This is a genomic window from Algoriphagus sp. A40 (assembly GCF_002002735.1).
Taxonomy (GTDB): domain Bacteria; phylum Bacteroidota; class Bacteroidia; order Cytophagales; family Cyclobacteriaceae; genus Algoriphagus.
Genome location: NZ_MUNY01000031.1, coordinates 1 through 57,671, shown reverse-complemented (window position 1 = coordinate 57,671; position 57,671 = coordinate 1). Strand labels below are relative to the sequence as shown.

At 44.3% G+C, this 57,671-nt stretch carries 54 protein-coding genes, 5 tRNA genes and 1 other RNA gene (1 of these 60 running past the window's edge); 34 read left to right on the top strand and 26 right to left on the bottom strand.

All coding sequences use genetic code 11. The annotated features are described in order from the left end of the window. A protein-coding gene (locus B0E43_RS00915; protein ID WP_077346180.1) for a DNA polymerase III subunit gamma/tau crosses the window boundary here: on the bottom strand, positions 1–315 show its 5' portion. 831 nt of this gene lie to the left of the window's left edge; only the first 315 of its 1,146 coding nucleotides appear in the window; it begins with the start codon at positions 313–315; its stop codon lies off the left edge, out of view. A 305-nt stretch (positions 316–620) separates the two neighbouring features. On the opposite strand from B0E43_RS00915, the gene ssrA reads away from it, so the two are divergent. Next, positions 621–1,023, top strand: a transfer-messenger RNA (tmRNA) gene (gene ssrA, locus B0E43_RS00910). 58 nt (positions 1,024–1,081) lie between these two features. Here ssrA and B0E43_RS00905 read toward each other — a convergent pair. Genes B0E43_RS00905 through B0E43_RS00895 form a run of 3 tightly spaced genes read right to left on the bottom strand, consistent with a single transcriptional unit; the run spans position 1,082 to position 4,038 of the window. Next, positions 1,082–1,861: a capsular polysaccharide synthesis protein gene (locus tag B0E43_RS00905; RefSeq protein WP_077346179.1), complete on the bottom strand. Its 780-nt coding sequence runs from the start codon at positions 1,859–1,861 to the stop codon at positions 1,082–1,084. Positions 1,862–1,882: 21 nt separating this feature from the next. Further along, entirely contained in the window at positions 1,883–2,689 is an 807-nt protein-coding gene (locus tag B0E43_RS00900; RefSeq protein WP_139352626.1) for a glycosyltransferase, read from the bottom strand. After that, positions 2,686–4,038 (bottom strand): hypothetical protein, encoded by a 1,353-nt coding sequence (locus tag B0E43_RS00895; RefSeq protein ID WP_077346177.1) that lies wholly within the window; start codon positions 4,036–4,038, stop codon positions 2,686–2,688. The genes B0E43_RS00900 and B0E43_RS00895 overlap by 4 nt, the downstream gene beginning before the upstream one ends. A 205-nt stretch (positions 4,039–4,243) precedes the next feature. Here B0E43_RS00895 and B0E43_RS00890 point away from each other — a divergent pair, with 205 nt between their 5' ends. Beyond that, positions 4,244–5,254 carry a tyrosine-protein phosphatase gene (locus B0E43_RS00890; protein ID WP_077346176.1) on the top strand — a complete coding sequence of 337 codons (1,011 nt, stop codon included), beginning with the start codon at positions 4,244–4,246 and terminating at the stop codon, positions 5,252–5,254. A gap of 63 nt (positions 5,255–5,317) precedes the next feature. On the opposite strand, the gene B0E43_RS00885 is transcribed toward B0E43_RS00890, so the two are convergent. Next, on the bottom strand, positions 5,318–6,013 hold the full coding sequence (locus tag B0E43_RS00885) for an ABC transporter ATP-binding protein (protein ID WP_077346175.1): 696 nt from the start codon (positions 6,011–6,013) through the stop codon (positions 5,318–5,320). Continuing rightward, on the bottom strand, positions 6,010–7,497 hold the full coding sequence (locus B0E43_RS00880; protein ID WP_077346174.1) for a DUF5687 family protein: 1,488 nt from the start codon (positions 7,495–7,497) through the stop codon (positions 6,010–6,012). The genes B0E43_RS00885 and B0E43_RS00880 overlap by 4 nt, the downstream gene beginning before the upstream one ends. Positions 7,498–7,587: 90 nt before the next feature. On the opposite strand from B0E43_RS00880, the gene B0E43_RS00875 reads away from it, so the two are divergent. After that, the gene (locus tag B0E43_RS00875) at positions 7,588–8,319 is read left to right on the top strand and encodes a nitroreductase family protein (protein WP_254423335.1); all 732 of its coding nucleotides are present in this window, start codon (positions 7,588–7,590) and stop codon (positions 8,317–8,319) included. A gap of 422 nt (positions 8,320–8,741) precedes the next feature. On the opposite strand, the gene B0E43_RS00870 is transcribed toward B0E43_RS00875, so the two are convergent. The 3 genes from B0E43_RS00870 to B0E43_RS00860 form a co-directional block, all read right to left on the bottom strand. Beyond that, entirely contained in the window at positions 8,742–9,173 is a 432-nt protein-coding gene (locus tag B0E43_RS00870) for a VOC family protein (RefSeq protein ID WP_077346173.1), read from the bottom strand. A 92-nt stretch (positions 9,174–9,265) separates the two neighbouring features. Next, positions 9,266–9,664 (bottom strand): VOC family protein, encoded by a 399-nt coding sequence (locus B0E43_RS00865; protein ID WP_077346172.1) that lies wholly within the window; start codon positions 9,662–9,664, stop codon positions 9,266–9,268. A 118-nt stretch (positions 9,665–9,782) separates the two neighbouring features. Continuing rightward, positions 9,783–11,435, bottom strand: a complete 1,653-nt coding sequence (locus B0E43_RS00860) for a S41 family peptidase (protein WP_077346171.1) — start codon at positions 11,433–11,435, stop codon at positions 9,783–9,785. Between the two features lie 157 nt (positions 11,436–11,592). Between B0E43_RS00860 and B0E43_RS00855 the strand changes: the two genes are divergently transcribed. From B0E43_RS00855 to B0E43_RS00835, 5 genes are all read left to right on the top strand, one after another. Next, positions 11,593–12,351 carry a hemerythrin domain-containing protein gene (locus B0E43_RS00855; RefSeq protein WP_077346170.1) on the top strand — a complete coding sequence of 253 codons (759 nt, stop codon included), beginning with the start codon at positions 11,593–11,595 and terminating at the stop codon, positions 12,349–12,351. Continuing rightward, the gene (gene ruvX / locus B0E43_RS00850; RefSeq protein WP_077346169.1) at positions 12,351–12,764 is read left to right on the top strand and encodes a Holliday junction resolvase RuvX; all 414 of its coding nucleotides are present in this window, start codon (positions 12,351–12,353) and stop codon (positions 12,762–12,764) included. Before B0E43_RS00855 ends, ruvX begins: the two co-directional genes overlap by 1 nt. After that, a complete protein-coding gene (gene def, locus B0E43_RS00845; protein WP_077346168.1) occupies positions 12,761–13,315 on the top strand; it encodes a peptide deformylase in 555 nt (184 codons plus the stop codon). Before ruvX ends, def begins: the two co-directional genes overlap by 4 nt. Beyond that, positions 13,315–14,112, top strand: a complete 798-nt coding sequence (locus tag B0E43_RS00840) for an amidohydrolase (protein ID WP_077346167.1) — start codon at positions 13,315–13,317, stop codon at positions 14,110–14,112. The genes def and B0E43_RS00840 overlap by 1 nt, the downstream gene beginning before the upstream one ends. A 177-nt stretch (positions 14,113–14,289) precedes the next feature. Next, entirely contained in the window at positions 14,290–16,521 is a 2,232-nt protein-coding gene (locus B0E43_RS00835; protein ID WP_077346166.1) for an NADP-dependent isocitrate dehydrogenase, read from the top strand. Between the two features lie 102 nt (positions 16,522–16,623). Here the strand turns inward: B0E43_RS00835 and B0E43_RS00830 are convergent, their stop codons facing one another. Continuing rightward, positions 16,624–17,496, bottom strand: coding sequence for a serine protease (locus B0E43_RS00830; protein WP_077346165.1), 873 nt, complete (start codon positions 17,494–17,496; stop codon positions 16,624–16,626). Between the two features lie 252 nt (positions 17,497–17,748). On the opposite strand from B0E43_RS00830, the gene gap reads away from it, so the two are divergent. Next, positions 17,749–18,753, top strand: coding sequence for a type I glyceraldehyde-3-phosphate dehydrogenase (gap, locus tag B0E43_RS00825; RefSeq protein WP_077346164.1), 1,005 nt, complete (start codon positions 17,749–17,751; stop codon positions 18,751–18,753). A gap of 82 nt (positions 18,754–18,835) precedes the next feature. Then, complete coding sequence (locus tag B0E43_RS00820; RefSeq protein WP_077346163.1) at positions 18,836–19,471, top strand: LON peptidase substrate-binding domain-containing protein; 636 nt, start codon at positions 18,836–18,838, stop codon at positions 19,469–19,471. 37 nt (positions 19,472–19,508) lie between these two features. On the opposite strand, the gene B0E43_RS00815 is transcribed toward B0E43_RS00820, so the two are convergent. Both B0E43_RS00815 and B0E43_RS00810 read right to left on the bottom strand, forming a co-directional pair. Further along, the gene (locus tag B0E43_RS00815) at positions 19,509–19,871 is read right to left on the bottom strand and encodes a VOC family protein (protein WP_077346207.1); all 363 of its coding nucleotides are present in this window, start codon (positions 19,869–19,871) and stop codon (positions 19,509–19,511) included. Between the two features lie 195 nt (positions 19,872–20,066). Next, complete coding sequence (locus B0E43_RS00810) at positions 20,067–20,735, bottom strand: SH3 domain-containing protein (RefSeq protein WP_254423334.1); 669 nt, start codon at positions 20,733–20,735, stop codon at positions 20,067–20,069. 144 nt (positions 20,736–20,879) lie between these two features. On the opposite strand from B0E43_RS00810, the gene B0E43_RS00805 reads away from it, so the two are divergent. The 6 genes from B0E43_RS00805 to B0E43_RS00780 all read left to right on the top strand — a co-directional run bounded on the left by B0E43_RS00805 (position 20,880) and on the right by B0E43_RS00780 (position 21,967). Beyond that, positions 20,880–20,952: transfer RNA gene (locus B0E43_RS00805), tRNA-Lys, on the top strand. 143 nt (positions 20,953–21,095) lie between these two features. Next, positions 21,096–21,169, top strand: a tRNA-Pro gene (locus tag B0E43_RS00800). Positions 21,170–21,195: 26 nt separating this feature from the next. Next, positions 21,196–21,269, top strand: a tRNA-Arg gene (locus tag B0E43_RS00795). Between the two features lie 247 nt (positions 21,270–21,516). Then, positions 21,517–21,592 (top strand) — tRNA-Lys (locus tag B0E43_RS00790). A 56-nt stretch (positions 21,593–21,648) separates the two neighbouring features. Further along, positions 21,649–21,900, top strand: coding sequence for a GIY-YIG nuclease family protein (locus B0E43_RS00785; RefSeq protein ID WP_168171872.1), 252 nt, complete (start codon positions 21,649–21,651; stop codon positions 21,898–21,900). Continuing rightward, positions 21,891–21,967 (top strand) — tRNA-Lys (locus B0E43_RS00780). The genes B0E43_RS00785 and B0E43_RS00780 overlap by 10 nt, the downstream gene beginning before the upstream one ends. A 306-nt stretch (positions 21,968–22,273) precedes the next feature. Here the strand turns inward: B0E43_RS00780 and B0E43_RS00775 are convergent. From B0E43_RS00775 to B0E43_RS00760, 4 genes are read right to left on the bottom strand one after another with little or no spacing between them, the layout of a single operon-like run. Beyond that, positions 22,274–23,014, bottom strand: coding sequence for a DUF1080 domain-containing protein (locus tag B0E43_RS00775; RefSeq protein ID WP_077346160.1), 741 nt, complete (start codon positions 23,012–23,014; stop codon positions 22,274–22,276). 2 nt (positions 23,015–23,016) lie between these two features. Then, a complete protein-coding gene (locus B0E43_RS00770; protein ID WP_077346159.1) occupies positions 23,017–23,445 on the bottom strand; it encodes a c-type cytochrome in 429 nt (142 codons plus the stop codon). Positions 23,446–23,464: 19 nt separating this feature from the next. After that, positions 23,465–24,517: a sugar phosphate isomerase/epimerase gene (locus B0E43_RS00765; protein ID WP_077346158.1), complete on the bottom strand. Its 1,053-nt coding sequence runs from the start codon at positions 24,515–24,517 to the stop codon at positions 23,465–23,467. A gap of 31 nt (positions 24,518–24,548) precedes the next feature. Then, the gene (locus B0E43_RS00760) at positions 24,549–25,718 is read right to left on the bottom strand and encodes a Gfo/Idh/MocA family protein (RefSeq protein ID WP_077346157.1); all 1,170 of its coding nucleotides are present in this window, start codon (positions 25,716–25,718) and stop codon (positions 24,549–24,551) included. Positions 25,719–25,963: 245 nt separating this feature from the next. Between B0E43_RS00760 and B0E43_RS00755 the strand changes: the two genes are divergently transcribed. From B0E43_RS00755 to B0E43_RS00735, 5 genes are read left to right on the top strand one after another with little or no spacing between them, the layout of a single operon-like run. Beyond that, complete coding sequence (locus tag B0E43_RS00755) at positions 25,964–27,190, top strand: MFS transporter (RefSeq protein WP_077346156.1); 1,227 nt, start codon at positions 25,964–25,966, stop codon at positions 27,188–27,190. Positions 27,191–27,203: 13 nt separating this feature from the next. After that, positions 27,204–28,079 carry a hydroxypyruvate isomerase family protein gene (locus B0E43_RS00750; protein WP_077346155.1) on the top strand — a complete coding sequence of 292 codons (876 nt, stop codon included), beginning with the start codon at positions 27,204–27,206 and terminating at the stop codon, positions 28,077–28,079. Positions 28,080–28,104: 25 nt separating this feature from the next. After that, positions 28,105–29,784, top strand: coding sequence for a GMC oxidoreductase (locus B0E43_RS00745; protein ID WP_077346154.1), 1,680 nt, complete (start codon positions 28,105–28,107; stop codon positions 29,782–29,784). A 21-nt stretch (positions 29,785–29,805) separates the two neighbouring features. After that, a complete protein-coding gene (locus B0E43_RS00740; RefSeq protein ID WP_077346206.1) occupies positions 29,806–30,357 on the top strand; it encodes a gluconate 2-dehydrogenase subunit 3 family protein in 552 nt (183 codons plus the stop codon). A 60-nt stretch (positions 30,358–30,417) separates the two neighbouring features. Next, positions 30,418–31,314: a sugar phosphate isomerase/epimerase gene (locus B0E43_RS00735; protein WP_077346153.1), complete on the top strand. Its 897-nt coding sequence runs from the start codon at positions 30,418–30,420 to the stop codon at positions 31,312–31,314. Positions 31,315–31,481: 167 nt separating this feature from the next. On the opposite strand, the gene B0E43_RS00730 is transcribed toward B0E43_RS00735, so the two are convergent. Together B0E43_RS00730 and B0E43_RS00725 are read right to left on the bottom strand one after the other, a co-directional pair. Next, on the bottom strand, positions 31,482–32,132 hold the full coding sequence (locus B0E43_RS00730; RefSeq protein WP_254423333.1) for an MCP four helix bundle domain-containing protein: 651 nt from the start codon (positions 32,130–32,132) through the stop codon (positions 31,482–31,484). Positions 32,133–32,238: 106 nt separating this feature from the next. Then, entirely contained in the window at positions 32,239–33,033 is a 795-nt protein-coding gene (locus B0E43_RS00725) for a family 16 glycosylhydrolase (RefSeq protein ID WP_077346152.1), read from the bottom strand. A gap of 142 nt (positions 33,034–33,175) precedes the next feature. Here B0E43_RS00725 and B0E43_RS00720 point away from each other — a divergent pair, with 142 nt between their 5' ends. Then, positions 33,176–34,339: a homogentisate 1,2-dioxygenase gene (locus tag B0E43_RS00720; protein WP_077346151.1), complete on the top strand. Its 1,164-nt coding sequence runs from the start codon at positions 33,176–33,178 to the stop codon at positions 34,337–34,339. A 67-nt stretch (positions 34,340–34,406) separates the two neighbouring features. Here B0E43_RS00720 and pafA read toward each other — a convergent pair whose 3' ends face one another. After that, positions 34,407–36,041 carry an alkaline phosphatase PafA gene (gene pafA, locus B0E43_RS00715; protein WP_077346150.1) on the bottom strand — a complete coding sequence of 545 codons (1,635 nt, stop codon included), beginning with the start codon at positions 36,039–36,041 and terminating at the stop codon, positions 34,407–34,409. Positions 36,042–36,150: 109 nt separating this feature from the next. Between pafA and B0E43_RS00710 the strand changes: the two genes are divergently transcribed. The 7 genes from B0E43_RS00710 to B0E43_RS00680 all read left to right on the top strand — a co-directional run bounded on the left by B0E43_RS00710 (position 36,151) and on the right by B0E43_RS00680 (position 45,337). Further along, positions 36,151–37,752, top strand: coding sequence for an aminopeptidase P family protein (locus B0E43_RS00710; RefSeq protein ID WP_077346149.1), 1,602 nt, complete (start codon positions 36,151–36,153; stop codon positions 37,750–37,752). Between the two features lie 101 nt (positions 37,753–37,853). Next, complete coding sequence (locus B0E43_RS00705; RefSeq protein ID WP_077346148.1) at positions 37,854–39,557, top strand: hypothetical protein; 1,704 nt, start codon at positions 37,854–37,856, stop codon at positions 39,555–39,557. A gap of 59 nt (positions 39,558–39,616) precedes the next feature. Beyond that, positions 39,617–41,449 carry an ABC transporter ATP-binding protein gene (locus B0E43_RS00700; RefSeq protein WP_077346147.1) on the top strand — a complete coding sequence of 611 codons (1,833 nt, stop codon included), beginning with the start codon at positions 39,617–39,619 and terminating at the stop codon, positions 41,447–41,449. A 31-nt stretch (positions 41,450–41,480) separates the two neighbouring features. After that, positions 41,481–41,849: a hypothetical protein gene (locus B0E43_RS00695; RefSeq protein WP_077346146.1), complete on the top strand. Its 369-nt coding sequence runs from the start codon at positions 41,481–41,483 to the stop codon at positions 41,847–41,849. Positions 41,850–41,912: 63 nt separating this feature from the next. Further along, complete coding sequence (locus B0E43_RS00690; RefSeq protein ID WP_077346145.1) at positions 41,913–43,451, top strand: YifB family Mg chelatase-like AAA ATPase; 1,539 nt, start codon at positions 41,913–41,915, stop codon at positions 43,449–43,451. Positions 43,452–43,474: 23 nt separating this feature from the next. Next, entirely contained in the window at positions 43,475–44,410 is a 936-nt protein-coding gene (locus B0E43_RS00685; RefSeq protein ID WP_077346144.1) for an ORF6N domain-containing protein, read from the top strand. Between the two features lie 180 nt (positions 44,411–44,590). Continuing rightward, the gene (locus tag B0E43_RS00680) at positions 44,591–45,337 is read left to right on the top strand and encodes an MBL fold metallo-hydrolase (RefSeq protein ID WP_077346143.1); all 747 of its coding nucleotides are present in this window, start codon (positions 44,591–44,593) and stop codon (positions 45,335–45,337) included. Positions 45,338–45,373: 36 nt separating this feature from the next. Here the strand turns inward: B0E43_RS00680 and B0E43_RS00675 are convergent, their stop codons facing one another. Together B0E43_RS00675 and B0E43_RS00670 are read right to left on the bottom strand one after the other, a co-directional pair. Continuing rightward, the gene (locus tag B0E43_RS00675; RefSeq protein ID WP_077346142.1) at positions 45,374–46,246 is read right to left on the bottom strand and encodes an MBL fold metallo-hydrolase; all 873 of its coding nucleotides are present in this window, start codon (positions 46,244–46,246) and stop codon (positions 45,374–45,376) included. Next, entirely contained in the window at positions 46,243–46,635 is a 393-nt protein-coding gene (locus B0E43_RS00670; RefSeq protein WP_077346141.1) for a PAS domain-containing protein, read from the bottom strand. Before B0E43_RS00670 ends, B0E43_RS00675 begins: the two co-directional genes overlap by 4 nt. A 489-nt stretch (positions 46,636–47,124) precedes the next feature. Between B0E43_RS00670 and B0E43_RS00665 the strand changes: the two genes are divergently transcribed. Continuing rightward, a complete protein-coding gene (locus B0E43_RS00665; RefSeq protein ID WP_077346140.1) occupies positions 47,125–47,547 on the top strand; it encodes a hypothetical protein in 423 nt (140 codons plus the stop codon). Beyond that, the gene (locus B0E43_RS00660; protein ID WP_077346139.1) at positions 47,544–47,951 is read left to right on the top strand and encodes a hypothetical protein; all 408 of its coding nucleotides are present in this window, start codon (positions 47,544–47,546) and stop codon (positions 47,949–47,951) included. The genes B0E43_RS00665 and B0E43_RS00660 overlap by 4 nt, the downstream gene beginning before the upstream one ends. 24 nt (positions 47,952–47,975) lie before the next feature. Here the strand turns inward: B0E43_RS00660 and B0E43_RS00655 are convergent, their stop codons facing one another. After that, positions 47,976–49,295 (bottom strand): acetylxylan esterase, encoded by a 1,320-nt coding sequence (locus B0E43_RS00655; RefSeq protein WP_077346138.1) that lies wholly within the window; start codon positions 49,293–49,295, stop codon positions 47,976–47,978. Positions 49,296–49,360: 65 nt separating this feature from the next. Beyond that, positions 49,361–50,452, bottom strand: coding sequence for a 6-phosphofructokinase (locus B0E43_RS00650; RefSeq protein WP_077346137.1), 1,092 nt, complete (start codon positions 50,450–50,452; stop codon positions 49,361–49,363). Between the two features lie 193 nt (positions 50,453–50,645). On the opposite strand from B0E43_RS00650, the gene B0E43_RS00645 reads away from it, so the two are divergent. Then, entirely contained in the window at positions 50,646–51,596 is a 951-nt protein-coding gene (locus tag B0E43_RS00645; protein ID WP_217349126.1) for a polyphosphate kinase 2 family protein, read from the top strand. A gap of 108 nt (positions 51,597–51,704) precedes the next feature. On the opposite strand, the gene B0E43_RS00640 is transcribed toward B0E43_RS00645, so the two are convergent. Then, positions 51,705–53,249 (bottom strand): aldehyde dehydrogenase family protein, encoded by a 1,545-nt coding sequence (locus B0E43_RS00640; RefSeq protein WP_077346136.1) that lies wholly within the window; start codon positions 53,247–53,249, stop codon positions 51,705–51,707. A gap of 63 nt (positions 53,250–53,312) precedes the next feature. Beyond that, on the bottom strand, positions 53,313–54,323 hold the full coding sequence (locus B0E43_RS00635; RefSeq protein ID WP_168171871.1) for a DUF4421 domain-containing protein: 1,011 nt from the start codon (positions 54,321–54,323) through the stop codon (positions 53,313–53,315). A gap of 774 nt (positions 54,324–55,097) precedes the next feature. Between B0E43_RS00635 and B0E43_RS00630 the strand changes: the two genes are divergently transcribed. Both B0E43_RS00630 and B0E43_RS00625 read left to right on the top strand, forming a co-directional pair. Beyond that, the gene (locus B0E43_RS00630; protein WP_254423332.1) at positions 55,098–55,928 is read left to right on the top strand and encodes an FkbM family methyltransferase; all 831 of its coding nucleotides are present in this window, start codon (positions 55,098–55,100) and stop codon (positions 55,926–55,928) included. After that, a complete protein-coding gene (locus tag B0E43_RS00625; RefSeq protein ID WP_077346133.1) occupies positions 55,928–56,707 on the top strand; it encodes a glycosyltransferase family A protein in 780 nt (259 codons plus the stop codon). The genes B0E43_RS00630 and B0E43_RS00625 overlap by 1 nt, the downstream gene beginning before the upstream one ends. Here B0E43_RS00625 and B0E43_RS00620 read toward each other — a convergent pair whose 3' ends face one another. Next, positions 56,708–57,418 (bottom strand): family 2 glycosyl transferase, encoded by a 711-nt coding sequence (locus tag B0E43_RS00620; protein ID WP_077346132.1) that lies wholly within the window; start codon positions 57,416–57,418, stop codon positions 56,708–56,710. Between the last annotated feature and the right edge of the window lie 253 nt (positions 57,419–57,671).

Here is a 57,671-nt window from a genome sequence, read left to right as displayed (position 1 = left end):
GTCATCCACTGAGTTATTGGAAGCGGCATCCAGCTCGTAGATGTTGAAAGAAGCGCTGTTTTGAAAGGAAACACAAGACTCGCACTTGCCGCAGGCTTCGTTGTCCTTAGTTTTATTCTCACAGTTGATGGTCTTGGCAAGAATACGGGCACAAGTAGTTTTCCCAACCCCTCGAGGTCCGCAAAACAGGAAAGCCTGAGCCAAGTGATTATTTTTGATGGCATTTTGGAGTGTAGTAGTGATATGCTGCTGCCCCACTACACTTTTGAAATCTGCCGGTCTGTATTTTCTTGCCGATACGACGAAGTTTTCCATCGCTGCAAGATATAAAAAACTCAATATTCAGAAGGGATGAAAAATGCCCATTCGGAAAGTTTTTCGCTAATGTTTTGAGGCTTAATGGGATTGGAAAATTGGAAGATTTAAAAATTGGAAAATTGAGATTGCAGGTTGCAAAGTGGTATGCTTCGACTGGCTCAGCACAAGAGTTTGAAGGTTGTAACCTTTCCTAATCTCAAACACTTAAACCCTATCTAAAGCCTCGTAATTCGTATCTCGTACCTCGTAATTTTCCTGGCTTGGAACCAAAATTGGATTACTTTTGTCTTCCCAAAACAAATGGGGCTGACCGGTTTTGACAGTAGGTGTAATCATCGGGCTCGCATGCAGGCTGGAGTATGTACGGCCTTAAAAGATTCATACGAACGATAAATGGCGAAACTTCTTACGCCATGGCTGCTTAATCTAACCTTTTAGGATAGATCGCTTAAAGGGTTGAGTCACGAGAGTGATTCCCCAGCCACATCCCTCCGCCCCCCGTCCTTTCGGGGTGGATTCCGGGGTGTCGACTTGATCGGACTGCTGCCTGTGATGCTATTAAGCAGGCCTAAGACTCGGTAGCTAAGTCAGCGTGAGGTGTGTCATCCAGCATATTCTGATCGAAAAAACAACAGGTGACTAAGCATGTAGACGGTACGGTGTTTCCTTATCTGGACGTGGGTTCGAATCCCACCAGCTCCACAAAAAAGCCTTCCTTGTTTCAGGGAGGCTTTTTCTATTTGAATCAGCCTTCTTTTTACTTTCAAATCGATCCAATCGCCTGCATCAAAAGCCTGCTGATGAAAAGCTTGTCCTTTTTGATTTCTTCAATTGAGAGCCTCTTGTACCACTCAGGTGACCAAGAATTGTGTAAAATCAAAAATGAAGCGGTAGGAATGTCTTGGACTTCTTCGGTAAAATAAAAATCTTTGTAAGCCTGATTTCTTTTTTCACTTGAAAAATCTTTCAAAGACCGGTTTTCAGGCAAAAACAAATCCTTGTCCAGAATTTTCACTTTATTCAGATGCTTTCCGATAATCGGGTGAAGGAGAGGATTGCCGAAGCTGTTTGATTTTATCACGAATCTTCCGTCGCTCTGGTTTTCGGCTTGTTCTGAATTTTCTATTGCCGCCAACAATCCCCTGATTTTGGTTTCCCACTCCTGAAGTATCACACTGTCACCACTGCTGAGAATAAATGCAGCATGACAGAAAGGAACCTTTTCGTCTCCAATCATGACCAGTTCATGTGAATCCAGCAGGTCTTCCAAATGATTTATTTTACCCAAGAAAATCGTATCGGCATCGATAAAATATCCCCTATACCGATTCATCATATAGCATGCAATGATATCACCCTGAGCAGCCGGAGGAAATCTTCCCAGCTTTTCAATCGGAAAATCACTCGGCGATAGGTAATCATTTAAGTTGGAGTGATCCAGCACCACAAATTCATAGCCCAAATTTTTAAAAGTCTCCAGACACAGCCGGATGTAAGGAGGCATGTATCCCTGCCAAAATGTATAAATCTTTGTCTTTTGCATATCCTTGACATGTCACAAAACTCAGTACGAAAGCTCGCTTCGATCAAATTTCAACTTTTCAAGCATTTCGACTTCTTCCTCTTTCCAGCGGCGAAGTGAAGGAAAATCAGGTGCCCCTTCATCCCAGGGTTTGATCCTTCGGCCCACTCTTCCAGCCCAGTGAAGAACTCTGATTTCGGGAAGATCCACGAGGTATCTTTCATCACCGGGAATCTCGGGATGCCCGCCGATGTAGAGATAATTATAAAAGGATTCAAGTTCTAATATCTTCGCATTTACCTCATTGATATAGCCATTTATCAGGGGCTGATCGATCATGTGGCCGTGATCCAGCGGCAGTCTATCGAGCAAGTCCTGATAGACCTCACGTCCGATCAGTTGCTTGTTCAGTACAAAAAATCCCGTGTTCAGCAGAACTCCGCCATTGCTGCGGCAGCGTGTGGCGGCAAAATCGAAAGGCAATGTCAGAATCTCAGAAAAGTCCCTAAGGCAAAGCATATCCGCATCAAAAAAAATTACCTGGTCCATTTTCTCCTGACGAAAAGCCTCGAGAGTCAGAAATGCCGGTCGATGATATTCGTCTGTTAGGCTTCCCAACTCATAGCGAGGCTGAATGATTTCGACAAGTTCCGCATGGGGAGCTATGGCAAGAATATCCCTTTTGCTATTTTGACTTAGCTGACAAAAGGAATGATTATAAAATATCTTTAACCTGCTTTCTTCAAATCCAGCCACATGCTTGTTCATGGAATATAGCATAACCAAGGTCCCTCGGATAAACGTGTCATTGGTGACAGTACAGTAGAGTCGTCTTATCCCTCCGGTCATTTCCCCTGTTTTTTAGATGCAACCAATTGAAGCATGGCCGCATGAGCCAGATCGGAGGCGGCATGTTCGGGCTTGAGTTCCACCCCTCCGAAGACAAGGTTTTGGTCCACTGACGCTTTGCAAGCTTCCCTGAGTCTTGCAATTAATCTTTCCGGATTCTTCCCAAGGGTGACCAAGACTACATCATCGCAAGTGGAATGGAGCAGTGCCACCTCAAGCCCAGTCTCTGCGTTTTGATTAAATGACCTGCAAATCGAGGGAATCGTTTCTCTGAAAAAAAAGTCCATTTGCCTGCATTTCTGATACAGCTCTTTGATCCCGTGCTCATTTTCAATTGCGAGAGATTCCCTCATCCCAGATATGTCCAGCCGGAAATAAGTGATGGGACCTCGCAAATCGGAGGACGCAAGGATTTCCAGCGGAACATCCATGAAGGGGCATTCGTCTCCCAACTCCGAGAGGTAGCTATTCCGTGAAAAAGTCATCTCAGAGGGATTTTCCCCTGCCGGGTATAACCAGTAAGGAAGATCCGCAAACCTGGAAGCAATATCAAGGTTCTTGGAATTGCCTTGATAGGTGCTTTTCTTAATGCACCACTGCTCTGATTTTGCCAGACCTACAGCAAATTGCGTAACAAACTCGGCCATATTTTCACCGGACTCACCTTTGAAATCCTGCCAACCGAAAAGCTTGTCTCTGGGAACCAAAGCAGGATCTTCATTAGGAACCAGTAAGTTCTTTCCCTTACCAGGTGGGTTGCTTCCAGTATCGGCCAAAGTCAATTCAAAACCTATTTCCGGTATTCCATAAACCCGATTGAAATGTGCCAGCGAAGATTTTAACCTTGGCCCGAAATGAGGAGGTACCAAGATCAGGCTCCCTCCCAATCCCCAGAAAACTCGGTTGACTTTTGGAATCTCCAGTTTTTCCACGAGAAAGGAAGTCGCTACCTCCATAAATACCGAGGCGGTCAGGTACCTCCCTCTGAGTTCCCTAATGCTTGTCCTCTTGGATTTGGGATGCAGAAATTGCCGGATATTCCCAAATGCCACCTTATACATCGTTCCGATTGGCCGCAGGGAATCGGGCAGATAACCCTGGGAAATTATTCTATCAAATTCCAGCTCAGAAACCGGCAGATGACTTATCAGAAATGCACTTGCGATGAGACTGCTAAGACCCGCTTCACCATCACCGATCGACCCCTTTCCCAACAGTTTTTCCAAATCCTTTTCGTTAGCATGCTTGTCTCCTGTCAGCTCGCTCCGTTCATTTCCTTTTTCAAAAGTATCAGAAGAAAACCGCAAACTTGATCTCAATCGGTCCGATATATTGGAGCTGATATGCATTTTAATCTGGCTTTTTATCGCAGTTCGTTGCACAACTGCCTAATGGTATTGGTTAAACAATAGGAGATCAAAAAAACAAGTTACTTTTTTTTGGCCTTATTCGGTATTTTTCCGCATTCAATGAGCCGGTTTTTAAAGCTTTAACCCAGCCTTTGCGACAAGACCCAAGTCCTCAATGTAGAGAAACCCAAAACCCGAGACCCCTATGAAACGACAGGGGGAAAAAAACCAAAAGAGCAATCACGAAGCCTCAATTTCGGAATTGATTGAAAGCTTTTTGGTTGAATTCGAGGTATGCTCCTCTTCACACCGAAGAGGCAATGACACGCTTTTCTGCAACTCATACAACAGAGCCTTGCATGATGCGATAAAACTCAATGACCAGTCCAGAGGTAAAAAGGGAATCGATCTTTCATGTGGGAGTTTCGTCGCAAGTGAAGTGATTAAACCTGAGCACGGGCGCCTCAACCTGCATGAAGCGAACGGCTGGAAAAGAAAACTACTTGACTTTTTTTATTTTTCGATCAGAGACTTGAGATCAGAGTCTCAGTTAAAGGAGGCGAAGCATTTTTGCGAGACTGTTTTCAAAAGGGATTTCCTTTGGAATTTCCGTGATATCAGCCAATTCAATCCCGCGATAAAACCGGGGTTTATTTTCCGATCATCTACCCTGACCTTAATCCAAAATGAAGGATTTTTTGAGGAATTTATCAGGCAAAAAAATATTAAAACCGTCATTGATTTTAGATCTGAAAGGGAAACTTCAAAAAGAGGCTATGGTGAAAATAGTCTCCAATATTTTGCCTGGATCCCAGTTCCAATTGATCCTTCGATTCATCAAACCGAACTTAAGGGGAAAAACCAAAAAGAATCTTCTGGTGAGGACACTTATCGGTTTTTGGCAACCGAATGCTATCATTCAATAAAAAAGGCCGTTGAGGCAATTTTACAGGCTGAGAATTCGGTTGCCATCCACTGCCATTCTGGAAAAGACCGGACTGGATTTTTTGTTTCGCTCCTTCATTTGCTCTCGGGGGCAAATAGGAAAACTGTTTACGGGGATTATTTAGCTTCCGAAATGGACACTAAGAAGGAATACCTGGATGTAGTCCTGGATAGAATCGAAAAGGAAAACGGAATTGAAAACTACTTACGTTTGTGCGGATTGAGCAACTCCCAGGTTTGGGATCTGAAACAAAAGCTGAGGGCCGGATAAGTGATAAAACAAAAAACCTCCCGGATTTCCCCAGGAGGTTTTTTTATGCTTAACCAAGTTAAATCAACCGGTAAAATACGCTTCCAATTCGGCCAGCATTTCTTCCTTTTCTCTTAGATCACGGATCACTTTCCCTTTTTCCAAAAGAACGATTCGCTCACAAATTTCAGTGACATGGTTTAGGTCATGACTGGAAATCAGGAAGGTAACCTTTGATGCATCTTTTTCCCTCAAAATCAGTTTTTTCAACCGGATTTGAGAGCTTGGATCCAGATTTTCGAAGGGTTCATCCAACAGCACCACCTCCGGATTTCCCATCAGTGCGGCTGCAATTCCGACTTTTTTGAGATTACCTTTTGACAAGTCCCGGATGTATTTCTTTTTTCCCAAAACCTCCTCGTTGAACAATTCAGTGAATTTTCCCAAATGAAGGGTAAGGTCTTCTTCAGACAATCCATAGATTTTGCGGAGGGTTTCGAAATACTCATCCGGAGTGAGATAGGCCAAGAGCATGTGCTCGTCCAGATAGGCACCTGTTTTGGCTTTCCAATCCTCGGTTTTGCTCACATCTTCCCCGTTGATTTTCACATTGCCAGCGGAGGCTCTTACCAAATCCAACATAATCCGAAATAGGGTTGTCTTTCCGGCACCGTTATTTCCCACCAGTCCAAAACACTCTCCGGAGGGAATTTCGAGAGATTCCACATTCAGGACGACGGCTTCTTTGTATTGCTTTTTGAGTTGGGATATCTGTATCATAGTTCTTGACGGAAGGAAGAAGAAATTTCGTAACGGTTAGAAAGTACTCTGTTGATGTTGATTTGACAAAGGCGCCCGAAGCCAAATATTCCCAGCACACCGGTAAGTCCGAGAGCCAAGAGCCCAATATAATCGTTGAAAAGCAACGAAAAAGGGATAAAGACCAAGTATGGCCCGAGCATCATAGGAATGACGATCAGAAATTGCGCGATACCAACCCCCTCGTAGTTAAACATCGCCCCTTTGTTGAGATCCATGGGTTTGGGTTTCCAGAGCGCCAGGTAAATGATCACATGTACCAGAATCCCGACATTGAAAAGAAAAGTCGCAAGGTGGATGAGGAGAAAATGCCAGCCGAAGTAAGCATAGGGCACGGAGGCCAGAAAGCAAATCAACGAAATCACCAGAAAGAGCAAATATTTCCCTCTTACCAAAGCTTCTACCCCTCCTTTTTGATTGAGATAAAAGTCAAAGCTTGACGAATTCCAGCTGAGGAACAGTTGACCATATTGGATCATGAAGATCCCGGTGATAAATACTCCAACGAAGATAAAGATGAAGCTAAACCCGTCTTCGGTGGTGTAAGCGGGATTGTTATAGAAGATCAAACCATAGAGGAGGAAAAAGCCCGTCATCATCAAAAAAGTCCGACTTTTTTTGTGCCGGATGATCAGCTTCCACTCCAGATTGGCCAGCTCTCCGGCCAACCCAAACCTTGAGAAAAATCCAATGGACTGGTTGACAAAGCGGACATCGTCCTTTTCGGAAAGATCCTCGAGGTACGCATTTGACACATAAAATCGGAAGCAAAGTAGGTACGAACCCACCATCACCAGTAGAGTCACAAGAAATGGAATGGGACTGACCAAAGAATAATCAAAAACAGGCTGAAGCAATGCACCGAGGTTAAACCAGCCCATGTAGCTCGAACCCGCACCAGCCACCAGCACTAAAAAGATGACAAATAGCCCGATCAGACTATCCTCAAACCGCTGCTTGAACCAAAGCATAAACCAATGTAGAGTCCAGCTTGTCAACGAGATCGTAGCCACCCACATCAAGGCACCCTCTAAGGCATATTTTTCACTGACGACTTGCAGCGCAAAAGGCAAAACCAAAAGAATGGCAATAATATTCAGCGGGGAAACAAATGAGCGGGTAAGCAGCATCCGGATAATTCGGCGCTTCCCAATCGGAAGGTGTAACAGACTCTCCAGCTCAACCACCGGCAGCTGTTGGATAAAGTATCGATATAAAAATTCTACCAAAAAAAAGTAGATGAGAAAACTGTTGAGCAAGGCAATGTGATCCTCTCCCGGCACTACTTTTTCGAGAATCATAGGAAGCAAAAATCCCGCTCCAACGACATAGCCCAAAAGTAACAAGACCAAAAAACCGAGGAAGATGTTGGTAAGAAGACTTTTCGCAAAAGAAGTTGAGCGCAGACTTTTGAGGAATTGTAAACGGGCAAGGGTAAAAAACATATGTTTGGGCTTGGATTTAGATTCTTTCTTATTGCAAAATATGCTTAAACCTCGAAATTCCTTCCTGAATTGTCGAGCTAAATTGGATAAATGAAGATTATGGTACAGGAATTAGGATTTTTCGAGGCAGTGAGAGAAAGGAGATCTGTCAGGATTTTTGACAGTATTGAGCTTTTTGATCATGAGGTGGTCAAAAAATGCCTGGAGGCAGCAATTCTTTCCCCCAATAGCTCCAACCTTCAACTTTACAATTTTATCCGGATTCCGGAGACTTCCCTTCTTAAAGACTCTCTTTCCAAACTATGCATGGGTCAAAAGGCAGCGACCACTGCCAGGGAACTTGTCGTGGTGGTGACCCGGCGTGATCTTTGGAAATCCCGGGCAGAAGCCAATTACGGATACATCAAACGAACCTATGAAGGAAAAAATGACAAGAAACTCAGACAGGCACTGAGCTATTATGGGAATCTGATTCCCAAGCTTTTCTCCAGGTATCCCGGTTGGTCATTGCTCAAAAAGATCATTGCCTGGTGGGTGGGGATTTATAGGCCGATGGTAAGGGAAGTAGGTGAAACTGAAGTCAGAATCTCAGTGCACAAAAGTGCTGCATTGGCTTCGATGACTTTTATGCTGGGAATGAAAGCCGCAGGATACGACACGTGCCCAATGGAAGGATTTGACTCCAACCGGGTGAAAAAACTGTTGGATTTGCCTCAATCCTCCGAAATTGCAATGATCATTGGTTGTGGGAAAGGCATCCCGGAAGGAATCTATGGCGAGCGATTCAGATTGCCTTATCAAGAATTGGTGTTCACCAAGTAACTGAACCCTGAATTGGTTTTGGGTTTCTAAAATGAATTTCCCATCACCTGTTTTTTTACATTTCTGTAAAAATTCGGGAACTGGATAAAATCAAAAAAGATTTTCGTAGTTGGTTTTCCCGTCAATATTTTTGGCAATGAGTTTAAAAATTTCCAGTTGGTTCTGGCAGCTTTTTCTTGCTGAATAATCTTTTAACCTTTGTCCAATTGGTTAGAAAAGCCGCGAATAGAATTTCTAAAATAATCTCCATTCTTTAGTCAATTTTAAAATCAACACTACTTCTATTTTCAAGGATAAATACGTGGCTTTAGCCTTTCAGTTTTACGATTACTTACAATTTGCTTTGCAGCTTATAAAATTTCAAAAACAATCCCAAGTGAGAGCTTTGCAAAAGAGATCCGTTCAATTTTAACAATGCCCAATTAATAATTGTCGTTGATCTCCAACCAATAGCCGTCCGGATCTTGGATGTAAATCTGCTTCACTCCGTCTACCCGATTGGTTACTACTCCTTTCTCTCCGGCCCAACTTTCGAAGGGGTAGTTTTTGGCTTTCATGTTTTCCACAAATGATTCCATATCAGGGATGCTAAAACAAAGGTGGTTGACCTTGGATTTTTCCTTTGGCACGTCTTTGACCTCGATGAGATGAAGTGCTGAGCCGCCCCCAATGTCATACCAGGCATGGATTCCGTCTTTGAATGGCTCCTCGATTTCTTTCAACGCCAAGACGTTTTGATAAAAATCCATGCTCTTCTTCAAATTGGAAACGTGAACAGCAATGTGGTTGACTTTGATTTGAGCGAAGGCGCTCAGCGAAAACAAAACCAGGGCAATTGTTAGGATCTTTTTCATGACCTTGAAAGATTGAGTATTCGATACTACCTCTTTTTAGCCAAAGGAACTGGACATTCTCGCAAAACTTAGACAAAAGGGCTTCGAAACTGCTAAAAATCATCGTTCACTTCAATCCAGTAATAATCCGGATCTCTGAAAAAAATCTGCTTAATACCATCCGGCCGGAAATGGATCTCGCCTTGATCCCCAGCCCAATTTTCAAAGGGATAGTTTTTCCTGTTCAGGGTTTCAATAAAAGCGTTCATATCCTTCACACTGAAGCACAAATGATTGGTTTTAGAGATTTCACGAGGTGGGCTCAGATGGAGTTCCTCAATCAAATGAACTGAAGCCCCACCACCTATCGCATACCAGGCATGTAGTCCGTCTTTAAAGGGTTCATCCATCTGCCAGAGTCCCAAAACCTCCCCGTAGAAAGACTGGCTTCGTGCCAAATCAGCTACATGGATCGCGATATGGTTGATATGGATTTTAGAAACTTTGGACATATAAAAACCTGTTGATGGAGTTAAAACCGCTTGAGACACCAAGTTCGTCCCAAATTATTGAAATCAAAAAAGCCAACCCGGATTGGATTGGCTTTCATGTCTGTTTAAACTTTGAGTTTTATTCCACTCCCGCTGCCTTCAATGTAGCCGCCATTGAAATCCGGTCAGCTTCACCGAAGAGATTCATAGCCTGAAGGTAGACTTCATTAATATCGTTGATGACTTTGTAGAAGGCATTGTCATCGTAAATCTGACGTCCCAAATGTGCCTTTACCAAGATCCTCAAATACTCCTTGGACTTATTGAAATCCTTGGAGTCAAATTCCACCTTGTTCTTTTTTCCAAATTCAACCAATTCCATCAGCATTGCATCGCTCACTTTGTAATCTGTGTAATATTGATCAAGGCTCATGGCTGAAAAATCGGCCTTGTTTTTCGTCACAAAGTCCAAGATAAACTCTCTTGAAGAATCGGAATTGAACAGCTTATTGACATAGGGACTGTTCATGGTTGTATCCATTGGCACGAAGTAATCCGGCATAATGCCACCACCCCCATAGACAATTCGTCCTTTTTTGGTTTCATATTTCAGACTGTCATTGAACTTGATGCTGTCTGCTGAGAAAAACTCACCGTGGGTGTATCTGTCCATGAGATCAGTTTCATACTCATCATAATTTGAATCGTATGGCTTTTGAATGGATCGCCCAGATGGAGTAAAATACCGGGCGATAGTCAGCCTCAATTCTGCACCGTCTGACAAATCAATCGGCATCTGAACCAGTCCTTTTCCAAAAGATCTTCTTCCAACAATCAATCCGCGGTCATTGTCCTGAATAGCTCCGGCCAAAATCTCCGATGCGGATGCAGAACCTTCGTTGATCAATACGATCACAGATCCTTCTTCAAACATTCCAGGCTTGAAAGCAAAAGCTTTTTGACTGTATTGGCTCACTTTTCCTTCTTGAGAAACGATCAAATCACGGTCACCAAGGAGTTCATCTGCCATATTTATAGCTGCGCCCATGTAGCCTCCGGGATTTCCCTGTAAGTCAATGATGAGTTTCTTCATCCCCTGACCCTGCAGCTGAGTAAGTGAAGTTTTGAATTCTTCATAAGTCGTGGCAGCAAATCGGGTGACTTTGATGTAGCCGATCTCTTCATCAATCATATAGGAGGCATTGATGCTGTATTGAGGGATTTTATCCCGCGTGATTTCGTAGGAAATCAGCTCAGGTTGGTTTCTTCGCTTGATATCCACTAATACTTTTGAGCCTCTTGGTCCCCTCAAGTAATCGAAAACATCCCGGTTGGTTATACCGATACCGGCCACAACTTTTCCGTCGACTGAGATGATCTGGTCTCCGGACTGGATTCCCAAAGCTTCCGAAGGCCCTCCGGTCAATGGAGCAACCACATAAATGGTATCCCGAATAATTCCGAATTCAACTCCAATTCCGTCAAATTCACCTTCTAGTTGAGACTGGGCTAAGGACGCATCACGTGCAGGAATATAGCTGGAGTGCGGATCAAGATTTTCCAGCATTTTGGTAATCCCAAATTCCACCAAGTCATTCGTATTAACACTATCCACGTAGTCCCGATTGATATAGGTCATGATCTCCTGGAGCTTGTAAAGTGCCGCCCTAAGATCATTTTGGTTGCTTTTCGGCTCAGCAAATGTGGCACCGATCCAAATTCCCGCAGAAATCGCAAGAGCAAGAATGATTGGAAGCCGGATTTGTGATTTGGTATTTTTAGTCTCGCTCACTTTTTCTTGATTTTATATCCAATTAACTCAAACTACCGCAAAATGATCCATCATGGAAATGGATTTTAGATAAAATTAACGATTGATTGTACGACTGGCATTGTTAAAGGTCTGATTTATTCCCCTTTTTTCTACCAAAAAAAATTATTTTTGTGCAATGTACTTGAATCGGGATTTTGAAAAGTCATCTGTGGGTGAATTAGTTTCTGAAAACTATGTTTTCGCGGCTGTACTGCACTATTTCGGAATCAGCTTTTACCAATACCCCACCGATTCATTAGAGAAGGTTTGCCGCAGTCACAAAGTCAATCCCAGAACCCTGATCGCCGAACTGGAATCCTGGGCAAAGCGAAAAGACCCAACTCCTGAAGAACTTTATCTTAATCCAATTGAGCTCCTGGTAGCTTACCTCAAAAAGAAGCATTATTTCTTCGTTCGTCAGGAGCTTCCCTTCCTTTCCAACCTTATTTCCGGAATTCAGCCAGAACAAACCTTTGGACCTTTGCTTGCTGATCTGAGGATAATGTTTCCCCTTTTTGTGGATGATTTTATCCATCACATTCATGAGGAGGAAAGCCGCCTGTTCAAAAGAATTGAACTGCTTCAGGATATCGAAGACGGTCAATTCAAGACCCAAGATGCTTTGACAATCCTTGAAAAAGATCCCATCCATCTGTTGGCGGATCAGCATGAGATCCACGATGACGAAATGGAAGGAATCCGGCGGCTCACCAGAGATTATTTTCTGGAAGATACAGCGCCGCTGACAATGAAAGTCCTTTATCACGAACTTCAGAATTTCGAAAAGGAGCTTTCCATCCATGCCAAGATCGAAGATGAGCTGCTTTTTCCCAAAGCCGTGGAATTGGAAAAAGAAGCCCTTCGGAAAATCCGTAAAAAAATCCAGACCAACTGATGCCCAGAATACTTGCGATAGATCTGGGAACTAAGCGAACTGGTTTGGCTGTTACCGATCCGTTGAAAATTCTGGCCAATCCTCTGGAAACCATCGAAACAGGTCAATTGATGATTTATCTCAAGGCCTATTGTGCCAAAGAAGAAGTCGAAGCGCTGGTTCTGGGACTTCCGATCCGCCTCAACGGGCAGGACAACGAGATGACACCAAAAGTAATCAAATTGAAGGAGGAGCTTGAAAAAGCATTTCCCGAAAAAAAAATAGCCCTAGTGGATGAACGGTTCACCTCCAAAATGGCCATGCAAAGCATGATCGCCATGGGCAGCAAAAAGAAAGACCGAAGAGAAAAAGCCGGAAATCTGGACAAAGTCTCTGCGGCAATCATTCTACAATCTTACCTCGAAAGACAATGATTTACCCTATAGTTGCTTACGGCAATCCCATCCTCAAAAAAGAAGCTGAAGAAATTACCGAAGGCACTGATCTGACTGCCCTGATCAATGATATGTATGCCACAATGGACTTTGCCAACGGGGTAGGTCTAGCTGCACCTCAAATCAATCAAGGCGTTCGCCTTTTTGTCATCGACAGCACCCTGATGCTGGATGAAAAAGATGAGGAAAAAGGGATCCGCCGCGTATTCATCAATCCGATAATCCTGGACGAATATGGCGATGATTATGGATTCGAGGAAGGTTGTTTAAGTATCCCTGAGGTAAGGGCCGAAATCATCCGCCCCGACAAACTCACCATCGAATACTTCGACGAAAACTGGAACTTAAAAGAGGAGGAATTTTCCGGAATGACTGCCCGCGTAATCCAGCATGAGTATGACCACTTGGAGGGTATACTTTTCATCGACTATCTGAAAGGCTTGAAAAAGCGACTTATCCAATCTAAATTGATAGATGTAAGTAAAGGGAAAATCTCCACAGATTACCGAATGATCTATCCTCTGAAATAATGGGAAGAAGCCCAGAAATCCGCATTGCACTTGTTCAAACAGACCTTCATTGGCAGGACAAAACTGCCAATCTTGCAATGCTGGAAGAAAAAATCTGGGGCTTAAAAGGAAAAACAGACCTGATCATTCTTCCCGAAATGTTCCCGACAGGATTCAGCATGGAGGCTGCCAAGCTCTCCGAACCCATGAACCTGACGGTTTGTAAGTGGATGAAGCAACTGGCGGCCCAAACCAAGGCGACAATCACCGGAAGCACCATCATTTCTGAAGGAGGAAAATTTTTCAATCGTCTACTTTGGGTCAATCCTGATGGCTATACCGAACATTACGATAAGCGCCACTTGTTCAGAATGGCCAATGAAGACAAGCATTTTTCGGCAGGCCAAAAACTCCCCATTTTCAATCTTAAAGGCTGGGAAATTTGCCCGCAGATCTGCTATGATTTACGATTCCCGGTATGGTCGAGAAATGGCTGGGAAGATGGCGTTGCTGGTTACGATCTTATTTTTTATATAGCTTCCTGGCCAGCAGTTCGTGTTTCTGCCTGGGACGCACTTCTGCCCGCAAGAGCAATAGAAAATCTTTCTTACTCTATTGGCGTGAACCGGATTGGTACAGATGGAAATGGAATTTCCTATGTGGGGCATTCGGCTGCTTATGATTTTAGAGGAGAAAAAATCTTGGATTTGGGAGAAAAAGACGGAATTCAGGTTATTTCCCTTTCCGCTCTTAAACTGGAGGAATTTCGCACCAAATTCCCAGCTTGGAGAGACGCGGATCAGTTTCGGATTCTTTAAAAATCCACTTTTCAAGATTCCCCCACATTCTTTAAACGGGGTTTGAAACAAGGCTAATTTTCGTATTTTAGGCGCTGAATTTTCGACCCTGTTTTCCCCTTTTTTATCTGCTGGCCTCTTTCTGCCAACTTTCCAAAAAGCAAAACAGGCAAATCCTTTTAGCATCCTATTGAAACTATGAGTGATCAAACTCCCAAAATCCTCTATACGCTGACAGATGAGGCACCTGCCTTGGCTACGTATTCTCTACTTCCTATTGTCCAGGCTTTCACCAAATCTGCCGGAGTGCAGGTAGAGACCAGAGACATTTCTCTTTCTGGCCGAATTATCTCAAGCTTTCCCGAGTACCTGAAACCGGAACAGCAAATCAATGATGACCTTGCCGAGTTGGGCAAGATCGCAACGACTCCCGAGGCAAACATTGTAAAACTTCCTAACGTCTCTGCATCTGTCCCTCAGTTGAAGGCTGCCATCAAAGAATTGCAGTCTCAGGGCTATGCACTTCCTGACTATCCGGAAGAGCCGAAAACCGAAGAAGAAAAAACAGCCAAATCGAAGTACGACAAGATCAAGGGCTCGGCAGTAAACCCTGTCCTTCGTGAAGGAAATTCCGATAGAAGAGCTCCATTGGCGGTGAAAAATTATGCCAGAAAGCATCCCCATTCCATGGGCAAATGGTCATCCGATTCCAAATCACACGTGGACAGCATGTCTGAAGGTGACTTTTACGGAAGTGAAAAATCCCTGACCATCGCAGCAGCAATATCTGTCTCTATCGAATTGGTTGGGAAAGACGGCAAAAAAGAAACCCTTAAATCAGGTCTGAAACTCATGGAAGGTGAAGTGATCGACGCTTCTACCTTGAGCATTTCGGCTTTGAAAACCTTCCTGAAAAAAGCCAAAGCGGACGCCAAAGCAAAAGGAGTTCTTTTCTCCCTACACCTGAAGGCCACCATGATGAAGGTCTCTGACCCGATCATTTTTGGACATGCGGTGAAGGTGTTTTTCGAACCGGTTTTTGCAAAACATGCCGCTACTTTCGATGCAATCGGTGTAGATGTAAACAATGGTTTTGGAGATCTTCTGGCAAATCTGGAAAAACTTCCTGCCGACAAAAAAGCTGAAATCCTGGCCGATATCGATGCCTGCTATGCGGACAGCCCAGAAGTTGCCATGGTGAATTCGGACAAAGGAATCACCAACCTCCACGTGCCAAGCGACGTGATCATCGACGCATCCATGCCAGCAATGATCCGAAGCTCTGGCAAAATGTGGGACAAAGCCGGGAAACTACAGGACACCAAAGCAGTGGTCCCAGACAGATGTTATGCAGGCGTTTACCAGGCAACTATTGATTTTTGCAAAGAAAACGGCGCTTTCGATCCGGCCACCATGGGCAGCGTGCCCAATGTCGGCTTGATGGCCCAAAAAGCAGAGGAATACGGTTCCCACGACAAGACTTTTGAAATCCCTTTTGACGGCACCGTCAATGTTGTAGATGCTGATGGAAAAACTTTGCTTTCACACGAGGTAGAAGCAGGCGACATCTGGAGAATGTGCCAGACCAAAGATGCCCCGATCCAAGATTGGGTAAAATTGGCTGTTTCTAGAGCCCGGCTTTCCAATACTCCGGCAGTTTTCTGGCTGGATCCGAATAGAGCTCACGATGCAGAATTGATCAAAAAAGTGGAGAAATATCTTCCAAACCACGACACGACCGGTTTGGAAATTCACATCCTTCCTCCTGTAGAAGCGACAATTTTCTCTTGTATAAGACTTAAAGAAGGAAAAGACACCATTTCTGTTACCGGTAACGTCCTTAGAGATTACCTGACCGATTTGTTCCCCATCTTGGAAGTAGGCACCTCGGCCAAGATGCTTTCGATCGTTCCATTGATGAACGGAGGAGGATTGTTTGAAACCGGAGCCGGTGGATCTGCCCCTAAGCACGTGGAGCAATTTACCGAAGAAGGCCATTTGCGTTGGGATTCTTTGGGTGAATTCTTAGCCTTGGCAGTTTCTTTGGAGCATTTGGGGCAGACATTCAACAATCCTGGAGCATTGCTTTTGGGTGAAACACTTGACAAAGCAACAGGGAAGTTTCTAGAAAACGACAAGTCTCCTGCTCGGGTCGTGGGCAAATTGGACAACAGGGGTGGCCATTTCTACCTGGCACTTTATTGGGCAGAGGCTTTAGCGGCGCAAAACAAAGACGCTGGACTTCAAGCGAAATTTGCTCCAATTGCAGAGGCACTTTCTGCCAACGAAACTATCATCGTGGAGGAATATAATAGCTCTCAAGGCAAACCTGTTGATATTGGTGGATATTACAGACCTGAAGTCTCTAAGACTTCAACAGCGATGCGTCCAAGCAAAACCTTCAATGAAATCATAGAATCGCTAGAATAGCAAAACCAAAAGCCGGGTCTCAAACGATCCGGCTTTTTGATTTAACGGCAAATAGACAGCTTTTCCAAAGTTTGAAACTTTGGAAAAGCTTCTTTCTTGAACCTAGCCTATTTGAAATTTAACTCCATGCTGATTCATAAATTCTTTGATTACAGAAACATGGATACATTCTCCCAAGTGGATAAATGCATAGTCGTTCACCTTTTTCACCTTACCGTGAGCGATGACTTCCTTTTCCTCAATATCAAATCCCAAATGCAGATGCTTGGTTCTGCTTTGCATTCCTACTACTCTTCCTTCTGAATCAAAGAGCGGTCCACCGCTTTGGCCACGAAGTCCCGGAGTACTCATTTCGATCCCATAGATTTTCCCGGTCTTATCTCCCAAAAATCGAGTCAGCATCCCTTCAATCGGAAATCTTGGTGATCGGACTTGCCCTGTTTTGGTCCATTCCAGGATATCTTTTTCCGCATTCAAGCCAAAATTGGAAAACTCCGGAAATGGAAATCCCAAGCGACAGAGCATTTGGCCGGGCTGGGCAAATTGATCCTCTTTTAGAAAAACAGGATGCCCCGAATAGGAAACTTTTTCAAACCCTTCAAATTTCAGCAAAGCCAAATCGTACTCAGGATGAAGGAAAAAATGGATGTTGGTGATCCGGTCCACACAGTCCACAAAGGTCACCCGCATTTCCAAGGTTTTGTTTTCATCAAAACCCTGTTTTTTAGCCAATGCTTTTTTCTGTCCGGAATTTAGACTCTGTGATTCTGTCAAAAAGGTAGAATAACGCTTGTTGATCCCATCTGCCTGAGTAAGCCATTGGGCGACATGCTTGCAGGTCAATGCCCACCCTTCTTCATTTACAAAAAACAGCGTTGCGGCACCTCTCTCCACCTTTTGGATTCCGAAATTTCTGGAGATGGAATGGATGGCCCGGGTAAATCCGGCTACTTTTTGAATGGCTTCTACAAACATTTGAAAAGGGAATTTTATTTTGAAACTCTTTGAAAATCGGAACTGTTAAACTTCAGAAGTCCAAAATAAAAATTTTCGAACGCGAAATCGTTTGAATTCAAAATCAATGTGATTCGCTGTTCTGGGAGATTAAAGAAGTTTGGGCTATCCGTTTATTTGTAATAACTTAGCCTGCCCTCAGGATATTTTGACCTAAAGAGGTCTCCTGAGCTGTTTTTGGAATCAAACCTATATTCAAAATCAACAATACTTATGAGCAAGATTAAAGTAGGAATCAACGGATTCGGAAGAATCGGACGACTCGCTTTCCGTGTAGCGGTAGAAAGAGAAGACATCCAGGTAGTAGCCATCAACGACTTGATCGATGTGGACTACATGGCTTACATGCTGAAATACGATTCCACCCACGGTATATTTAAAGGTACTGTAGAAGTAAAAGACGGAAAATTGGTAGTAAACGGCAATGCTATCCGAGTAACCGCAGAAAAAAGCCCTGCAACCCTGAAATGGGGTGAAGTAGGTGCTGACTACGTGATCGAGTCCACCGGTATTTTCCTTTCCAAAGACACCGCTCAGGGTCACCTGGATGCCGGCGCCAAGAAAGTAATCATGTCTGCACCATCTAAAGACGATACTCCGATGTTTGTAATGGGTGTAAATGAGCACACATACACCTCTGACATGAACTTTGTATCCAACGCTTCTTGTACCACCAACTGCCTTGCTCCGATTGCAAAAGTGCTGAATGACAACTGGGGAATCGAAGAAGGCTTGATGACTACTGTGCATGCAACTACTGCAACCCAGAAAACTGTAGACGGACCGTCTGCAAAAGACTGGAGAGGCGGACGTGGTGCAGGTCAAAACATCATCCCATCTTCAACAGGTGCAGCCAAAGCTGTCGGAAAAGTAATCCCTGAACTGAACGGCAAACTGACCGGTATGGCATTCCGAGTTCCTACTCCAGATGTCTCTGTGGTCGATCTGACTGTAAGACTGAAGAAGCCTGCGAAATACGCTGAGATCTGCGCTAAAATGAAAGAGGCTTCTGAGACCACTATGAAAGGTGTCCTTGGCTATACCGAAGACGCGGTTGTTTCCAATGACTTCATCGGTGATTCCCGTACTTCTATTTTCGATGCTGAGGCTGGAATCCAGCTTTCTGACACCTTCGTGAAAGTCGTTTCCTGGTATGACAATGAGTGGGGCTATTCCAACAAAGTAGTAGACCTTCTCGCTTACATTGCGAAAAAATAATTCTTAAAGGCCCCAAAATTTGGGGCTTTTTCGTTTCTAAAAGGACTTGTTAAAAACCATAGGCAAAGGCTGACTGTTATCCATGAAACGACCCGTCATGTACCTTCCTTTATTTCCCTTGAAATTGGTGGCATTTCCCGGAGAGGAGCTCAACCTGCATATTTTTGAACCTCGTTATCGGGAGTTAATTGCGGATGTGGAGCTAAGCGGGACTACTTTGGGGATTTGCGCCTATATCAATTCGCTGAGCGGGTATGGCACTGAGGTCGTGCTGGAAAAAATCAACAAACGCTATGAAGATGGGCGTCTGGATATTCGTACCCGCGGTTTGAGGCCCTTCAAAATCCTGAGTTTTGATAATCCCATGCAGGGAAAACTCTATGCAGGGGGAAATATTTCTTTTTTGAATGACGATCCGAAAATCACCGAAGTCCTACATCATGAATTCGTTTTTTACCTGAAGGAAATGCTACATCTGCTAAATTTTCCAGGGGAAATAGATTCGAAAAACGTCAATTCTTACACATTCACCCATAAGCTGGGATTGAAATTGGAGGAGGAATTGGAATTGCTGCAACTGGAATCAGAACGTGAGAGAACGGATTATCTGATCAAACATTTCAAGCGGATGATCCCGGTGATCAAAACAGTTGAACTCGCAAAGGAAAGGATCAAATTAAACGGGCACTTCAAGCACATGGATCCTTTGAGTTTTTAGAATGGCCAGGTCCGAGTAAAAAGCACGGAATTCCCTTTTACTTTTTCCCAAATTCGATTAACTCGAACCGGTTGCCCCAAGGGTCTCTAAAGAAACACCGGTCTCTTCCTTCAATCAGAGAGGAAAAGGTAATTTCGATTCCCTGTTCCTGTAAAAATTTCTTTGCATTAGCCAAATCATGCACTTCAAATGCCGGATGTCTTCCCGATATCCCAATCTCAAGATTCTCCTCTCTAACATGCAGCTCTGCATCCCCAATCACAAACCACAAAGCTCCATTCGGATGCTCTCCCGAGATTTCTTTTAGCCCCAACCTTCCGGTGTAAAAGTTTCTGGCAGCCTCCTTTGAATTGGGAGGAATGCAAATCAAAACATGGTCTATTCGCCTAAAATCTATCACGGGAACATGGGTTAAAAGTGATTTGACTCCAAATCTAGGCGAGATTTTAAATTCACCAAGCAGGGGTTTCCTCAAAGGCCAGAAACGCAAAAAGCAGACCGTTTCCAATCTACTTTTGTGATCCCGCTGGGAATGGTTCAAATGGCTGTGGAGAAAACTACAGCCAGTAATGGAAATGCTTATGCAAGATGCGAGTTACAACCTGGTGACGTTGTCTTTACGGATATAGGCGATTTTATCTTTCCATTCCACTTCATACCAAATATCCTTTGACGCACGAATCTTGACGCGGTGGCCGGGCTCTACCAAATCAACCATTTCTCCTCCTGCACTTGGTTCTGAAACAATCAAGGTAGGGCTATTGGTTACTAAAGCCGCATTTTGAGCTTTAAGAAAATTATTGGTGACAAAAATCAAGGTGATCAGAATAACAGATGGCCAATAGAATCTGGCTTCAGTCAACTTATTTCCTTTTGCCCAAAGAAATATCAAAGTTAGGATCAAAGTCAATGTCAGGGCGCCAACAATAATCTCCTTGAATTCAACCAAGAAAAGGACAAACCGCATTCCGTCGCTGACCTCATATCCTACAAGTTCGGATTGCCCGGTCAGACTTTTAATTTTTGTTATGGTCTGGGGATTGGGGCTCAGATCATAATACTTGCTTAGGTAAAGTGTGGCGTTTTCATTGTCCCCAATCCCTTCGGAAATGAAGGCCATTTTGAGCAGCATCGAAGGCGAATAGATGCCTAATTGGTAATTCATATGGTAAATCTCCATCGCTTCCTTGTAGCTACGTTGCTGAAACAAAGAATCTGCTACCAAAAGCTGCGGCACATTGGCCTGACAATGAATACTTTGCAAAAACAGGAGAAAAAATATAGAAAGTTTTGCTAGAAAGATTGATTTGAGGCTTGGCATTTAGAAATCAGAGTCATAAATTTGCAGTCCAATTACGGCAATGATCTAGCAAAAAGCAAGGCTAGGGAGTCAATTTGCAAGATTTAAGATTCCGTAGCTCAGCTGGTAGAGCAATACACTTTTAATGTATGGGTCCTGGGTTCGAATCCCAGCGGGATCACAAATTTAGCTCGCAAGGGGTTAAAAAGTAAAAGTTTCGGGGTGTAGCGTAGCCCGGTATCTCGTCCCGATTGCTATCGGGAAGGCCGTAGGTTTTCATCCCTCAATTGGCAAACGTGTCGGTTGAAAAAGTTTAAAAAGTTTCGGGGTGTAGCGTAGCCCGGTATCGCGCCACATTTGGGATGTGGAGGTCGTAGGTTCGAATCCTGCCACCCCGACTTTATTGGACTAGAGATAGTCACCGGGTCCGCTAGCTCAGCTGGATAGAGCAACTGCCTTCTAAGCAGTAGGTCTTAGGTTCGAATCCTAAGCGGATCACAAAAAAAATGAGCGGAATTTGTTCCGCTTTTTATTTGTAGTTAATCGATTCCGTAGCTCAGCTGGTAGAGCATCCCGATTTTTATCGGGAGGGTTCTGGGTTCGAGTAGAAAGTCGAAAGCTAAAAGAGGCTTTCTTAAAACATCTGATTCCGTAGCTCAGCTGGTAGAGCATCCCGATTTTTATCGGGAGGGTTCTGGGTTCGAGTAGAAAGTCGAAAGCTAAAAGAGGCTTTCTTAAAACATCTGATTCCGTAGCTCAGCTGGTAGAGCAATACACTTTTAATGTATGGGTCCTGGGTTCGAATCCCAGCGGGATCACCAAAGCAGACTGGAAACGGTCTGCTTTTCTTATTTTTATGGAATTCAATTTTTTAGCCATGGCATGGGTTTACATTTTATACTCCAAAAAACTCAACAAATTCTATATCGGTGCATGTAAAGAACTTGACAGGAGATTGTATGAACATAATATTGGGCATTCCAAATTCACTTCCACGGGAGTTCCTTGGAATCTGGTTTACAGGGAAGAATACCAGGATCTGATCACTGCCAAAAAAAGAGAATTGGAGATCAAGAAAAAGAAGTCAAGGATTTACATAGAATCCCTAATCAGCAAGAAGATTCCGTAAGTCAGCTGTCAGAGCATCCCGATTTTGATCGGGAGGGTCCTGGGTTCGAATCCCAGCGGGATCACCAAAGCAGATTGGAAACGGTCTGCTTTTCTTTTTTTAAAGGCTTTCGATTCTTTTGCTGTAGAATGGCATACCGTTTTTTATCGAGCAAGTACCAAACTGACTGCTTTGCTTTGAAGCTTAAGCTGTTTTTACCCCATTCCTGGTCGTTTGGATTTGACCTCCAAAGGAAAACTGAGGTTTTTGGATTTTCTGAAAGAAATTAAAGCCGGATTATGTATTGGGTTTCGATATGTGGGCTGAAAGTCCACTTCCAAAAAAATATAGGAATACTCTAAAATTAAGAAGCCCCGAAATCGGGGCTTTTTAATTACAACTTTTTAATCATCACATTTCGGTAGTGTACCACGTCTCCGTGGTCTTGAAGGGCAATTTTCCCTTTCTTATACTTCGCAAAACCCGGCATGTCCTTGAATTTACTGCCTGCAACCAAGGCATCCCATTCCGGAGTCCAAAGTGTAGTAGACACTACGGTAACACCATTGAGAATCAAGTCCAATTTACCTTGGTTGATAATAACCTCAGCTTGATTCCATTCGCCTACCGGCTTCACAGTTTCCTGGCTGCTTACGATCAAATCATAAAGATCGCCTGCGCGGTGGCTGATGATTTTGGCATCAGGGTGGCCATTGTTATCCAACACCTGCATTTCCGGACCGGTATGGTAGGTGTTGGTAAACTCCGGTGATTCGTGTACTAGGAAAATTATCCCACTGTTTCCGTTAGGTGAGATTTTCCATTCCGTCTTGAAATGGAAATTCTCAAACTCTTCATTGGTTACGATATCTCCCCCATCTCCTTCTTCCCATTTGTCTTTGTTGGAAGCATCAAGGAAAAATTCTCCGTTTTCAATTTTCCAGGCCTTCCCAACTTCACCCCCGCCGTATTTTGACCAACCGTTGAACGTCTGACCATCAAAAAGGGAAACCCACTCCTCTACAGGAGCAGCTACTGCTACAGTATCTTGAGAAGTAGCCTCTTCTGTCTTAGGTGCGGAACAAGCTGCAAAAAATCCTGCAGCTGCCCACATTGCCAAATAGCCTTTTCTCATAATTACTTTTTGAGAAGCAAAATGGATCTAACCATATCTTTCGCATCTTCTTCACTGATCGAAGGGTGTGGCGCCATCATCACTTCCCCCCAAACACCCGCTCCGCCTGCTATTACTTTTCCAGCAAGCATGGTTACGTTTTCCTCGGTATTTTCGTATTTGGCTGCTACCTCAGCATAAGAAGGGCCAATGATCTTGCGCTCTACCATGTGGCAGGTCATACAATCAGAAGCTTTGATTTTTTCGATCCCCTTGATATAGATAGGATCATCCTTGTATTTTTCTTCAAGGCTGATTTCTTGGGCAGGGGCTGCTGCAGGGGTTGAAGCCTCAGGGGCAGTAGTTTCAGCAGCTTTTTCTCCTCCTCCACATGCAAATGCCAAACCCGCCAATGCGAGCAATCCGAGGTTTAATGATTTGGAAATTTTCATTGTTTATTAGTTAGAGTATTTAAATTCCTAAAATTTTTCTGTTAAATGCTTCATCAGCACCCGTGCTTGCAAAATCATCAAATGCTTTTTCCGTAACTCTTATAATATGACTGTCAATAAACGGGGCACCTTCAGCCGCACCCTGTTCCGGATGCTTGATGGCACACTCCCATTCCAATACAGCCCATCCACTGTAATTGTATTGCGAAAGTTTGCTAAATATTCCTGCAAAATCAACCTGTCCATCACCCAATGATCTAAATCGGCCGGCTCTTTCTACCCATCCTTGAAATCCGCCATAAACTCCCTGCTTTCCGGTAGGGTTAAATTCCGCATCTTTCACATGGAACATTTTGATCCGATCGTGGTAAAAATCAATGAACTGAAGGTAATCCAAGCACTGAAGCACAAAGTGACTTGGGTCATACAGGATATTTGCGCGCTTATGTCCTCCCACTTTTTCTAAGAACATTTCGAAAGTAATCCCATCGTGCAAATCTTCCCCCGGATGCAGTTCGTAGCAGACATCCACGCCGTATTGGTCAAATTCATTCAGGATCGGTAGCCATCTTTTTGCCAATTCGCCAAAGCCTGTATCCACTAATCCAGCGGGACGCTGCGGCCAAGGATAAACGGTATGCCACATCAGCGCTCCCGAAAAGGAAGCACAAGCATTAAGCCCAAGATTTGAGGATGCTTTTGCAGCATACTTCAATTGCTGGGTAGCCCACTCGGATTTTCCTTTGAGATCGCCTTTTAGATTTGCCGGAGCAAAGCCGTCGAAAAGTTCATTGTAGGCTGGATGCACTGCCACCAGCTGGCCTTGAAGGTGGGTAGAAAGTTCGGTGATTTCCATTCCTGCATCAGCCACGACTCCTTTTATTTCGTCTGCATATGTCTTGCTTTCGGCAGCTTTTTGCAAATCGATCATTCTGGAATCCCAACTCGGGATCTGAATTCCTTTATATCCAAGGTCAGCCATGTACTGGCTGATATTCTTCAGATTGTTGAAAGGTGCTTTGTCATCGGCAAATTGTGCCAAAAAGACTGCCGGACCTTTGATAGTTTTCATAGGAGTTAAGGGTTTGAATTGTTATCAAAAATTATTTTTCTACAATAAAAGGAGTCCATTTTAAATCGGACTTTGTGCTTGCGAGCACGTGATCAATAAAGGCCATCCCGCGAATTCCGTCTTCGATTCCCGGATAATCTTCCCATTCCCACTTGGGCTTTTGGCCTTCCCGGTCAGCATAAATGCAGCGGGCGAAATTTCGGTATAAGTTTCCAAATGCCTCCACATAACCTTCCGGATGTCCTGCGGGAGTTCGAGTATTTTCCTGGGCCAAAGATCCTAGGTAACCGGTACCAGCTCTGAAAATCTGGGGTGGCTGATTTGGAATTCGAACCGTCAGGGAATTATTGAGTTCCTGCTCCCATTCCAGGCCGCCTTTCTCTCCATAAACCCGAACCTTCAGGTTGTTTTCACAACCTGTATCTGTCTGCGAAGCCATCAATACCCCTGATGCTCCGTTTTCAAATCGAAGCAACACTACACCGTCATCATCGATCGGTCGACCGTCGATTTTGATGTATAAATCCGCGCAAAGCTGGGCCACTTTCTCTCCTGTAATGTATTCCGCCATGTGAAAAGCATGGGTTCCAATATCTCCCATGCATCCAGCGAGCCCATTTCTGGCAGGATCTGTTCTCCATTCGGCTTGTTTGTTGTTTTCAGTTTCCAAAAGTTTGTAAAGCCAGCCCTGTGGGTATTCGACATAGACTTTGCGCACCTTGCCGATTTGGCCTTCTGCGATCATCTGTTTGGCCTGCTTGATCATCGGATACCCGGAATAGGTATGAGTCAACAAAAAGCGTCTGTCTGAATTTTTGACGATATGATACAACTCTTTGGCTTCTTGATAATTCAGCGTCATTGGCTTGTCAAGGGCCACGTGAAATCCACTTTTCAAGGCCTTCATTGTCGGATCAAAATGTACATTATTAGGCGTCACGATTGCCACGACATCCATCCGGATTCCTTCAGGGAGTTGGGATTCTTTTTCGTACATCTCATCATAGGTGCCATATACTCTTGTGGGATCAAGCATGAGTTCTTCTCCCCGTTGTTGGGATTTGGCCGAATTGGAACTGAATGAACCACATACCAGTTCGAACATCCCGTCCATCAGTGCTCCGTTTAAGTGGATCGCACCGATAAAAGAACCCGGCCCACCGCCTACAAGTCCGAGTTTCAATTTTTTAGCTGTTGACATCGGTCAAAAGATTAGTTTATTAGGTTATTTGAGTTGAAAATTAACGATCAGAATGGAAATTTCGGAGTTCCGGAGAGTTAGGATATTAGAATATGATCAGTTGTCACATTGGGTTATGAATGGCTTTGACAAAACTTTTAAGCCCCTTTCTTCGGAATCTCAAAGGAGATGCTTAAAATACAGCAAAAAGCCCAAATTCTAAATTTCAGGTAACAATTTCCATTTTTCCACCCCAAAAACAGCCTATGAATTTCCTTACCAAGTTCCGTCTTTCCCTGATGATGTTTCTGGAGTTTTTTGTTTGGGGATCTTGGTTTGTGACTTTGGGGACATTTCTGGCAAATAACCTTCAGGCAAAAGACCAGCAAATTTCTTTGGCATTTTCCACGCAGTCCTTTGGTGCGATAATAGCGCCTTTTATAGTAGGGCTGATTGCCGACAGGTATTTTCACGCCCAGCGAATCCTAGGGACCATCCATTTGTTGGGAGCCGGCCTGATGTATCTCCTTTATTCCTCCACAGACTTTTCGGGTTTCTTTCCGGTATTGTTGGGATACATGATCCTGTTTATGCCTACCCTGGCGCTGGTCAACTCCATCTCCTTCAACCAAATGAAGGATCCTGCAAAGGAGTTTTCGGTAATCCGGGTTTGGGGCACGATCGGCTGGGTTTCGGCCGGGATGCTCATCTCCTATTTGGCCTGGGACAGCCAGTCGGGGCTTGCGGAGGGCCTCCTCAAAAACACCTGGATCATGGCAGCCTTCGTTTCAGCTTGCTTAGGGCTTTACAGTTTCACCCTGCCAGCTACTCCGCCCAAAGCAAAATCTACCGGGGAATTTAGACTTTCTGAGGCCTTGGGATTGGATGCTTTGGCATTGCTGAAAGACCGCAATTATGCCATTTTCTTCCTTTCCTCGGTCCTGATCTGTATTCCGCTGGCCTTTTATTACCAAAATGCAAGTCCATTTTTCACAGAGATCGGCGTAGAAAACTCGACAGGAAAAATGGCACTTGGGCAAGTCTCCGAAGTTGTGTTTATGCTTGCACTTCCGATATTTTTTTACCGGTTTGGACTGAAAAAGACTTTGGTGGTAGCGATGCTAGCCTGGGCTTTCCGATATGTCTTTTTTGCCTTGGGTGATGCAGACACGGGAATGTGGATGCTCATGACCGGGATCATCCTCCACGGAATTTGCTACGATTTTTTCTTTGTGAGCGGGCAGATCTACACCGATGCTCATGCCGGTGAAAAATTCAAATCCTCCGCCCAGGGCCTCATCACCCTTGCTACCTATGGCATCGGGATGCTAATTGGATTTTGGGCAGCAGGCCAAATCTCCGATTATTACCTCGATCCGACCGGACTTCATGCATGGAAATCAATTTGGCTGATTCCTGCTGGCATTTCCGTATTGGTTTTACTATTTTTCATTTCTTTTTTCAAAGAAGAAAAAACTAAGCCTCACCATTAAACCCCAAATAACTATGAATTTTGACTCAAGCAGAAGATCCTCCTTTAAGAAAATGTTACTTGGAGGGGCTGCGATGGGCACATTGACCGCTTTCGACTGGAAAGACGGCCAAGCCCCTCTTCAACTTAAAGGCAATATCAAACATGGCGTGTGTGCCTGGACAATGCCTTCCCTGAGTTTGGACGAGCTATGCGTAGCTGTGAAAAAAATCGGATTCAATGCCATCGACTTGGTAGGCCCAAAAGGCTGGGATACCCTCAAGACCCACGGCGTCGAATGCTCCATGTGTAATGGCGCCGAACTAGGAATTCCAAAAGGCTGGAATGATCCCCAGTACCATGAGCAATTGATTAAAAACTACACCGAATTGATTCCGGAAGTAGCCAAATACGGCTATAAAAACCTCATCTGCTTCTCAGGAAACCGCAATGGGATGGACGATGAAGTGGGAATGAAAAATTGCGCGGAAGGTCTAAAAAAAATCATTGGAGTCGCCGAAAAACACGGCGTGATCATTCAGATGGAGCTGTTGAACAGCAAAGTGAACCACAAAGACTACATGTGCGATCTCTCTCCATGGGGTGTGGAACTCTGCAAATTGGTCGGAAGCGAAAACTTCAAATTACTGTTCGACATCTACCACATGCAAATCGACGAGGGGGACCTTATCCGGAGCATTCAAACCAACCATCAGTATTTCGGACATTACCATACCGCAGGAAACCCGGGCCGTAATGAACTCGATGAAAATCAGGAAATCAACTATCCGGCTGTCATGAAGGCAATAGTGGCTACAGGCTACACCGGATTTGTTTCCCATGAATTTATTCCGAAATCTGAGGACAAAATCGCTGCACTAGCTCATGCCGTGCAAGTTTGTGATGTGTAAAAATTAATCCAAAATACCCATTATTATGGCAAATGAAGCGTATGACGCAATCGTAGTTGGGTCTGGAATTAGCGGCGGATGGGCCGCTAAGGAACTGACGGAGAAGGGACTGAAAGTATTGCTCCTGGAGAGAGGACCAATGGTCGAACACGTGAAAGATTACAAATCTGCTACTCTATCCCCTTGGGAAGTGCCCCACAGAGGAAGAAGAACTCAAGAACATCTGGAAAACCACCCAAGCCTAAAGAGAGATTATGTTCTAAATGAACTGAATTTGGACTGGTGGGCTCACGAAAGTGACTCTCCTTACATTGAGGAGAAACCATTCACCTGGTTTAGAGGCTATCAATTAGGCGGTAGATCCCTACTTTGGGGTAGACAATCCTATCGCTGGGCAAATGTTGACTTTGAAGCCAATGCTAAAGACGGAATCGCTGTAGACTGGCCGATCCGATACAATGAAATTGCGCCTTGGTATAGCTATGTGGAAAAATTCATCGGAGTATCCGGTTCAAAAGACGGATTGGACATTCTTCCTGACGGAGAATTCCAACCACCCATGCCGATGAACTGCGTGGAAGAGGCAGGTGCTGCTAAAATCAAAGAACACTACAAAGGTGCCAGGACTTGGACCATTGGCCGTCCTGCAAACATCACCCAACCACTTCCTGGACGTCCTGGTTGTCAATACAGAAACAAGTGCTCATTAGGTTGTCCTTTTGGAGGCTATTTCAGCACTCAGGCTTCAACGCTTCCTGCTGCACAAGCGACCGGCAACCTAACCCTTCGGCCTTGGTCCATCGTCCGTCGCTTGATCTATGACAAAGACACTAAAAAAGCAACCGGAGTAGAAGTACTTGATGCCGAGACCAACCAAACTGTGGAATATGATGCAAAAATCGTATTCCTCTGCGCTTCTGCATTCAATTCAACTGCAATCCTGATGAGAACTGCAACAGACATTTGGCCGGGAGGTTTGGGTTCCAGCTCTGGCGAATTGGGGCACAACGTGATGGATCACCATTTCAGATTGGGAGCCAGCGGAACTTACGAAGGCTTTGAAGACAAGTATTATTTTGGTAGAAGACCTACCGGACTTTACATTCCAAGATTCAGAAACCTCAACGGTGAAAAACGGGATTACATCCGTGGATTTGGCTACCAGGGTGGGGCAAGCAGAAGCGGATGGAGCAGAGACGTAGCCGAATTGGGCTTTGGCGCTCCGATGAAAGATGCATTGACTGAACCAGGGCCTTGGTCAATGGGTATCACTGCTTTCGGAGAAATCCTTCCTTACCACGAAAACACCATTAAGTTTTCTGACACTGTCAAAGACAAATGGGGCATGGAAGCCCTGGTCATGAACGCAGAGATCAAACAAAATGAGCTCAACATGCGAAAAGATATGATGGCCGATGCTGCTGAAATGCTTGAAGTTGCCGGATTCAAAAATGTAAATACCTATGACAATGGGTACACCTTTGGTCAGGGAATCCACGAAATGGGCACTGCCCGTATGGGTCGGGATCCAAAAACGTCTGTCCTCAATGGCAATAATCAGGTGTGGGAAGCTAAAAACGTGTTTGTGACCGATGGAGCATGTATGACTTCTGCTGCAGCGCAAAACCCGTCTTTGACTTACATGGCGCTTACTGCCAGAGCGGCAGCTTTCGCAGTGGATGAATTGAAAAAGATGAACCTCTAATCTGAGAAAGACATGACAGTAATGAATAGAAGAGACGCCCTGAAAAGCGTCGTCCTGATGATGGGAGGTACCATGATCGGTGCCACAGCCCTTCTCACCGGTTGCTCACCAGAGCGACAGCTCAAGGACCTGAATTTCACTCCGGAGGATCTTGCCTTTCTGGATGAGATCGGTGAAACCATCATTCCTACCACCGATACTCCTGGTGCTAAGGCCACCAAAATCGGTGAATTCATGCAGATGATGGTCAAAGATTGTTACGATGCAGACCAGCAAAAAGCGTTTATCGATGGATTGAATAAGTTAAGCACGGACTTCAAAGCTGAAAAAGGAGCTGACTTTATGGAGGCCAGTGCAGAGGACCGACTTGCATTCCTGAATGGGATGCAGGAAAAATTCAAAGCAAGTGGAGACGCCAGAGAGCCAATCGTGATCAATATGCTGCGGGACCTGACGGTGTTGGGATATTTCACTTCAGAAATCGGAGCAACTCAAGCGCTGAGATATATTGAAACCCCTGGTCGATTTGATGCCTGTGTGGATTACAAGAAAGGCGACAAAGCCTGGGCATAAAAACCTCAATTTTAAATTAAGCCTGCCTCTCCGGAGGCAGGCTTTTTCTTTCAAGAAATTATGAAAAACCAACGAAGAAAATTCATTCAAATGGGCGCGATGCTCGGGATGGGAGCGGCATTTATGCCCTTGCAGTTTTGCGCAGCACCAAAAAAAGAAGAGGCTATTGCTGATGCCCCTGAAACCAAATCCAAACTAAGCAATTTTGGAATCCAGCTTTACTCGGTCAAAGAAGACATGGCGTTGGATGCCCAAGCCACTATGAGGGCTTTGGCTGGCTATGGTTACAAGCAGTTCGAAGGATTTGACGGCGGGAAAGGCATCCTTTGGGGCATGCAGCCTGCCGAATTCACAACTTTAATGAATGAAACAGGTGTGAGTATGGTGGCTTCTCATGCCAATGTTTTTGAAAATCTCGATGTGCAGGCGGCCCAAGCCGCGGAAGTAGGCATGAAATACCTGATCTGCCCTTGGATAGGACCCCAAAAATCCCTCGATGACTACAAGAAAAAAGCGGATGAATTTAACCAAATCGGCGAAAAACTGAAAGCCCATGGAATCAGGTTTGCTTACCATAACCATGACTACACCTTTGTCACTCAAGAAGGAGCAACCCCACAGGACATTCTGATGGACAATACCGATCCAGCTTTGGTGGATTTTGAAATGGACATTTACTGGGTCCATGTCGCCAATGCCAAACCGGCAGAATACCTTGCCAAATATCCGGGCAGATTCAGACTTTGCCATCTAAAAGATGCTGAGGCAGGAACAGGCGATCCACATCAAAGAGGTGTTCTTTTGGGTGCCGGAGAAATTCCTTACGCGGATCTGATCAAGCAATCTCAGGGATTGGGAATGGAGTACTTCATTGTGGAGCAGGAAAGGTTTCCTACCGGCACTCCCATGGAAGCTGCCGCCGCTAATGCCAAATACCTTTCCGCTTTGGAGTTTTAAACCCGAAATATGCATTAGAAAATCTACTATGGCCTCAAACCGCTTCAAAATCAGACGCTATGCTTCACTTTTCGATCTCAACGTAGCGGTGCTACGCTTCGATCTGCAAAGAGACTGATTTTTTTGCGTTTTGAGTCCTCGATACGAATTCTAATGCATAGTCCGGGTTAAATCATTCCCCGGTTGCTTTCTGACTTTCTGAACAAAAGCAGGAACATCACCACTACCAATATAATCAGCAAAGCCACCTCAAACTGTGCCCATATCTGGGATCGATTGATCAGGATCTTGGCTTTGCTGATTAATTTTTCCCCTTCTTCCATTTGAATTTTGCTCAGATTCTGAAGATCCTGTCGCGCCCGGCTGATCTTATCATCGTAGATTTTTACCTGTGCTCGGTTTACTCCCGAAGAATCGGTAAAAAGCAGGTCATAGCTTTTGATGTTGAGATCGTTTTCGATGATTTTTTTGAAATCTGAAAGATAGGTTGCTTCCTGGTCAGTCAAATTTGTCGCTTCAAAATCTACCACAATGGCCAGAATCGCCTTTTCATGCCCTGTGATTTCATTGATCACTTTGGAATAATCGTAGTCGATATTGCAGTGGTCAATCAATTTTTGGATCTGAAAGAGATTCTCGGAAATCTGAAAAATATACCCTTCCACAACCAATCTGTCGTTGTAAACCTCGGTAAAAGTTTGGCTGATTGTCCGAAAGGATTGCCTTTCCAGGAGATTTTTGCCATACAGCAACAGCAACAAAATCCCGATGATGATCAGGGCACGGACTTTTCTTCTTCTCAGGATAAAATCTTGCATGGGTAGTAGGAAATTCTGAAAACGTCGACTTCTAAATAAGCCACATTCTTAGACATTACAAAAAAAGAGGCCGGTTTTAGCCGGGAACCCCTATTACTTTTCAAGATCAAGGTTTTTTGTCATACACTCTTACAAAGTCCACTTCCATCCTCTGAGGCCAAATTTTTGAATCCACACCTTTTGCCCCACCCCAGTTTCCACCTACCGCTATATTCAAAATCAGGTGAAAGGGCTGATCAAATGGCCACTCCTTGTAATCCTTTCCGGTATTTTCAAAAGTGAAATACTTTTGACCGTCTATGAAAAAGTCAATTTTCTCCGCAGTCCAATCAATGGAGTAAGTGTGAAAATCACTTGAAAAATCCGGGACCATTTTCTGACCTCCCTTTTGGGTGCCGATGGAATGGTTGAAAGCTTCGGTATGAACTGTACCATGAACCTTTCCGGGGTCATACCCCACATGTTCCATGATGTCGATTTCTCCGTTTTTTGGCCAGCCTCCATGCCTGTTTTCTTCAGGAAGCATCCAGATAGCGGGCCAGGTTCCCACCCCTTCCGGAAGTTTGGCCCTTACCTCGATATACCCATATTGCCAAAAAGCTTTGTTTTTGGACACCATTCTTGCAGAGGTGTATCCTTTTGGATGAGAGGAATCTGCCAAAGCCTCTATGATCAAAATCCCATTTTCAATTCTGGAATTATTCAAGTCCGCTTTTGAATAATACTGAAGTTCATTGTTTCCCCATCCATGATCTCCGACATCATAATCCCACTTAGAAGGGTCAGGAAGGCCGTGATTATTGAATTCATCTGCCCAGATCAATTTTGCTTTGGCCGGATCCTGGGCTAAACAGGAAAAACTTAGGAAAAAGGCAAGGAGTATAAACAGGGAGTTTTTCATGGCTTAATTGAAGTGTCGGAAAATACAAAACTTTCCCAAAATCACGGGATTAGACATAGAGAAAGAGCCAAAAACGCAAAGAAGGAAAGCTTTCCAGCTCGATCAAAAATGGTAATTTAGCAGTAAATATAAACCCAGAACCATGGCCTACTACTTTAGATTGGGAAAGATACCGCCCAAAAGACATACCCAGTTTCGCCAGCCCGATGGCAGCCTGTACAAAGAGGAATTGGTCAGTTCCAAGGGATTTTCAGGCATTTACTCCAACCTGTACCACATTTACAATCCCAACGAAGTCAAATCCATCGGGACTCCAAAACCATACAGTTGGGAGCCGGCAAAAGAACATGGGTTGAACCAAACCCACCTGAAAACTTCAGGAGTCGAAACGACCGGGGAAGACTACCTCAGTGCACGCCGGATGCTCATGATGAACAATGACGTGATGATGGGGATTTGCTCTCCCCGCAAGCGGAAAATGGATTTTTACTTCAAAAATGCAGATGGAGACGAAATCATCTACATCCATGACGGGGAAGGTGTGCTTTACTCTCAATTCGGAAAACTGGAGGTGAAAAAGGGGGATTATGTAGTCATTCCCCGGACCACGATTTACAGATTTGAGTTTGCAGAGGAAGGCCCGTTGAGACTTCTTGTGATCGAATCCCATGGCCCGATCGAAACGGTAAAAAGATATCGAAACGAAGTGGGGCAGCTTCAGGAACACTCACCCTATTGCGAGCGCGACATTCGGCCACCGCATGAATTAAAGATTGAAACCGAAAAAAAGGATTACCTCGTCCAGATCAAAAAACAGGGATTCCTCCACCAATACACTTACGAACACAGCCCGCTTGACATCGTTGGTTGGGACGGATACCTCTATCCCTATGCCCTGTCGATTCATGACTTTGAGCCAATTACTGGCAGAATCCATCAGCCACCACCGGTTCATCAGACTTTTCAGGCATGGGGATTTGTAGTTTGCTCCTTTGTTCCAAGATTGTTTGATTACCATCCCCTATCCATCCCTGTTCCATACAATCATTCCAACATTGATTCGGATGAAGTCCTGTATTATGCCGAAGGGGAATTTATGAGCAGAAAAGGAATCGACCGGGGATCATTCACCATTCATATGGGCGGCCTGCCTCATGGTCCTCATCCCGGCACGGTGGAAAAATCCATCGGTGTCAAAGAAACACATGAGTATGCGGTCATGCTGGACACGCACCGGCCGCTTTTTATCACCACCGACGCATTGGAATTTGTGGACAAAGACTATCCGATGAGCTGGACTGAATAAGCAAAAGGCCTGAAATTCTTGAAATTTCAGGCCTTTTGCTTGTATTCTGCGTTAGGGGTTTCTCCAATTACTTATTGTCCACAATTTCGACAATAGGCTCGCCATCGGCGGCGTTTGGATATTTTATCTTCAGCAAGGCCGAAACGGTCGGCGCGATATCGGTGATTGATGCCTTTCTGGCGCTGGAACCCTGCGGTACTCCCCAGCCAAAAAACAACATCGGGACGTTCGTATCATAGTTGTAGGGTGAGCCATGGGTAGTGCCCCTTGTGCCGCTGACCATCCAAGCAGGCTCGAATACCAGCAGGAGATCGCCGGAAGATACGTGATTGTATCCCATCTGAAGCAAATGGGCTCTGCCATATGGGAACTGTCTTGTCCTCATGTCTTCGGCCGTGTAAACTTCCTTGATGCCGTTGAATCTCAGCATCCAATCTGCCAGATCCCGCTGTAGGGCGAGGAAGTCTACCTTTTTCTCGTCTGCAAGCCTTCTATTCAAGAAGACCTGATCTCCGGTGTACTTCAAAATCCATTCTCCCTGTCCATATTTTGCATTGCAATAGCCGCTGATCTGGCCAAGGATGTAGTTGGTGTTGAGATTTCCCGCCGGTACTCTTTGACTGATCATGTAAGGAGCGTTATCAGCCACTGCGTGATCTGCTGAGAGGAAAACCAGGTATTGTCCTTTGCCATAGGCTTTGTCCAGATAGGTGAACAGTCTCTCGAACTCTCTGTCAAGTCTCAGGTAAATATCTTCCAGCTCTACTGAGGTCGGACCATATCTGTGGCCAACGTAATCTGTAGATGAAAAGCTCACCGCTAGAAAATCCGTAACCTCACCCTGACCGAGCTTCTCTCCTTCTATCGCCGCCAGGGCAAAGTCAAGCGTCATGCTGTTCCCATATGGAGTGGAGGCAATCAGACCGTATCCCCCATTTGCTGCTCTGAGTGAATCCAAGTGATACGGAAAAGTAGGAGTTGTTTTTCCCGCAGGAATACCTTCAAAGTCGTTGTTATCCGCGATGCTGTTTACATAGGTGTCCAAAGGATACATTGTCTCCCAGGTTTTGGACAGGTAAGAATCCGGAATTTTCTTTGCGTTGAAAGCAGTCACCCATGCAGGAAGCGAGTCATGGTAGTAGGTGGAAGTCATGAAGTCCCCATTGACATCATCGTACCAATAAGCGTCTCCGGTATGGCCAGCGGGTAAGGCCGCACCTCTATCCTTAATCGCAACTCCTACGACTTTGGAGCGCTTGCCAGTAGCAAATCTCAGCTCATCGGTGACCGTAGTGGTCAGAAGATTACGCGGGCTGATGTTCCCGTTTTCCGGAGTTCCCCCCACATTCGTGACCGTGCTGTCCCCTGCACAATAGATAAAGCCGTTGAGTTTTCGGGAATACCAGTCGTTACTGATGATCCCATGCGTAGCCGGAGTAGTTCCGGTATAAACTGATGCGTGACCAGGTCCGGTGACGGTCGGAGCATAGTTGTAGTGGCCATTGGTCATCATGAAGCCTTCGTTCATCATCCGCTTGAATCCTCCCTCCGTATATCGGTCGGCAAAACGATATAAATACTCCTGCCGCATCTGATCGACAATTATTCCTACCACAATTTTTGGTTTTTCGGTCGGGGATTGAGCCCAGCCGGAGAATTGAATTCCCAAAATCAGAATTAAAAAGGCCAGTGATTTACGCATGATGCTATTTTGTTTTTTTTTCGAAAGATAAAGATATGCCCCTATCCACAGATTAACACTTTGTTAAATCCAAAAATGGGTGCAGATTGATTTCCTAATTTCCGAAAAAATGAATCGCTTTCTCTTAACCGCATTTTCTTTTCTCTTTTTTGCTGTTTCGTCCATTGCACAATCTTATTTCAATGACGGATTAAGTGCTGATTTTCACAGAGAAAGAAGACAGGAGCTGCGGGCACTGATGCCCAAAAATAGTGTTGCTGTCATCTTCACCAATCCTGTCAAAAACCGGTCAAATGACGTGGATTATATTTTTCATCCCAATACTGACTTTTTTTACTTGACCGGTTTTCGGGAGCCAAATTCTGTCTTGTTGATCTTTAGTGAAGCGAAGGATTTTGGCAGCATTTCTACGGATGAAATCATCTACGTTCAGCCTCGAGATCCGCAAGCCGAACAATGGAATGGAAAAAGACTCGGAGTAGATGGAGTTAAAGAAAATCTGGGCTTTGAGCAGGTTTTTCTTAACAGCGATTTCGGGAAGAAACCTGCTTTGGACCTCCAAAAGTTTGACAAGATTCTATCTTTCAACCTTGGCAAATCCCAGGAGGAAAGCAGTTCCAACACATCGATGCTGGAGATGATTGAAAAATTCAAATCGACGTCCAATTACCCCAAGGAAATTTCCGAAGTCACCATGGAAATGTACGACTTGATCTTGGCTACTGAAGTCGAAAACTCCGCAAACGTGGCCCAAGTCATCGGTCGGTACCAGCGAACCTACCCTGAAGTAAAAAAGGATCCGATTCTCAAAGACTTTGTCAATGCCGATTCACCGGAGAAAAGAATGGCCGTCAAGGCACAAATCCCTGATTCCAAAGTCAATTTCACAGCTTTGCCCAAAATGATGGATCAACTGCGCGAAGTGAAAACCGCCGAAGAAATCGTTTTGCTAAAAAAAGCCGTCAAAATATCTGCAATCGGGCAGATTGAAGTGATGAAAGCTGCAAAAGTCGGAATGTCGGAGCGGGAAGTGCAGGGAATCCATGAATTCATTTACAAGCGCTATGGTGCTGAAAGTGTCGGCTATCCGTCCATTGTTGGCGGCGGCAACAACGGTTGCATCCTCCACTACATCGAAAATGACCTGAAGAGTATCGATCAGCGGCTTTTGCTGATGGATCTCGGCGCCGAATGGAAAGGATACACCGCAGACGTCACCCGTACTATCCCAATCAGCGGCAAATTCAACGAGGAAGAAAAAGCGATCTACGAACTCGTACTTAAATCCCAAGAAGCTGGCATTGCCCTTTGCAAAGTCGGAACTGACTTTTCGGAAATCGGTCAGGTCACCCGACAGATTATAGATGAGGGACTGGCAGAACTGGGGATCATCAAGAAAGGGGAAAGGCATAACTATTTCCCGCATGGCACTTCACATCACCTGGGCCTGGATGTCCATGACCGGGGTGGATATGATGCGCTCAAAGCCGGGACAGTGCTTACTGTGGAACCGGGCATCTACATTCCAGAAGGAAGCAATTGTGATAAAAAATGGTGGGGAATCGCCGTCCGGATAGAAGACGACATTCTTGTTACAGCAAACGGCCCGGTAAATCTTTCTTCAGATGCCCCTAGAACTGTCGAAGGGATAGAGCTGATGATGAGAATACCGAGCGTTTTGGAAAATTGGGTGCTGCCGGAATTGGATTAAAAGTCAGTGAAATCTGGATGATCTGAGAATTTTCTAGGTTTGTGGAAAAACCTCAGACCATTTTTTTGCCCTTCTTTCCAATTCTTTTCTAGCTTTAAGCAATGCAAAAATCGACCATCCACCGACTTTTCGGCCTGTTTATCTTTGGATTCGGCCTGCTTTCCACATTTCAAACCAGTTTTGCCCAGGGGGCATACATACCCTACGATCGGGAATATTATCACAAAGTAGACCGCTACGAAATCCTTCAGGGGAGAAACAATCCTTTTTTCAACAGCGGCTACAAACCTTACCGAAGGGATATTCTAGCCAACTATTTGGACAGCCTTGCGGAAAATCCTGAGGTAATCCAATCCAAAGCGGATCGGTTCAACCTCGATTTCCTGAGTCAGGACAACTGGGAATTTTCCGAAAGGGAAATCCCCGAATCCAAAAAACCCTTTCTCAAATCCCTCTACCGAAGACCTGGGGATTTTGCACATTATGAGGGAGAGGATTTTGGAATCCACCTCAGTCCTGTGATTTATCTCAGCGGAGGAACGGAAACTGACCAAGAACGAAACCCCGCCCGACTAGCTCGAGGTTTGGTGGTAAGAGGATCAGTAGATAAAAAAGTTGGGTTTTATACCTACCTCACTACTTCCGAGGTTTTTTTTCCAAGCTGGGTAAAAGACTACGCCGAATATAATGGAGCTGTACCGGGAGAAGGATTTTGGAAAGAATATGAGGAGGACGGCTACAGTTATTTCTCTGCTCTCGGGCACGTGTCTTTTCAGATCACCAAGCACATCGAGATCCAAGTAGGACATGACCGAAATTTCGCAGGTGAAGGCTATCGTTCCTTTCAGATTTCTGATTTTTCCAATCCTTATATGTTTGTCAAGTTCAACACCAAAGTCTGGAAGTTTCAGTTGACAAACCTTTGGACCCAAATGACTGCAGATGTTTTTTACGATCGGGGCAGACCCACTGACGGGCGCTATCCTCAAAAGTATTTTGCCTACAACCGATTGGGATTCAATGTGGGAAAAAACCTGAACCTGGGCTTTTTCTCTTCGATCATGACAGACAAGATCAATTTCAATTACTTCAACCCATTCATATTCCTTCGCTGGGTGGAGCAGCAGCAAGGAACTCCGGACAAAGTTATGCTGGGCTTTGACGGAAAATGGATTTTTGTACCGGGCATGGAATTGTACGGTCAGTTTGCCATAGGCGAATTTGTCTTCAATGAGTTTTTTGAAATAGACGGTGAGGGATCTAAGCGGAACAAATACGGGGTACAAATGGGCTACAAATACATCAATGTTCTTGGCTTGAAAAACCTGGATTTCCAATTGGAATGGAATCAGGCAAGACCTTACACCTTCCAGGAAAAAGTCGATTACCAGTCCTATTCCAACTGGAGAACACCACTCACCCATCCCCGAGGCGCCAATTTCAGAGAATTTGTAAGTATTATTAGATACCAACCTCTTCCTAGATTGGATCTGAATCTCACCGGTTTTTACCAGTATTTTGGAGCAGATGAAAGTCCTGAAGTCAACTGGGGAGGAGATGTCCTCAAAAACCGGTTGGAGGGAAGTCCGACTGGGCTGTATGACAATTACATCGGTCAGGGAGTTGAAAACAAGGTGATTCAAACCAACCTGACGGCCTCGTATATGCTCAAGCACAATTTCTTCGTGGACGCATCCCATACGTTCAGACGGAGAACTGCCCAGGATCTAGACGCACCTGTGAGCAGCAATTACATGCAAGTGGCCTTTCGATGGAACTTTGTGCGGCCTGATTTCAACTATTGACAAAAACCTGTGCAATCAATTTTGCGTAACTTGCAGGCTGATTCCCACCAATTCATTTGATGAAAACCTACCTGCGAATTCTGTCCTATGCACGCCCGTTTGGCAGATTCGTACCCACATACATCCTTTACACCCTGTTTTCCATCATTTTTGGGTTGATCAATTTCACTCTTCTCAAGCCACTTTTTGATGTGATTTTTGAGCAGGTGGAGCCCGTGACTTTGGAGAAATTCAGAACACTACCTCCTTTCTCTTTTTCGATTGAGTACTTTACCGGACTATTCAACCATCAGTTTCTGACCGTTCAGGATGACTATGGAAAGATGGGAACGCTGGTTTTTGTCTGTATTATCATCGTCTTTTCTGTCTTCCTATCCAACCTATTTACTTATTTGTCGGGAGTTGTCTTGGCAAAAGTCCGCGCCACGGTGATCAAGGGAATGCGGATGGATATTTTTGAAAAAGTCGGCGCATTGCATATCGGCTACTTTTCCAACGAGCGCAAAGGAGACCTGATGTCCAAGATGACCAATGATGTGCAAGAGGTGGAAAACACGATTGTACAATCTCTTCGTGTCGTATTCAGGGAACCGCTGACCATAATTTTATACTTCGCCGTTCTGTTTTTCATGTCGGTCAAACTGACTCTTTTTACGATTTTGATTATTCCCATTTCGGGAGCGATAATCGGAGGAATTACCCGAAGATTGAAAAAAAGAGCGGTTCAAAGTCAGCAATCTCTTGGGCGGATTGTCAACATTCTGGATGAAACTTTGGGAGGAATGAGGGTGATCAAAGCCTTCAATGCCGAGCGGTTTATCGGAAAAAAATTCGACATGGAAACTGACTATTATTCCCATGTGAATGTGAGTATGGCTCGAAAAAACGAGTTGGCCTCCCCAATTTCCCAGTTTTTGGGAGTGAGTGTGGTAGCAGGAATTCTCGTCTACGGTGGCAGTTTGGTGCTGAGCGGTGAGTCGGACTTGGGCGCTTCTGACTTTATCACTTACATCATCATCTTCACTCAGGTGCTCAATCCCGCCAAGGAAATCTCTCGGGCAGTATCAAGTATCCAGCGTGGAATTGCTTCGGCCGAGCGGATTTTTGAAGTGGTAGACACCAAAAGCAATATCATTTCGCCCGCTAATCCGAAGAAAATCACAGGTTTTCAAAACGCCATTGAATTCAGCAAAGTATCCTTTGCCTATGAGGATAAGCTGGTATTGAAGGACGTTAATTTCAGACTTGAAAGAGGAAAAACCATTGCTTTGGTAGGACCTTCCGGAGGCGGCAAATCAACCTTGGCAGATTTGGTTCCGAGATTTTATGATCCTACTTCGGGATCGATTCTGTTAGATGGGACAGACATCCGGGATTTTTCTCCCTCAGATTTAAGAAGCCTGATGGGAATCGTTACGCAGGAATCGATCCTTTTCAATGACACGGTTTTCAACAATATCGCTTTTGGTATTGAAAATGCCACCGAGGACCAAGTCATCGAAGCCGCGAAAATTGCAAACGCTCACAGCTTCATTTCCCAATTGGAAAAAGGCTATCAGACCTCAATCGGAGAGCGCGGATCCAAGCTTTCTGGAGGGCAAAGACAACGATTGAGTATTGCCCGGGCGGTTTTGAAAAATCCTCCGATATTGATTTTGGATGAAGCGACATCGGCTTTGGACTCCGAGTCAGAACTTTTGGTCCAGGAAGCTTTGACCAAGCTTATGACCAACCGAACGACTTTGGTGATTGCGCATCGACTCAGCACCATTCAGCATGCAGATGAAATTTTAGTCATCGAAAAGGGCCAAATCGTTCAAAGAGGTTCCCATTCAGACCTGATGGCAATCGAAGGACTTTATCAGAAACTATCGAGTATTCAGTCGGTTTGATTAAATTAGGAAAACACTATTTGACGAAACCATGAAAAAAATAGCGCAATTCCTTCAACTGGCAGTCTTGATCTACTTCCTGTTGTTCTTAATCTTTTTCTTTTCATTCAACGTTTTGGGATCAACCTTTGGAATGGATCCTCTGACTCCGGAATCCATGGTGAAAGTCTTTCTGACTGGGTTTATTTTGTTTTTGGCAGCATACGGTGCAAGTATGATTCAAGCCAGAAATGTGAATGACCAGATTAGGAAAATGCAGGCAGAAATGAATGAACTGAAGGCAAAACTTTACGACTTTGAGCATCCGAAAGTCGTCCAGCCGACCAAATCAGTTCCACAAAAAAATCAGGAGGAAACCGGTGGAATCCTCCGTCCAAGGCAAAATTTCACGGATCAATAAAGATTTAATTTTCACAAACGAGTATATTGAGGAGACCAAACGTCTCCTTTTTTTATTTCCGCTATGGTAGCTAAAACTTTTGGAAGTGCCGTCTCCGGGGTAGACGCCAATCTGATCACCATCGAAGTCAATGTGGGTCAGGGCACCAGTTTCTACATGGTTGGGTTGCCGGATTCTGCAGTGAAAGAATCCCAACAGCGCGTAGAATCTGCACTTAAATACTTCAATTACCGAATGCCACGGCAAAAGGTCGTCATCAACCTTGCTCCGGCTGATGTACGAAAGGAAGGATCTGCTTATGATCTACCGATTGCAATGGGAATATTGCAGGCCTCAGAGCAGGTCATTTTCCCCGAACTTGACCGCTATGTAATTATGGGCGAGCTTTCCCTAGATGGAAATTTACGTCCGATCAAAGGGGTCCTGCCCATCGCGATCGAGGCCCGAAAGCGGGGATTCAAGGGATTTATTCTGCCATTGGAAAATGCTAAAGAAGCCTCCATCGTCAATAACATAGACATTATTGGAGTGGAAACCCTGGATCAGGCAGTGGATTTTCTTCAGGGAAATCTGGAAATCGAACCCTTGGTCACTGATACACGGGAGATCTTTTACCATTCTCTGGATGCAAATGAGTTTGATTTTGCCGATGTCCAAGGCCAGGAAAACATCAAACGCGCCATGGAAATCGCTGCCGCCGGAGGTCACAACGTGATCATGATCGGTCCTCCCGGAGCAGGCAAAACCATGTTGGCCAAGCGGCTTCCTTCCATTCTTCCTCCCCTTTCGCTCCAGGAAGCACTGGAAACTACCAAGATCCACTCAGTAGCGGGAAAGCTTGGAAAACACGCCTCACTTCTGGCCCAGCGGCCTTTTCGAAGTCCCCATCACACCATTTCAGATGTGGCATTGGTAGGTGGCGGAGGCAATCCCCAACCTGGAGAAATCTCCCTGGCACACAATGGTGTGCTTTTCTTGGATGAATTACCCGAATTCAAACGGACGGTTTTGGAAGTAATGCGCCAACCCTTGGAAGAGCGAAAAGTGACGATCTCCAGGGCAAAAATCTCTGTGGACTACCCGGCGAACTTTATGCTGATCGCCAGCATGAACCCATGTCCCTGTGGCTACTACAACCATCCGGAAAAGGAATGTGTCTGCGGGCCGGGCATTGTGCAGCGCTATCTGAATAAGGTCAGCGGGCCACTTCTTGACCGAATCGATCTCCATGTGGAAGTGACTCCTGTGAAGTTTGAGGAAATGACCTCCACCCGCAAAAGCGAAAACAGCAAATCCATCCGAGAGCGAGTGATTAAAGGCCGAGAAAGACAAGCAGAACGCTTCCAAAACAACCCTGAAGTCTTTTGCAATGCCATGATGCCATCTCACTTGGTCAAAGAAATCTGTCAGATCAACGAAGCCGGAAAAGCCCTGCTCAAAACGGCCATGGAGCGGCTTGGGCTGTCAGCCAGAGCATATGACCGGATTCTGAAAGTAGCCCGAACCATCGCCGATATCGCAGAAAGTGAGAACATCAAAGTCGAGCATTTAGCAGAGGCTATCCAGTACAGAAGCTTGGATAGAGAAGGATGGGCGGGGTGAGAATTTAGAAGGAAGAATTGGTAATGAATGACTTGACAATCGAAAACAGGATTTACACGATCAGGGGTGTTCAGGTGATGCTGGACAGTGATTTGGCGGAGCTCTATCAAGTAGAAACCAGAACAATTAACCAGGCTGTAAAGAGAAATTTGGAGCGATTTCCAGAAGATTTCAGTTTCCAGTTGACAATTAAAGAGGCTTATCATTTAAGGTCACAAAATGTGACCTTAAATGATAAGCCTCTTTCAAGATCACAAACTGTGATCTTGAAAGGAGAAAAACACAGTCGCGGAAAAAACATTAAATATTTGCCACACGCCTTCACCGAACAAGGGGTAGCTATGCTTTCAGCAGTTTTGAGAAGTGAAATAGCAGTTCAAGTCAGCATCCAAATCATCCAGGCATTTGTATCAATGCGGAAGTTCCTACTACAAAACGCCTCGGTTTTCCATCGATTAGATCAGTTGGAAATCAAGCAAATCCAAACCGAAGAAAAGATAGAACGGATTTTCAAAGCTATGGAAGCCGGACAACCCGAACCGGACAAAGGGATATTCTTTGATGGGCAGATTTTTGACGCCTATGCCTTTGTAGCCGGGCTGATCAAAAATGCCAAAAAGGAGATAATTCTAATTGACAACTATGTAGATGAATCAGTTTTGACTCTATTATCCAAACGGCATAAAGGGGTAAAAGCGATCATTTATACCAAGTCAATCACCAAGGCATTTCAATTGGATCTGGAAAAACACCATGCCCAATATCCAGAAATCGAGGTAAAATCTCTGGCCCAAAGCCATGACCGATTTCTGATCCTGGACAGGACAGAACTCTACCATATCGGAGCTTCACTGAAGGATCTCGGCAAGAAATGGTTCGCCTTTTCCCGGATGGACAGTATGGTCGGTATATTGATAAAGCAATTAAACCTCGATAAGCTCCAATATCCCTCTATTTGAAATCCACCTTGTATCATCTCGCTCTTATACCTGGATTTGGGGCTTCCTTTGCAAACTCGCCAAGTAAATATTTGATTACGAAAAAGCAAAAGCACCAAAATCCCCGAAATTACTATTCCACTCTTTGACAGACGGAAAAACAGATCGTCAATCTCTCAGTTTCTTTTAATAACATATCCGATGAAAAATCTTTCTCTTTCTCTGCTTTTCACTGCCCTGGCCTTTTCAGCCTCAGCCCAAGACCTAATTCCGGCCAAAGGCGGCGACATTAACATTCGGCCTATCCTCCACGGAACCTTGATTTTGGAATACAAGGGCATGACAATTTATGTTGACCCCTATGGCGGAGCTGCTAAATTTGTCGGGCAAAAACCTGCCGACTTGGTCCTGATCACCGATATCCACGGAGACCACCACAATCAGGAGACTTTGGACGGTTTGGATCTCAGCCAAGCGATCCTCGTAGCTCCTCAAGCCGTTGCGGATAAACTTCCTTCCGGAAAATACAAAGCCATCGAAATCCTGGGCAACGGACAAACCAAAACACTTTTGGAAGCCAAAATCGAAGCTATTCCGATGTATAACATCCCTGAAACTGCCGACAGTCGCCATCCCAAAGGGCGCGGAAACGGATATGTCGTCACATTGGGAGGAAAGCAGATTTACATTTCCGGAGACACCGAAGACATTCCGGAAATGAGGTCTCTGAAAAATGTGGATGTGGCCTTTGTCTGTATGAACCTGCCATTTACCATGGATGTGGAGCAGGCAGCAAGTGCTGTTTCGGAGTTTCAGCCAGGGATAGTTTATCCTTTTCATTACCGCGGTGGAGAGGGACTGAGCGATACGGAGAAGTTCAAACAATTGGTCAATGTCTCTGCTCCAAAAGTGGATGTAAGGTTAAGAAACTGGTATCCTGAAAATTAATCTTAATTCGAGAAACTAAAGAAAGGCAGACTCGGATCAAATTAGGTCAGCACTTTTAGTTCTTTGGATGGCCATTTCAAAATCATATTCACTGCCTTCCGCACACATTTCTACCTCAAATGTCAACTTCCTGTTTCGTAGGGCGTCCTTGAGCATTTGATCGATTTGTTCGTCAGAGCGGGTAGGTTCGTGATGAAATACTGCCAGTTTTTTGACCTTACAGATTTCTGCAAAGGCAATAGCATCCCTCACCGAACTGTGCCCCCAACCGATTTTTCCAGAATATTCCTTAGCCGTATAGCTTCCGTCATGAAACAAAATGTCAGCAGATTTGGCAATTTCAAAACCCGAAGTCCATTCGGGATCATTGGGAAAATCGAAGGATCCTAGCTGAAGCTCATGGTCAGGCAGGTAAGCCAAGACAGCACCATCTGCCGTCAATCGATAGCCCAAAGTGGGATCAGGATGGCAAATATATTCGCTGTGGATCTTGACTTCACCGATCATAAAATCCTCGTTGCTCAATTCATGGATGATGGGATGATTGGGTAATTCGTTCATCCGGACAGGAAACAAGGGCGGGGAAAAATAGCTTCTGATCCGGTTGAGTAGAGGTTCACAGGCTGAGGAAGGCCCCCATAAATGGACTTTCACTTGGGGATTGTAGAGTGGGAGAAAAAATCCCAAACCCATGGTGTGATCGATGTGGAGATGGGTTAGCAGAATGTGGATTTCCTGGATGTTGGGACTTAGAAATTTTCCAAGCCTCTGGATGCCGGATCCGGCATCGAGGATAATGCAAGTATCTCCATGCGTCACCTGAATACAGGAAGTATTGCCTCCGTATTGGTAATTTTCCGGTCCGGGAGCTGGTAAGGATCCACGGCATCCCCAAATCTTAGCTTTCATGTCGCAGATTTCCAAAACATGGCAATTGCACCCAGATACCTGTTTGGCCTTCCTTCTACCGGAAAGGACGAAACCGTGATCTTAATCCGCTCCCCTTTGATATTGTCAATGTAAAACGAGCCGTTTGCAGGTCGCCGGGAGGTCAGTGTCTGTACCAAAGGAAGTTCCTCCGGTGCAAGCAGATTACCTTCACTGTCGGTAGGTTTGAAAACAGTGGTCCATTCCTCCACTCTCATTCCACCTGTGTCTGTAAACTTCAATCCGAAAATGCCCTCCGCTGCTTCATTGTAAAACAGGAGGTTTCCCTCTGGATCAACCAAAAAAAACGGAATGCACAGGCAATCACCAAACTGTCTGGCCAAAATTAATTCTAAGGGCTGTGCTGGCATGCTAGCAAGGGTCTATTCAAAAGTTCTGAGAAGTTAAGTAATTTTCAGTATTGCCAGAACTATCTACTACTCTTTTATAAAAGACCTAGACAATATTTTTCAATTCTGAGGTTCTTTAGCATTAAATCCTGTCCAGAAAGAACTATTCCTCCAATTCGCCAGCGCTTAGCAAATGTTGGAACTTAATTCAATGACCATTTTCTTTTAATCCCCATGTAGAAAAGACATGAGTTGGACGGCTATCCAGGATCGAGGGGATTTATTGAACAGCAAAAGTTCACTTTTGGCTGCCGGATTGTCGATTTGGATTGTGAACTACAGGGTCTTTACTGTTTTCAGCATGCGTTTCTTTTTAGAAAAAAATCTCCTTGGTAAAATTCAATTAATCTAGTTAGCAAATTGGGAATTTCTCAGAGCTCACCTAAAAAAAGAATAAATACATTGCTTTATAAAACTCGCTTTAAGTTCCCAAAGATACCCCCATCACTCATGTACAAAATATTCCTAATCCTGGCATTCTTTCTTTTAGCTTCGCCCAAGCTATTTGCCCAAAATCAGGAGAATAAGCTGCTGATAGAAGAATACCTACGCCAAAGTGAAAGTCGGAAAAAGACTGGGATTACCATGATGGTGATCGGAGCCGGTACCGCAGGCTTGGGATTAATTTTAGCAGCTGCCTCGAACGATTGGTATAGCACCGCATTTGGAGGAGGGGTAATCGCTTTTGGGTTAGGCTCTACTGCAACCATAATTAGCATTCCTATAATCATCAGCTCAGCCTCAAGTGCAAGAAAAGCAGCACAATTAAGTATCGGAGCAAACTCGGTGCAAGTGATCAAGCCAAATGGACCATCCGCAAACGTTTATCCAGCCTTGAACTTTTCTATTCCACTCAATCCCTCAAAGCAATGAAAAATCTCCTTTTCACAATCCTCCTGTTTGGGTTAATTTTTCAAGCGCAATCGCAAACAAAGAACTTAGCAACCACACCCTCTGAATTATTAAAAAAGAGTAACAATCAATACAAAACAGGATTGATCCTTATCGGGTCAGGCACTGCATTTCTCTTGACCGCTATCGCTATGCCACCTACCTATAGTGACTATGATGGATCAAGCAACCATACCGTTAAATCAATTTTAAGCTTGACTGGGGCGATTTCGATTATTGTCAGTGTCCCCGTGTTCTTAAGTGCTGGACAGAATGGGAGATTGGCAGCTCGACTTTCTTTAGAAAATCAAGCTCTAAATCAGCCAATTTCATTCCCAGGTCATCCAAAAAGCATGACAGCATTAAGCCTGAAAATCCCCATTTGAGGATTTTCAGACCTTATTTCGACTCTATTTTTTCAACTTTTCAAAAAGCCAATTATCAGATTTGACACCTTGCTCAGGATAGGTCCAATGACCTGTCTCAGGAATTATAAATACTTCTTTGGGAGCCTTGATTTGATTATAAGCTGAATAATATGAAGTCGGAGGGCAGGTGTCGTCATTAAATCCCCAAGAGTAGAAACCCGGTGTTTTCAATATCCTCGCAAAATTCACCACATCATAATACCCAATTGTTTCAATCGCATCGGGATAATTGAAATATTCAAGGTTATTGCCTGCGAAAATATGAGGCCATCCTCCTGCCCTTCCATTCAGGTAGCCAGTCATATCGCTCATGGCAGGATACATGGATGCCAAATATTTAATTCTCGGATCCAAGGCAGCCGTAATGATTGAAAGTGCTCCACCTTGACTTCCACCTTGAATCCCAAGATTTTGTCCGTCAAACTCCGGTAAGGAAGCCAAAAAGTCAACTGCTCTGATGCATCCCAAATAAACCCGCTTGTAATAGTACAGGTCCTTGTCCGAAACATTAAAATTCCAGTATCCATTTAAGGCTCCACTCGACAAATTGGCATAAACTTCCGGGGCCATATCTATCGGAATGCCGTGAATGCCAATTTGCAAAGTAATCGCACCTCTTGCGGCTTTGCCCAAATCACCTGAATATGGGCGGATTCCTGCTCCAGGAACCAACAAAATGGCAGGGTATTTTTCACCTCCTTTTGGCACAGTCAAAACTCCGTAAATCCTGCTGTTTCTGATATTTTGGAAATTCACGTGGTAAACATCTACCGATTCCGTACTTCTTTCTGGAACATGGATCATTTTAGTATCCATCGGGATTTTTGCAAGTTCTGCTTTTCCTTCCTCCCAAAAAGCTTCAAAATCCGCAGGCATTTCGACTGTTGGCTGGATCTTTTCAGGCTCAAAAGCTGCGGTTCCCAATCCGCGGTATTCTTTCCCATCAATCGTAGCAAACACCTCACACCTGAGAAATCCCGGTGTTTTCATTCCGGAGGCAGAAATTGTAGCCTTTCCATCCTTCAGCTCCAAAGGACCCTCTAGGATTGGTTCCATCTTTTCCTCCTTGACGAAATACCTGACATTCTCCACTGCAACAGGTCGTCCGGATTGGGTGACCGAAACGATAAATTCAACCTCCTCTCCGACTTCATAGACCCAATTCGGCTTATTCGGTGAAACAGAAATTTCCAGGTATTGCCTCGGAATTTGAGCAAAAGACAGCTCTGCAAAGCTGACAAAGAAAATAAGCAACCCTAGGAAAAAGAGGCTTTTGGAGGGTCTGGAGGGAAGATTGGCCATATGGGTTTTTGTGAAAAAGGGTTATATGATTGGTTAGGTTTAATTACGTAGAAAGAGATTCAACTCTAATCGCCGAAACAAATTCCAAGTCCTTTGGCAGCTTGGACCAAAGTCCCCTGAGGATCAACAAAATTGTAAGCGCTGATCGCTTCTTTGATCGGAACAGAAGTGTAATCGTTGTTTTTGAGGACAACTAAATGTCCAAATTTTTCCTCTAGGATCAGTTCCATCGCTTTCACTCCAAAAACCGATGCAATGACCCTGTCAAATGCAACCGGAGTTCCGCCTCTCTGCGTATGTCCGAGAACCGTTTCCCGAATATCGGCTTCAATTCCGGCATCTTTTAACTGCTGGCTTAAGGTAAAACATACACCACCCAAACGAACGGCATGCCTGCCCTCTTCACCTTTGGTCGAGGTGATAGTCCCGTCTTTTGCCTTCGCTCCCTCTGCAATCACGATATTGGCAAAGCCTCGACCATCCTTATATCTGCCTTTCAGTTTTTCCACAACTACCTTAAGATCATAAGGAATCTCGGGAATCAGGCAAATCTCTGCTCCTCCGGAAATGGCTGTATACAATGCAATCCAGCCAGCATCCCGACCCATTACTTCCATGATCATCACGCGGTGATGGCTGCTGGCAGTCGTCACAAGACGGTCAAAAGAATCGGAAGCAGTTTGCACGGCTGTCTGAAAACCGAATGTAAAATCAGTGGAATTAAGGTCGTTGTCGATTGTCTTTGGCACACCGACTACAGGCATCCCCGCCTCAAACATGGCCTGGGAAATTGCTTGAGACCCGTCCCCACCGATGTTAATGACAGCATCAAAACCTTTCGCCTTTAATCGGTCGACCAGCCAGGGAATTCGATTGACAGATTTCACCGTGCCGTCAGGCTGTTTTTCAGGGAAATTCATCGGATTGCCTTTGTTCGTGGTGCCCAGGATGGTTCCTCCTCTGACATGAATTCCCGAAACAGTCTTTTCATCCAATCTGATCAGTCGAGTCGGCTCTTCCATCAGTCCATTTAAGGCTTCAAAACTTCCCCAGACCTCCCAGTCTGCCTGTTTTGAGGCCCGTTTTACAATTCCCCGAATGACTGCATTGAGTCCGGGACAGTCTCCACCTCCAGTGGCAACCAATAGTTTCTTCATAGCACAATTAAACAGTTTGTCAGAATGCAGGCTTATTTTTTTGCAATGACCTGGAAAAATAAGGTAAGGAATATTTCAAGAATTTCAGTGTATCTTTTTACAGGCTATAGCCTAAAAAGTGACTATTCGAACAGAAATAAGCATTCTTTGGAAGAAGCAAATCAGCCAGTTCATTTTTCTTGATAAAAACCACATGAAAGGAGACGAAAATCCAACAGCCAAGGCACTGAAAAAAATGAGTGACGAAGAGCTAATCAAGCGCGCAAAAAAATTCTCCAACCGGTACTGCGTCGGCGACGGAAAGGACTTCAAACTCAAAAATTTTTCCACAACTCCAAAAAAAACGTTTGGTCCGGAAGATAAATCGACGTTCAAGGAAGCCCTGGAGCAGGGCATAGATGCGCTTGCTGAGCTTCAGGAAGTGCTTTACGCTCAGGATAAGTGGGCGTTGTTGGTGATCTTCCAGGCGATGGATGCTGCCGGAAAAGACGGAGCCATCAAGCATGTCCTCTCAGGAATCAATCCTCAAGGCTGTCACGTCACCTCATTCAAAGCGCCAAATGCGGAAGAATTGGATCATGATTTTCTTTGGCGATGCATCAAGGAACTTCCAGAACGTGGGAAAATAGGAATCTTCAATCGCTCCTACTACGAGGAAGTACTGGTGGTGCGGGTACACGAAGGCATCCTGAAAAACCAAAAACTCCCCCAAAATCTCGTCACCAAGAAAATCTGGGAGGAGAGACTGGAAGACATTCAAAGTTTCGAAAAACATCTCCACCGAAACGGCACGAAAGTGATTAAGATCTTTCTCAACGTGTCCAAAGAAGAACAAAAGCAACGGTTCCTAGAGCGAATCAATGAACCTGACAAAAACTGGAAATTCAACTCTGGGGACATAGAGGAAAGAGGCTATTGGGACCAATACATGAAAGCCTATGAGGATGCAATCCGCAAAACCTCCACTAAAAATAGTCCTTGGTATGTTATCCCGGCAGATGACAAGCCTTACGCCAGGATCGCCGTAGCTTCGGCAATCATCCATGCCCTAGCTGAAATGGACCTAACCTTCCCTACCCTTTCACCAGACGAGGTAGGGAGACTCCAGGAGATGAAAAAGACCTTGTTGGAGGAAAAGCTGTAGCCAGTTTGCAGTCGGCAGGAGCAGCGAACGATTGGTTAACAGTCTTTCAAACGTATTGTCTCTGAATTTTTTGGTGGACTGTTATCTGTAGCCTGGTGACAAGAAAATCTATATATCAAACTTGATTCCCTGTGCCAAAGGCAAAGAAGTCGAGTAATTGATCGTATTGGTCTGGCGGCGCATGTAGGCTTTCCAGGAATCTGATCCTGATTCACGTCCTCCTCCGGTTTCTTTTTCCCCTCCAAATGCTCCCCCGATTTCTGCTCCGGATGTCCCGATATTGACATTGGCAATGCCACAGTCCGATCCTGAAGCGGATAAGAATGCTTCTGCTTCACGCATATTCGTTGTCATGATAGCAGAGGAAAGCCCCTGTGGAACGCCATTTTGCAAAGCGATGGCCTCAGCCAAGGTTTTAAATTTGATCAAATAAAGAACCGGTGCAAAAGTCTCATGCTGGACGATTTCATAATGATTTTCTGCCTCATAGATGGCAGGCTTTACATAGCATCCGGATTCGTATCCTATACCAGATAGAACTCCCCCGCCTACTACCTCTTTTCCACCTTCTGTTTTTACTTTTTCAATAGCCGCGAGATAATTTCTCACTGCATCTTGATCTATAAGCGGACCGACGTGGTTTTTCTCGTCCAGAGGATTTCCGATTATAAGTTTGGAGTAGGCTGATGCAAGTCTGGTTTTGACTTCTTCATAAACATTCTCCTGGATGATTAACCTCCTGGTTGTGGTACATCTTTGACCGCCTGTACCAACCGCTCCGAAAAGTGCTCCGCGGATCGCAATGTCCAAGTCTGCGTTTTCAGTGATGATGATGGCATTGTTTCCTCCAAGTTCGAGTAGTGATCTTCCCAGGCGTTCACCCACAGCTTTTCCCACCAGTTTCCCCATGCGGGTAGATCCTGTGGCAGAAACCAAAGGAACCCTTGGATCATGTGACATCAATTCCCCGATTTTATAATCCCCGATAATCAAATTGGAAATCCCCTCCGGCATGCCATGCTTGGCAAAAATTTTCCCCACAATATGTTGACAGGCAATTCCTGAAAGCGGGGCTTTCTCAGAAGGTTTCCAAACGCAGACATCCCCACAAACCCAAGCCAAGGCAGCATTCCAAGACCACACCGCTACCGGAAAATTGAACGCGGAAATAATCCCGACGATCCCCAATGGATGCCATTGCTCGTACATTCGGTGCCCAGGACGCTCTGAATGCATCGTCAGTCCATACAATTGACGGGAAAGTCCCACGGCAAAATCACAGATGTCGATCATTTCCTGAACTTCGCCAAGGCCTTCCTGGTAAGATTTTCCCATTTCGTAAGAAACGAGTTTACCCAAATCAGCTTTGACTTCGCGTAGTGCATTCCCGATTTCTCTTACAATTTCACCTCTTTGAGGCGCAGGAACGGTTCTCCATTTTTCAAAAGCCAAATGTGCCTGAGCAATAATGGTCTCATACGTGTCAGAATTCGCCAATTGGATTTTGGCTATCAGTTTGCCGTCAGCTGGAGAAAAGGAAGAAAGGAAATCTTCGCCGGAATCCATCCAATCCATCCCTGTTGAGGAGCCAAGGTTTTCAGGTTGAACTCCGATTTTTTGCAAGGATTCAAGGATACCAAATGCGTCAGTCATGGAAAAGGGGATTGATTGGAAAATCAAAGCTAAAAAATTATTGAAGGGAACAGAATAATCCGATCAATCCTTCATCCTGCTGATGATCTGGAGAGGATTAAACTTCGTGTAGGTTTTGGTCAGCTTTGGACCGGGGTTGATTTTATAGATCAAATTGAGCCGGTAGTTTCCAGTATTGACTGAATGGGAAATGTCCTGCTGCTTGGTGAGATCCAGTTGCTTATACACATAACTCACATTGATGGAAATCCGGTCTCCGTTATATCCGGCAAATCCTCTCAAAAAATACCCCGGCATTAGTTCAACGTTTTTGGTTTCCTTATCCTGATCTGCCTTGGAAATCCCCAAACCAAGGTTTCCTGATGCTGCTCCGGTGATGAAAAACCCTTTTCCAATCACCAAAGTCCCTGCAAATCCGGCATTGGGCCCCACCTGCCAGAAATCTCCACGGGAATAATTGCCCAAAATCGGCCCATCAGATTCAGGCAAAATCAAGGAATCTCCGCTGATTCTCACACGGTACGCTTCAAAACCTACCATAGGTGAAAAGGCTGATCGCTTCTGAATGGCAGATTGGTGAAATGCTGCCTCAAAAGAAAGCTTCTCTCCGTTGAAAAGATAACTGGCACTAGCACCCAGTTTTACTACCCGGATATCCTTTCGGAGGTAGTCTTCGCCTGGGTTATTAAAATCTTTGATGTAATACCCATTGTAAAACTGCCCAAACAAGTCAATTATCCAGCTGTTTGGATAAATATGGGATTGCAAGTCCAAGAAACTTGGCCATTCTTCTTTCCTGTCCGGGTTCAAAAATGAAACAGGAACACCGATGTTTAAGGTGAATTTTTGAAAAGTTACCCCGACCCCAAGGTTCAATCCGGTATTGGGTTCGTAAACTCCAATTTGATCTCCATAATTGATCTCGGTGTACTTCCTGGAGAAATAAGCCCTCAGGATCATCTTCTCCGGAGTATCCTTAATATAAGCAGTGTCAAGCCCTTTGGTTTGGGCTTTTACAAAGGCCGGAACCAACAAAAACAAAACAACCAGGAGGGTTAAGCTAAATGGCCTCATACAGAAATAATCTATTCGAATATTAACAAAAAGAACCCTGACTTTCGCCAGGGTTCCTTCAAAACTGTCAGAGTTCGAAAAATGGATTCTTTCGAATCTCATTTTTGAAAAAGAAGGATAGAGAAAAGTTGTTAATCACCGAGAATAAAATTATTTATAGATTTCGATTAATCAAATTTTTATTTGGATTTTAATCGTTTGATTGAAAAAAAAATATATTGATCAAAGGAAAATCCCAATTTGATATGCAGAAAATCACCTTAGAGTATACAGATACTTTTAAAAATGAAAATACCCCAATCATAGGCCAGTGTGGTAAAACCTGTCATTAATGAAGAAAAACTCTATGATTAAACTTCCTTTATTCTCTCAAATCATCACATCGCCCTTTTTTCAAATGTTATTGTGAACCTTGAATCGACTGATTCCTCAACTTCTATCGCAGACCAAATTCACCCATTCATCCCGAATTGAAAGTGATTTCTCCAACAAAAGTTAACTGCAATACAAATGGTTTCTTCAAGTCAGTTAATGAAGTTGCATTTGGCAATACTTCTGGAATCTTTGAATCCTGAAAAAAACGAGTAAAATACCGGGTGTTTTTTGGATCAAATCAGTTCAGGCCATTTTCTAATTTCTGCCAAAAGCAATCAAATTTATCTTCTGAGGATTTTTTAAAATCATTTTTCCTGTAAATGTAGTCCGGGGAATGTATTTTATTTTTGTTGTATTTTTGAAAAATTAATTTTCTGCCACCTCCTCACTCCACCAATCGTGCAAACCGCAAATTTGTCTTTCAAGCGAAAAATTCAAAATAAATGGAAAAAGTATCGCTTCCATTTGAGTGCGACACAAAGCCCGGTTTTTTTGGGTTTTTATAAATATTTGTACCGCCCGAAAAAGGGAAGCCTAAGTGAATTTCTTAGCGCTTACTCGCTTTCAAAAAAAGGAGATTTTACGGTAATACAGATCGGTGCCAATGATGGGATAAGTAATGATCCGATCCATAAGTTCATTAAGAGAGACAATTGGAATGGCGTGTTACTTGAGCCTCAAAAATTTGTATTCACTGAATTTACTCAGAAAATTTACGCTAAGAATGCCGGAATAAATGTCTTAAATGCGGCGATAGGAGCTGAGGATGGGATGCTTCAGATGTATAAAATTGGATTTTCTTCAACTCGATGGGCTACCGGCCTTTCTTCGTTTTCCAAAAACCAAGTACTCAAGGCATACGATAGCGGAATAGTAGCATACAATTGTAAAAAATACGGGGAAACGATTCCTACAGACAAATCAAAATGGATTAGTCAGGAGGAAGTAAGGGTAATCTCTCCTGAAAGTCTAATCCGGGAATTTAAAATTAAGAAAATCGATTTGCTTCAAATAGATGCAGAGGGTTTTGATTTGGAAGTGATTCGAATTTTTGACTTAAAAAAGCATCAACCTAAAGTCGTCGTATTTGAAAATGCGGGCTTGTCAGAGAGTGACTATCAACTCGCATTGAATATCCTAAAAGAGGCAGGCTACACCACAAAGAGATTCGGGGATAACGATCTAGCCATGAAAAACCCAACCAGTGGATTTGAAAAATTCTTTAAATAATGTCTGAATCTCTAGTTTCAGTTGTGATTCCGGTATACAACGGGGAAAAATATTTGAAGGAAACTGTTCTTTCCGCGCTCGCCTCACTCCACAAACCTCTCGAAATAATAGTTGTGGATGATGGATCAACGGACAGTTCATTGGCGATTGCATCCGGTCTAGCTGAAGATCATCCCGAAATAAAACTAATCAATCAATCAAATGCCGGTACATCGGCTGCGTTAAACGCTGGATGCAAGGCTGCAAAAGGAATCTATTTATTCCCACTCGGTGCAGATGATTTGATTTCTAAAAACTATTTGTCTGAAGCTGCAAAAGTTTTAGATCACCAGCCATCGGTGAAAGTAGTCTATTGTGAGGCTGAAAAATTTGGCGATTTTGGCACAAAACCTTGGAAGCTCAAGCCATTCAGCAGGAATCTACTTGCAAGAGATAATATGATTTTTGCCTGTTCCCTTTTTAGGAAATCTGATTGGGAAAAAGTGGGCGGCTTCTCAGAGGATATGAAAATGGGTCGTGAGGATTGGGAGTTTTGGATAAAAATATTAAAAGATGAAGGAGATGTCGTAAAACTCCCCTTTACCGGTTTTTTCTATCGAATCCATTCCGGAAGCAAGCGCAAGAAAACAGGTACCAATCAAAAAAAGCGTGAGCGAATCGCTTACCTGAATGCAAAACATAGTGATTTTTTTGAAAGAGAATTAAATGGTCCTCTGAGGTTTCAAAGAACCTGGTCAAAACCATACAATACCTTGCTGAAATGGCTTGGAAAGCTTTGATCAGATTTTATCCAACCCCTTCCAAAATTTCAAAAAGTAATACTTCAGCGGATTGCTGTATTTCAATTGTTTCCAGGGACGGCTGGCATGCGGACGGTGCCACACCGGGGCATCCATCAAGACCGCATTTTCAAAGCCTAACTCGATGGACTTTTTGGAAATGTATGTGTCGTACCAATCTTTAGCCTCATCCAAGCCTGTGAAATCGTAGCTTTTCAGAAAATCCAAAGTAAAAAGGGTACAGCAAAAACTCAGACTTCGCTGGGTCTGGATGACTGGTTCCTTTACCCCTTTGAATTTGAGATAGGGAAAATTTACCACTCCAGCTTCATCCACTGTAACTGATCCGATCAAACCGGGTTTTACCCCTTTGCTCTTGTAAGAAAGAAGACTGGAAATTGTGTCTGATTTGATAACCACATCCGATTCGATCACCAACAGTGGCAATCCTGCTTCCAAAGCCATCTTTTGGGAAATCTGCAAAACCAGTTTGTAATTGGGGGAAGGGTGATCAGTCAGCTCTTCGATATGAATCAATTCATAGCCGATTTTGGATTTGTTTTCCTCCAGGCGGGCTTTTGTTTCTTCTGTGCTGAAATCATTGAAAATCACATGTCGGACCGAAACGTCGGAAGAAGCGATAGCCCTTGCCGTATCCAAGGTCGTTTCGATGGAATTTTTCACCGGAGTGATGACAAGAACTTCAGCCATGAATTGAGATTTTGGTCAAAATTACTCCTTTCTGCCAAGGCAAAAAAGTCTGTCTAAAAAGACGGGGCAGCTTCTGTTCCATTTCCAAGCTTTTTGATTTGACTTAAGAAATATCTTCCCTTTTTCAACCATTGAGATTCTGTGTTTAAAGTCAAGAAGAAATAAGGATTTTCTTAAATTTCGATACTTAAGTCGGCATCAGCCAGACTGTGAAGGGGAGACGGACTTGTATCGTCTTCCCTTCTTTGTTCAA

Coding starts and splice junctions, on each gene's coding strand:
- B0E43_RS00670 (WP_077346141.1), bottom strand. CDS start 46,635: ATGCCAGCACAGCCCTTAGAATTAATTTTGGCCAGACAGTTTGGTGAT.
- B0E43_RS00755 (WP_077346156.1), top strand. CDS start 25,964: ATGAATTTCCTTACCAAGTTCCGTCTTTCCCTGATGATGTTTCTGGAG.
- B0E43_RS00885 (WP_077346175.1), bottom strand. CDS start 6,013: ATGATACAGATATCCCAACTCAAAAAGCAATACAAAGAAGCCGTCGTC.
- B0E43_RS00830 (WP_077346165.1), bottom strand. CDS start 17,496: ATGTTTGTAGAAGCCATTCAAAAAGTAGCCGGATTTACCCGGGCCATC.
- B0E43_RS00655 (WP_077346138.1), bottom strand. CDS start 49,295: ATGGCCAATCTTCCCTCCAGACCCTCCAAAAGCCTCTTTTTCCTAGGG.
- B0E43_RS00690 (WP_077346145.1), top strand. CDS start 41,913: ATGGTAGCTAAAACTTTTGGAAGTGCCGTCTCCGGGGTAGACGCCAAT.
- B0E43_RS00705 (WP_077346148.1), top strand. CDS start 37,854: ATGCAAAAATCGACCATCCACCGACTTTTCGGCCTGTTTATCTTTGGA.
- B0E43_RS00760 (WP_077346157.1), bottom strand. CDS start 25,718: ATGTCAACAGCTAAAAAATTGAAACTCGGACTTGTAGGCGGTGGGCCG.
- B0E43_RS00890 (WP_077346176.1), top strand. CDS start 4,244: ATGAAACGACAGGGGGAAAAAAACCAAAAGAGCAATCACGAAGCCTCA.
- B0E43_RS00685 (WP_077346144.1), top strand. CDS start 43,475: ATGAATGACTTGACAATCGAAAACAGGATTTACACGATCAGGGGTGTT.
- B0E43_RS00785 (WP_168171872.1), top strand. CDS start 21,649: ATGGCATGGGTTTACATTTTATACTCCAAAAAACTCAACAAATTCTAT.
- B0E43_RS00620 (WP_077346132.1), bottom strand. CDS start 57,418: ATGGCTGAAGTTCTTGTCATCACTCCGGTGAAAAATTCCATCGAAACG.
- B0E43_RS00640 (WP_077346136.1), bottom strand. CDS start 53,249: ATGACTGACGCATTTGGTATCCTTGAATCCTTGCAAAAAATCGGAGTT.
- B0E43_RS00840 (WP_077346167.1), top strand. CDS start 13,315: ATGGGAAGAAGCCCAGAAATCCGCATTGCACTTGTTCAAACAGACCTT.
- B0E43_RS00635 (WP_168171871.1), bottom strand. CDS start 54,323: ATGAGGCCATTTAGCTTAACCCTCCTGGTTGTTTTGTTTTTGTTGGTT.
- B0E43_RS00765 (WP_077346158.1), bottom strand. CDS start 24,517: ATGAAAACTATCAAAGGTCCGGCAGTCTTTTTGGCACAATTTGCCGAT.
- B0E43_RS00680 (WP_077346143.1), top strand. CDS start 44,591: ATGAAAAATCTTTCTCTTTCTCTGCTTTTCACTGCCCTGGCCTTTTCA.
- B0E43_RS00880 (WP_077346174.1), bottom strand. CDS start 7,497: ATGTTTTTTACCCTTGCCCGTTTACAATTCCTCAAAAGTCTGCGCTCA.
- B0E43_RS00720 (WP_077346151.1), top strand. CDS start 33,176: ATGGCCTACTACTTTAGATTGGGAAAGATACCGCCCAAAAGACATACC.
- B0E43_RS00745 (WP_077346154.1), top strand. CDS start 28,105: ATGGCAAATGAAGCGTATGACGCAATCGTAGTTGGGTCTGGAATTAGC.
- B0E43_RS00730 (WP_254423333.1), bottom strand. CDS start 32,132: ATGCAAGATTTTATCCTGAGAAGAAGAAAAGTCCGTGCCCTGATCATC.
- B0E43_RS00855 (WP_077346170.1), top strand. CDS start 11,593: ATGTACTTGAATCGGGATTTTGAAAAGTCATCTGTGGGTGAATTAGTT.
- B0E43_RS00835 (WP_077346166.1), top strand. CDS start 14,290: ATGAGTGATCAAACTCCCAAAATCCTCTATACGCTGACAGATGAGGCA.
- B0E43_RS00900 (WP_139352626.1), bottom strand. CDS start 2,689: ATGACCGGAGGGATAAGACGACTCTACTGTACTGTCACCAATGACACG.
- B0E43_RS00735 (WP_077346153.1), top strand. CDS start 30,418: ATGAAAAACCAACGAAGAAAATTCATTCAAATGGGCGCGATGCTCGGG.
- gap (WP_077346164.1), top strand. CDS start 17,749: ATGAGCAAGATTAAAGTAGGAATCAACGGATTCGGAAGAATCGGACGA.
- B0E43_RS00740 (WP_077346206.1), top strand. CDS start 29,806: ATGAATAGAAGAGACGCCCTGAAAAGCGTCGTCCTGATGATGGGAGGT.
- B0E43_RS00865 (WP_077346172.1), bottom strand. CDS start 9,664: ATGTCCAAAGTTTCTAAAATCCATATCAACCATATCGCGATCCATGTA.
- B0E43_RS00675 (WP_077346142.1), bottom strand. CDS start 46,246: ATGAAAGCTAAGATTTGGGGATGCCGTGGATCCTTACCAGCTCCCGGA.
- B0E43_RS00875 (WP_254423335.1), top strand. CDS start 7,588: ATGAAGATTATGGTACAGGAATTAGGATTTTTCGAGGCAGTGAGAGAA.
- pafA (WP_077346150.1), bottom strand. CDS start 36,041: ATGCGTAAATCACTGGCCTTTTTAATTCTGATTTTGGGAATTCAATTC.
- B0E43_RS00665 (WP_077346140.1), top strand. CDS start 47,125: ATGTACAAAATATTCCTAATCCTGGCATTCTTTCTTTTAGCTTCGCCC.
- B0E43_RS00625 (WP_077346133.1), top strand. CDS start 55,928: ATGTCTGAATCTCTAGTTTCAGTTGTGATTCCGGTATACAACGGGGAA.
- ruvX (WP_077346169.1), top strand. CDS start 12,351: ATGCCCAGAATACTTGCGATAGATCTGGGAACTAAGCGAACTGGTTTG.
- B0E43_RS00820 (WP_077346163.1), top strand. CDS start 18,836: ATGAAACGACCCGTCATGTACCTTCCTTTATTTCCCTTGAAATTGGTG.
- B0E43_RS00750 (WP_077346155.1), top strand. CDS start 27,204: ATGAATTTTGACTCAAGCAGAAGATCCTCCTTTAAGAAAATGTTACTT.
- B0E43_RS00645 (WP_217349126.1), top strand. CDS start 50,646: ATGAAAGGAGACGAAAATCCAACAGCCAAGGCACTGAAAAAAATGAGT.
- B0E43_RS00775 (WP_077346160.1), bottom strand. CDS start 23,014: ATGAGAAAAGGCTATTTGGCAATGTGGGCAGCTGCAGGATTTTTTGCA.
- B0E43_RS00710 (WP_077346149.1), top strand. CDS start 36,151: ATGAATCGCTTTCTCTTAACCGCATTTTCTTTTCTCTTTTTTGCTGTT.
- B0E43_RS00695 (WP_077346146.1), top strand. CDS start 41,481: ATGAAAAAAATAGCGCAATTCCTTCAACTGGCAGTCTTGATCTACTTC.
- def (WP_077346168.1), top strand. CDS start 12,761: ATGATTTACCCTATAGTTGCTTACGGCAATCCCATCCTCAAAAAAGAA.
- B0E43_RS00700 (WP_077346147.1), top strand. CDS start 39,617: ATGAAAACCTACCTGCGAATTCTGTCCTATGCACGCCCGTTTGGCAGA.
- B0E43_RS00660 (WP_077346139.1), top strand. CDS start 47,544: ATGAAAAATCTCCTTTTCACAATCCTCCTGTTTGGGTTAATTTTTCAA.
- B0E43_RS00770 (WP_077346159.1), bottom strand. CDS start 23,445: ATGAAAATTTCCAAATCATTAAACCTCGGATTGCTCGCATTGGCGGGT.
- B0E43_RS00650 (WP_077346137.1), bottom strand. CDS start 50,452: ATGAAGAAACTATTGGTTGCCACTGGAGGTGGAGACTGTCCCGGACTC.
- B0E43_RS00905 (WP_077346179.1), bottom strand. CDS start 1,861: ATGCAAAAGACAAAGATTTATACATTTTGGCAGGGATACATGCCTCCT.
- B0E43_RS00725 (WP_077346152.1), bottom strand. CDS start 33,033: ATGAAAAACTCCCTGTTTATACTCCTTGCCTTTTTCCTAAGTTTTTCC.
- B0E43_RS00895 (WP_077346177.1), bottom strand. CDS start 4,038: ATGCATATCAGCTCCAATATATCGGACCGATTGAGATCAAGTTTGCGG.
- B0E43_RS00870 (WP_077346173.1), bottom strand. CDS start 9,173: ATGAAAAAGATCCTAACAATTGCCCTGGTTTTGTTTTCGCTGAGCGCC.